We start from the raw sequence: 57,671 nt of genomic DNA, 5'->3' as shown, positions 1-57,671 counted from the left end.
TTTTCATCATCAGCTACGAGTATCGTTGTTTGTGACATCTTCTTCACTCCAATAGTTTATCTCTGTATGATCATACAATACTGGTAATTAGATGTAAATCTTTGAAGAATCGGGAGGCTCATGGTGTTAGCTTGGAGATAACAGTTGATCATACCTTTCATGTTAAACAAGATACCGTATAACAAAGGTGCAAGCACCCGGTTAGCAACGTAGCAAGTGCAACAAATTAACTAAAGTTTTAAGAAGAACGAACCGAATGACCTATCGTAGGGCGATTCGTGAAGTCGCCTAGTTGCTGGGCGCTGGAGCCGGACGGGGCCCTTATTTGGTTACGCCATAGCATCACATTTGTTTTCAGCTATTTCCAGATTAAATTTCTTCAGTCGCTGTTTTAACGCTCTGTAGAATGCCTGAGCATCCTGTTGATATTGGAAGCAGCACACAAAATCATCTGCATATCTAACCATGTAAGCCTGCATAGTTATCTCAATTTTTAATGTTCTCTGGATAAAATTCATCGCGAATTTCTGGATACTCTTTTCTCCCCACTAATATAAAAAGATTACTTCCAAAAACTTAAACGACCACCTGCTAAAGCAGATGGATTTAGACATAAATGTCGACGACTAAAGTCGTTTCCCAGGCTAAAGTCCTGCTCAAAGGCCTTAGCTAAAGCATCCTCAAAGCTAGACTAAACTCATTCTTCTATCCTGAATATTTCGTCCTTACCTTCATTGAATTGATTTGCTATATAATTTCTTATTATTTCTTCCGTTACCGTTCCTACGGTGGCACAAAAATATCCTCTTGCCCACAAGTGCTGCCCCCAATATTTCTTTTTAAGTTCTGGAAACTCATCCTGCAATAATCTCGATGATCTTCCTTTTAGATACTGCAATATTTTACTTGGGGCAATACTTGGAGGACAAGATAATAATAAATGAATGTGGTCTTTCCCAACACTTCCTTGCAATATGGTAATTCCTCTGGCTTCACAACCTTGTCTTATCAAATCACGCACTCTCACCGCTATACGCCCGCCCAAAACCTTATATCTATACTTTGTCACCCATATGACATGATACTTGATATCATACACAGCATGACTATTTTTTCTATATCCATCCATACTTTCGTCTCTTCACTTCGTATGGACAAAAAGATAAGGCTAAAAGCGGATACCGTCTAAAGACGGTGGAGTTAGACCACGCATTTGTAAGTTAAAAAACAAACAATATTCGAAGAACCTATTTTAAATCTTATTTATTGATTTCCGATATATCATAACTATCCAAAACATATTTTTCTTGAAACCCAACGGATTTATATAAACTTATTGCTGCTGTATTCTTACATGAAACGCATATAGTTATTTCATCTATACTAGGATATGAGAAAAGTTTCTTCAAAGCATCTATTATGAGTGTTTTCCCAACCCCTTGACCTCTAAATTCCGGAGATACAGCAATGTACTCAATATTCCCTTCTTTATGCTCTGGAGTTGCTTCTATATACACATAACCTTTAATATCAGATTCATTTCCTTTTATAACCAATAGGTTATTGTTGCTATTCAGCCTATTTAATATAGAATCTGAATTGAAGTATGTCTTTGGAAAGATCTCATCATGCAAATTAACGAATGAACCATAGTATTCTTTTTCTATTTTCTTTGAAGTTGTAATGATTTCTTCGCTAAATATACTTCTTTTAATATTAAGAACTAAATCTGTTCCAGAGTAATGAGCTTTATTTTGCATTGCAATTTTTTTCGCAAACAAGTTATTTTTGTTAATAAAAAACGAACAGGAGTTTATCTCTTGAGGTATTTTAAGAAGAAGTTTGTTCCATAATTCTTGGCCAACTTCCAAATTCTCATCGGTGACAAATGGCCCCCATATATCAGCTTCACCTCCGGCTAAATCAGCATCCATTCCAATCGCACCAACTATATTTTTTTGATCATATGCAACTAAAAAAGAATCTTCTAATTTTAAATCAGAGAAATCATTCATTAAAGTATCATATATTTCTTTATTTTGTTCTCCACAAAATCCAATGTGACTTCTACTTTTTCTATTCATTTTTTCAAGATAAATAGAGACTTCTTTTATATCTTTTAGTGGAACAATTTTAATTTTCATAATAATCCCCCTTTAATAGTGTCCAAATAATCCTTTTTGTTTTGCATTTTTTTCACATTTTTTAAACAAATATAATCCTATCATTAAATAAATAGCAGAATTGAGTATCAAAAAAATCAAATCACTTAATGGAATATCTATAATTGAAACATTAGAGATTCCTATATCTCTTATTAATTGTAAACCAAACATAAAAGGTACATATTTTAGAAAAGGTGCTATGGTAATAGGTATGAAAGTCATGGCCATAATAACAAACTGAAAAAGCTGTAATATATGGTCTACTTGTTTGAATACTAAAGTTATTCCTGCTATTCCTGCTATAACAAAGCCAATACCCATTACACCTATTAAGGTAATTATAGTTATTGGTACAATAGATAATAAATCAAGATTTAACCATTGATTTGAGGTGATCGTTGCAGCAAAAAGCAAAATTGTTATAGTAACTATTTTTATAATAATTGTCGATAGGATTCTAAAAAAATCGTTAGCCAAAACGGAAAGGGAGTTATGTATAACTGTTCTAAAGTACCTTGACTAGCTTCATTAGATATGTCCCATCCTAATCCTTGTGTAACCGTTAATATTATAAACCAAAAAATATAGTTTAGTATAACCATTTGTATATTATAATCAATACTTTCTGGGCTACCTACAAGAGTTATACCAAAGAAAAACCCTATAAATACTAAATAAAAAATTACAACTTCACTTACGCAGCAACTCCTGTGCGGACACCTGCTCTCCTCGTAAAACGGCTAGATCATATGCTCGTTTCGCTCGTACATAATCGGGCACAGCTACTAATTGCTCTTTCTTGTATTTCTTCGGTGGCTCACTTGGAAAATTGGCTAATCGTTCTTTTATGAAAGATTCTCCGTAATAATCCATTGCCGTCATCAACCACTCACGCTGAACTAGAGATTTATCCGATAGATCTAAACTTGGCATCCGTAAATGAATACGCTCGTCATAATAAGCTCCAAATAAACGCAACGCCAGCTGCAATCTTTTAATTTCCTTCAACATACTTTCATAGTTGTCTTTTTCAGCAGGAAATAGACGGTCCATAGATGCTTTCTGCTGAAGCGATACCCTTTGCTGTTGCTAAAGGTTGCCGCTCGCGTTTGCACAGCTTGTATGCGCTCCTGTGCTTCGATAACAGTTGGAATCGGTTGTTTTAAAATCGACTGGACTTGTTCCACCACTTCTTCCTCACGCGCCTGTAACAATGTTTCCTTAATTTCCAACTCATTTAAAGTTCGACCCAGGCGAGCCGTTTCATTGACTAGCTCTCGCTTCTCATAAGACGTCCACTGACTCGTATCTAGGGTTGGATAATACTTCACAGTCAATCGGTCTGCCTCACGATTAAAAAGCTCCTCAGCAAGTTGGAAAGCTTCCTCTTGCGCCTGATATCCTTTATAACTTGACTCATTGAATAATCCGAGATCTACTTGGGCCTGCAGCTTAACATCCCATAAATAAAGCATCCTTCTTTTATCAGCCAATGACTCCGGCTTCACATACATTTTTAACACTTTTGATAGTTGGCCAAGTTCCTTTTTTTCCGCTGGAAATAACGCCTGTAAAATCAGCTGATGATTTTCTAGATTCGTCAGCTTCTCATCAACTTCAAGTAAAGAAACAACTTTATCATTACGTGCTTTCACTTGCCGATTTATTTCCACACGATCTGAAGAACGCCCCTCTTGTTCCAAACCTAACGCTGCATGGGACTTCTCTGTAATTTCAACAGCAACACCCGCAAGTGCCAAATGCTGATTCGCATAGAGTGCCCATGCCTGACGCCACTCCTGTATTTTCTCTCTTTTATTCCAGTCATTCATATCAATTTTCCGAGATTTCTTGGCGCCACTCGCAGTATACAAAGACTCTCCATCTTCATCTAAGATATATTCTTTTTTCAACTTGGCTCCCCAGCTGCCATCTTCTAAAAACGGACACATCGTTAACATCACATGCGCATGAGGATTCTTATCATCATCCCGATGAATTGCGATATCTGCTACCATCCCTTCATTCCACCGCAATCTTCTGTTGCTATAACTGCCAATACACTTACTAGCATCACCTATACGTGTACGGGTCCAGATCCGACCGCTTTCTGTACGGGATCTTTCGAAGCGAGCCTGTATTATTGTGTAGATTGTTAGATAAGGAGAAAAGAACACTCTGTTGAACAAAAGCGCAGGGCGCCCGTTTAACAAAGTAGCGACCGGAACGCATCAACTGAAGTTTTAGGAATTATGCCATTAAAACAGGGGTTACCGACGCACCCAGGCTAGGCCGTTTTTAGTGGATCTTCCTATTTCACACGAACCGATGATGACTTAGCTTAGGGCGACTCCGTAAAGTCGCCTAGTTGCTGCACTTAAGCCGGACGGGCTATTCCGTTACATCGATATCCCAAAGGGAATAAATTTTAAACTTCCTTTACATACTTTTCATTTTAGGGTCTAACGCATCGCGTAACCCATCACCGATAAGGTTAAAGCCTAACACTACCAACATAATGGAAACACCGGGAAAAATTAATGTCCAAGGTGCAAGTTGAATGAAATCCCTCGACCCTGCCAACATCGCTCCCCATTCCGGAGTTGGTGGTTGCGCCCCTAATCCTAAGAATCCTAATGCCGCTGCGTCTAATATAGCTGTTCCAAACCCTAATGTAGCTTGTACAATAATTGGTGCAGCACTATTTGGTAAAATATGATGGAAAATAATGCGCCCACTCTTCATTCCTTGCGCTCTTGCAGCCATAATAAATTCCTCTTCTCGCAAACTAATTACTTTTGATCGAACAATTCTACCGAAAATGGGGATGTTAATAATGGCAATAGCAATTAAGGCATTTTGCAAAGAAGCTCCTAAAATAGCCACGATGGCAATTGCTAATAAAATACTAGGGAAGGCTAATAATATATCAAATACGCGCGAAATAATTGTATCGACCCACCGTCCAAAATAGCCGGCAACCATACCTAATAACGTTCCAAACACAAGCGCTCCTGTAACAGCAAAAAAACCCACCTGTAACGAAACGCGAGCACCATAAGCAATCCGGGTGAATATATCTCTTCCAACATCATCCGTACCAAACCAATGCTCTTTTGACGGAGGTTGCAGACGGTTGCCCAATGCTTGTTCTTCATAAGAATACGATGTCAATAACGGCGCTACTAGCCCAAATAAAATAAAAAATAGTATAATGGATAGACCTACCATCGCAAAACGATTCTTTCTCAATTGCTTCATTGTATCTTTCCACGGGGACGTTTCTTCCATATCATCAGCTTCGAATTGCGGAGAAAGTGTAACAGGGTTGGTTAACGGTAGCTGATCTTGCTTTTTATCACTTTCTGGACCCATTCCATCACCCCCTAATATTTGACTCTCGGGTCAATGAACGTGTATAAAATGTCGACAATTAAATTAATAATGACAAAGAGGAAGGCAATGACTAAAATGCCCGATTGAATGACGGGATAATCACGATAATTGATTGCTTCGTATACATACCTGCCAATTCCTGGCCAACTGAAGATTGTCTCCGTTAAAATAGCTCCCCCCAAAAGGACGCCTGTTTGTAAACCAATAACTGTCAGGACGGGGATTGTAGCATTTTTTAAAGCGTGTTTATAAATAACAAGGAACTGCCCTGATCCTTTAGCACGGACTGTACGAATATAATCAGATTGCATCACTTCCAACATACTAGAGCGGGTCATCCTCGCAATAATTGCCATTGGAATCGTTCCTAATGCAATGCTCGGTAGTACGAGATGCTTTAGGATCGTTAATGCCCTTGAAAAGTCTAAATGAATCAGGGCATCAAGTACGTAAAAATGCGTAATGGCTGCAATTGGATCTCTGCTATCTTCTCGCCCATAGGCAGGGAACCACCCAAGTTCTTGGGCAAACACCCATTGCTCCATCAGCGCTAACCAGAATACAGGGATGGAGACACCGACAAGCGCAAAAAGCATCGCTAATAAGTCAAACCACGAATTTTGCTTCCACGCACTAATAATTCCTGCGTTCACACCGATACATACAGCAAATAACATGGCAAAGAAAGTTAGTTCAAATGTCGCTGCAATATGCGGCCAAATTTCTTCCGTAATTGCAGCTTTCGATCGTAAAGACGTTCCTAAATCACCTTTCAATAAATCGGTAACATAAATTCCATACTGAGTTAGATATGGTTCATTTAAACCCATATTTTCTTCTAAATTCTCTACAGCTTCTTGTGTAGCTGCTTCCCCTAAAATTGTTTGCGCTGGATTACCAGGTATTAAATGAACAATGGAAAACGTAATAACTGTCATTCCAAGTAATACTGGAATGACATGCAGTAAACGGCGCATGATATATGCAGTCACCTTTTCACCTCCATTCCAATCTATGTTGGTACCAATAGAAAAACTGAACTTTTTCTATAAAGGGAATCTTTAAATCATGTAGCCGCTCTTTTTCTCCAGTGCAGATATCGGAATTGATGTACCGCTATCTCTCTCTTCGCTTTTTGTTGTCCTAGATTTTAAAGGGAGAGTGTGTTGCGGTACACCTTATTTTTAATGACATGTTTATAGCAAAAAGACACCATCGTTTTGCTTCATAATTCACCTCAAAGTATCATCATTTCTATAATGAAAAATCATGTATCCATACCTTATCGACTGTTCAAAAAGCAATCTAATTGCTTCTTTTTCACCAAGTGCGAAAACAACCTCTTCTATGATTCCTATACAAACTGTTCTTTAATAACCTTCCGTAGTTTAAAAATTCGGAAAAATGACTGGATTTTATGTTTATCAAGCTTAGATCGTTTCAGTTCCTATCCATGAGCTCATCATTTAGCAAACCAACGTAACCTTTTAGTCATGCTCTTTGATACTTACACTCCTTTATTCCGTTGCTATTTCCACTTCTTCTAGCGGGTCACTTGTAGATGGATGTGGTATAAAGTTTTTCACTTTATTTTTAGCGGCAACTAGCGGTGTTGAGTGAACAATATTTACCCCTGGAACTTCTTCATGAAGAATGGTTTGCACTTGTTTATACAATGCTGCCCGCTTATCTTGATCGATTTCTGCACCAGCTTGATCGATTAATTTATCCACTTCATCATTTTGAAAGAAAGAACGATTTTCTCCGCCGATGCTATCTCCATGTAGCAAACTGTCAAAGAAATAATCTGGATCACCATTTGAGCCTGACCAACCAAGCAAATATAAATCCTGCTCCCCTTTACCTGTTTTTTCTAAATATGGAGCCCATTCTTCACGGACAATATTTGTTGTAATACCAATCTCTTGTAAATTGCTTTGGACTATTTCAGCAACTGTTTCAGGATCTGGCATGTATGGTCGCGATACAGGCATCACCCATAAGTCCATTTCAAATCCATCCCCATAGCCTGCTTCAGCTAATAATTCCTTCGCTTGCTCTACATCATGCGCGTAAGGCTCTAATTCATCATTATACCCCAAATAATTTGGTGGAATTAGATTCGCTGCTGTCGTTGCATAACCTGCATAAAGCGCCTCGACAATCGCATCTGTATCTACCGCATAATTGATCGCTTGGCGAACTAATTTGTCATTTAACGGCTCTTTTTCTACATTCATCCCTAAAAACCCAATGTTATTTTCACCCCGCACATATAAATCAAGCCCTTCTTCTGACTCAATACTAGCTGCATCATCTGGATTAATTCCATCAATAATATCCACTTCTCCAGAACGCAACGCGATTAACCTAGCTGAGTTTTCTGGAATAACTTCAAAAATAATTTGATCTAATTTGGGTAATCCTTCTTTATGGTAATTAGCATTTTTCTCTAGCACGATCTGATCATTCTTACTCCAGCTAACAAATTTGAACGGGCCTGTCCCTACAGGATTTTCATTAATAGTAGAACCATATTTTTCTAAAGCAGTTGGTGAAGTCATTGCAAAATAGGACATAGCCATATTTTGTAAAAAAGGTCCTTGAGGTGCGTTTAAAACAAATTCCACTTCATAATCATTCATTATATTTATTTCTTTAATATTATGTGCGTCATCCCCTTTATACCCGCCAAACATACTGCCATACAATGGATAAGCGTATCCCTCATCCGCAAATGCATACGTATGTTCAGGGTCGGCCCAACGTTCGAAATTCACCTTTACAGCTTCCGCATTAAATGGTGTGCCATCATGGAAAGTAACGCCTTCTTCTAGAAAAAATGTGTACCGTAAACCATCATCAGATACTTCCCAGTCATGCGCTAAGCCTGGAACTACCTCAAACGATTCTTTATCATAATCGAGTAAACTTTCATAAATATTCTCTGTAACACGCAAGGATTCCCCATCAGAAACACTCGCAAAATCTAAACTAACTGAATCACCACCACGGCCAAATACTAATACCTGCTCTTCGTTAGCCGTTGCCTCTTTTTCGCCCTTAGTACCCTCTTCACTTGCACCACCACTTTCCTCCTCTGCTTTGTCCGTTTTTGCTCCACCATCACCACTACACGCTGCTAGAAATAACATACATAGCAGCATGAAAATAAACCAAATCGCGCATTTCCCCTTCATTTTTCTTCCCCCTTAAAATTTTTTAGTTAGAAAGACTTGTTTTGTCGCCAAGTCTTATGGGCGAAAGCTGTAATGTTATACGATAAACCTTTAAAATTTTATGCTTTCCTATTGTGTAAACGAACACGAAGTTCTACATTTTACCCTCACACATTTAATGAGCACTCCATATGCACTAGTAAGTTTTTTCATGCTCGCTAACCATTTTCAATCGTGCACATCCCTTTACACAACATGCTTTCACGTGTATAAATGACAAGCAATAAAATGATTCGCTTCCATCTCTTGGAAAGCAGGTTTAGCTGTTTTACAAATATCCATTGCTTGCGGGCATCGTGTATGAAAGACACAACCTGGTGGGGGGTTTGCAGGGCTAGGTACATCCCCTTTTAAAATAATTCGTTCTCGAATGCCATCTGGATCTGGGGTCGGTACAGCTGATAATAATGCTTGGGTGTATGGGTGCTGTGGATTTTCATACAATGTATCCTTGTCCGCTAATTCCATCATTCGTCCCAAGTACATGACCCCTACACGATCACTAATATACTTTACAACACTTAAGTCATGCGCAATAAACAAATAAGTCAATTGAAATTCTTCACGTAATTTTTGCATTAAATTCAAAATTTGCGCCTGAACAGATACATCCAATGCAGAAACAGCCTCATCGCAAATAATTAATTTAGGATGATTTGCTAACGCTCTAGCAATACCAATTCGTTGCCGTTGTCCACCACTAAATTGATGTGGGTATCTGGAAGCATGGTAGCTATTTAAACCAACTATTTCTAACAGTTCTTTCACACGCTGTTTACGTGCTGTTTTGGCTGTCACCCCATGAACAAGTAGCGGTTCTGCAATGATTTTTTCAACCGTATGTCTTGGATTTAACGAAGCGTAAGGATCTTGAAAAATAATTTGCATATCTTTGCGGAGCTTTCGCAACTCTTTTGCTTCAAGATCCTTTATCCTTTTTCCAGCAAACATCACTTCCCCACTCGAAGGCTCCAATAATCGTAAAATGGCTTTTCCAGTTGTTGATTTTCCGCATCCTGACTCTCCAACAATACCAAGTATCTCTCCTTCTCTTACACTGAATGAGACATCATCGACAGCTTTGATAACACGCTTTTTCCTTCCAAATACCCCGCCTTTAACTGCGAAATGTTTCTGTAATCCTTTCACTTCTAACAATGGTTGGACCACTTTCTCCTCTACCTCCTTCCTGCTTGCTTTAATGGGAACAATCATGCTTCCTTTTCATGTAAAAAGCATCTACTTGTGCGGTTATTTTCTAGTTCATATAATGGAGGGTTTGCTTGAAAACATGGTGCAAATGCCCATTCACAACGAGGTGCAAAACGACAACCTATCTTTTCCTTCTGTGGCTTAGGAACCGTACCTGGAATAGAATATAATTGTTGTTCTGTTTTCTTCACATTTGGTAATGAACGAATTAATCCTTTTGTATAGGGGTGGTTAGGATATTTTAATATTTCTCTCGTCGTCCCTTCTTCGATGATTTGCCCAGCATACATCACTGCGACGCGATCACAAATCTCTGCAACGACACCTAAATCATGTGTGATGAACAGAATAGCTGTCTGCTTTTCTTGATTTAACTGTCGCATTAAATCGAGTATTTGTGCCTGTATCGTTACATCAAGTGCTGTTGTTGGTTCATCCGCTATTAACAAATCTGGTTCGCAAGCCATCGCCATTGCAATCATGACCCGCTGTCGCATTCCACCTGATAATTGATGCGGATAACTAGCGACAATAGCATTTGCCCTAGGAATTCCAACAAGTTCTAATAATGTAATCGCTTTGTTACGCGCTTCTTTTTTGCTTGTTTTTTCGTGTAGTCGAATCGCTTCTATCATTTGATTACCAATGGTAAATAAAGGATCTAAAGATGTCATTGGTTCCTGAAAAATCATAGCAATTTCATTTCCCCGTATCTGTTTCATTCTTTTAGGAGAAGCTGATACGATATTTTCCCCTTTAAAATAAATGTCACCACTTACAATTTTGCCAGGCGGGCTAGGTATTAATTGCATGATGGATAAGGATGTGACGCTTTTTCCACAGCCCGATTCTCCAACAATACCAACGACCTCTCCTTTACATACAGATAAACGAACCCCATTCACAGCGGGAACCTCCCCTTTTTCCGTAAAAAAATGCGTATGGACATCTTTTAGTTCCAGTATGACTTCTTTGGACATTCTGATTTCACCTCGTTTCTTACAAATTTCCACCACTCTAAAGCACCTCAACTTTAGAAATAGATAGTTTCTTGCCATATATTTGCGGTGGATGTTGTCATGCCTTTACATTTTAAACTCGCAAATAGGTATCTTGTTAACAAACTAAAAATTCAGTCTATTGAAACAGTTTTTTCCCCGGTTCATTATCACCTGTAAGGAATATCTTGCATTTACTTATTTTGTAATAGATTTGTTCCCCCTCCTTTCACTTTCTGATTTATCCTTCTATAATCTCATGGAGTAGATCACCACCTCTTCATGAAAGCGTTTCTAATATACCGATGAAAAACTAGGATTTTAGAACCATCTTGTAATGCTTATCATATTCATGTCCACATGAAATTATTAACCTTTCTTTTAAAAGTTTTGAATATGTTTTAACTTCATCTATAAAAGATGGACCGTAATTTTATAGAAAGTGGATTTGCAGGCCATTATTCAAAACAGGCAATTATTTTCCCTTTACAACTATCTCTAAACCACGCAAGTACAATTCAAGGTAATAAAGATGCGGAAAGGTACTAGCTTTTTCCATGACAAACATCTACCATTTTGTTAAGCTTGATGTGTTAGCGTTTAATATTTTAGTAGAATATTTTATAAGAACTACTAGGGGAGCCTATCATGGGCTGAGAAGAAGCAATAGCTTCTGACTCTTATTGACCTGATCTGGTTAAGACCAGCGGAGGGAAGTAGTAGAGATTCTCTTTCTATATTTCTTCTTCTAAGTCAGGTTCTGTCTGGGGTCTGACTTTTTTTGCATGTTAGGAAAAGATAAGGTTTATAGGATGAGTAACATGGCGTTATGCTTGTTCCTTTTGTTCTATTCTATTCGTCGACAACGACTTCTCGTTTAGAATGAAAGAAACCTTACAGCAACTTCTATTAAAAATGCTGTTCTTCACTACTTTCCTCTTAGTAAAATAGACAAAAGCAAGGTGATGCTATGAAAAAAACATACACATTAACATTAATGGCTGTCTTTGTTGCTATTGGCACACTAGCAGCACAATTTCTTTGGTTCCCTGCTGGATTTGCCAAAGCGTACCCCGTGCAACATGCTGTTAATGTGATGGCAGCTATTACGTTAGGACCTGGACCTGCTGTAATAATAGCTTTTATGATTGGTCTGTTACGAAATATGCTAGGACTTGGAACTTTATTAGCATTTCCAGGAGCCATGGTAGGAGCATGGTTTGCAGGTTTACTGTATCGTAGATTTGAGAAGAAACGATGGGCTGTCATTGGAGAAAGTATAGGGACTGGAATTGTAGGATCCTTGCTTGCCGTACCCATTGCTCGCTTATTCATGGACAGTAGTGCCGGAGCTCTATTCTTTGTCCCGTCATTTTTAGCAAGTAGCATTTCTGGAGCTTTTTTAGGGTGGTTTATTGTTTCACGCGTGAATACAGATAAGCTGATTCGTATACAAAGGCAGTAATAAACTGGCTTTAAGTCCAAGACTATATGATAACTATTTATATGTTTGGGAATCATTCTAGATAGTAGTTCGCTCGAAAATGAGCCATCATGGTTCACGAAATATACTGGCAATTATATAAAGAAAGGAAGCGAATAATTTGAAACCAATTCCATGTGCATTAACGATTGCAGGAACTGACCCAAGTGGAGGTGCAGGTATTCAGGCAGATCTGAAAACATTTCAAGAGTTAACTGTTTATGGTATGTCCGTCATCACATCGATTGTTGCACAAAATACAACTGGTGTACAAAATGTCCACCATATCCCTATTGATATGATAGATGAGCAATTGCAATCTGTTTTTTCTGACATGCCTGTACACAGTCTAAAAACAGGCATGATTGCCAATGAATCGATGATGCGCGTCATCCAAAAACAACTTACTAGTACAGACGCATACTACGTCATGGACCCTGTTATGGTTGCTACTAGCGGCGATCCTTTAATTGCCGAAGAAGCAAGAGATTATTTAAAAGAACAGCTTCTACCTTTAGCAACTGTTGTTACGCCAAATATTCCAGAAGCAGAATTTATTACTGGCAACAAAATCCATGATGTTAACGATTTACAAGAAGCAGCCAAAGAAATGGTGGATAAACATGGTGCTCGGGCTGCCCTAGTAAAAGGTGGACATATGCATGGAGATGCCATTGACTATTTATATGATGGACATAAGATGCATACCTTTCACTCCAAACGCTTTGACACAACAAGTACGCATGGCACTGGTTGTACGTACTCGGCAGCCATTACCGCTCATTTAGCTAAAGGCCTGCCGTTATATGAAGCGGTAAAAGAGGCTAAACAATTTGTTACAGCAGCTATTAAGCATTCTTTCCCATTAGGCGCTGGGAACGGCCCTACCAACCATTGGGGAATTCGTGAAGAAAGGGTGAAACAATGAATACATCAATTATAGAGCAAGTTAGGGAGGCCAATCCGTTAATTCACAATTTGACAAATGAAGTCGTGATGAATTTTACTGCTAATGGTTTACTAGCTTTTGGGGCTTCACCGATTATGGCAAAAGCAACAGAAGAAGCAGAAGAAATGGCGTCCATTTCTAATGGTGTGCTTATAAATATTGGTACATCAACATTGACAGAGCTACCAGCAATGAAGCTTGCTGGTAAAGCCGCCAACAAAAAAGACATCCCAGTAGTACTAGACCCTGTTGGCATTGGCGCCACATCATTTCGTAAAGATGTCGTTAAACAATTATTACAAGAAGTACAATTTACTGTTATTAAAGGAAATGCAGGCGAAATGGCTAAGCTAGTTGATATGCCATGGGAAGTAAAGGGGGTAGAATCTGTCGGAGATGGTGATGGCAAAGAGATTGCTAAAAAAGTAGCCAACATGTATCATACGACTGCTGTAGTAACAGGAGAGACGGACTATATTTGTAGTAACAATGAAACAGTAATAGAAAACAGAAGCGGGCATGTCTATTTGGAAAAAATTACAGGTGCTGGTTGTTTGCTAGGCTCTATTATAGCTGCTTGTCTAACTACAGATGCGAAAGTAGAAGAACAAGCATTTGCAGCCGTACAATTTTATGGATTAGCAGCCGAGTATGCTGCTAAACAAGAGCATGTTCAAGGTTCTGGCAGCTTTCTTCCGGCCTTTATTGACGCATTGTCCAATGAAATAGATCAACTTAACACCAAATAATATGTAGAAAAACTTTCCTTTCGCAAAAGCTAAACGTTAAGTAAATAAGGAGGCTAGAGGCTTGCATTTACAAACAGCTTTACGTAAATATTTCATCATGGGAAGCCAAAATTGTGATCGAGACCCGAAGCAAGTTTTAAGAGAAGCGATTCAGGCAGGTATTACAGCTTTTCAATATCGCGAAAAAGGATCTGATGCTTTATCTGGCAACCAAAAAATACAATTAGGAAAAGAATTGCGCGCTATCTGTTGTCAACATAACATTCCGTTTTTTATCAATGATGATGTAGAGTTAACAGAAGTTTTAGAGACTGATGGCATACATGTCGGTCAAGATGATAAAGACGCAAAAGAATTGCGCCAACAGTTTCCAAATAAATGGATTGGACTTTCTGTTTCTAACCTAGAAGAACTGCATGCCAGCCCGCTGGATTACGTTGACTATCTTGGCGTCGGCCCCATTTTCCCGACTTCGACAAAAGAAGATGCAAAGATGGCAGTAGGTACAGGCTTTATAACAGAAATAAAACGGCTGTACCCCAACATGCCAATTGTTGGGATAGGCGGAATTAACACGGAAAATGCGGCAGCTGTTATGGAAGCGGGCGCTGATGGCGTTTCTGTTATATCGGCAATTACTAAAGCTCCCGATATAGAAGAAGCAATCGCAAAACTATAAAGGAAGCCAAACCAAGTAGATAAACTTGGCTTGTCGCCAAGTCTTATGGCGAATGGCATAGTTTTTCTTATACTATAAACCACTAGCATTGCATAAATGTGGTTTGAAAATTCAGTAAACATCTTTGCAGGATTTTTTGCCAAAAAGACAAAGGCTAAACAAAGGTGGTCTGTCCATTTGGAAAAATTATACAATTAAACTATTAGCAACAACGACACTGTATGTATTTACGGAATAGATCTATCGTCAAATCTGCGAATCCAGATGTACGCAGGTTTCCACAGCGCTTTATTTAACCAGCGGCTAATTCGGAGTAAGGACTTCTTACTCCTCATCTCTAACTGGATAAGTACATGTAAACAGTAAGCAATAAGTGCAAGGAAAATTTGATTTTGAATGGCAGTTTCGCTCATGCCATAAAAGTGTTTGATCTTTACATGCTGTTTGAGCCACTTGAAAAATAGCTCAATGGTCCATCGTTGACGGTAAATTTCACTAATCTCTTCGGAATCTAGATCGAAACGGTTAGTAATTAATCGTAGAATGTTTCCCTTTGTATCCACTACTTCAAGTAGGCGGAATACATTCTCTGTACGATTTTGCGTCGAACCGATGTAAACCATCTTGTCGGATAAAACCGTAGAATCTTTAGGTATAGAAAATGATTCTACTTCACGAGTGATGGCGTTTTTCTTCAGTCTTGATACGAAAAAATAGCCTTCATCTGTCATTCGATCAAATCGTTCATAATCAACGTATCCACGGTCAAACACATACATGGCTTCTTTGTCGTCTACGAGAACTTCCAGTTGATTTCTGTCATGTTCTTTGGCTGTTGTAATCACTGCTTTTTCAGGATAGACGGTGTCTTTATTCATAAATACAAGTCGTAAATGTAGCTTAACTCCTGCTTTTGTTTTACGGAACTTTGCCCACTTATGATTCGTTAAGTTCAATGGAAGCGTGCTAGAATCAATGATTTTCAATGGCATGTATTTCCCGTTTTTAAATTGGATACCTTTTATTTTGTAAACAAGTTCCAAGAATAAATGGGAAAGGATCATTGGATTCATTTCATTATTCTTCCTTGATAGCTGAGATGTACTAATCGATTCAAACCCCAGTGCTTTTTGAAGTCCATCATCTATTAGGGCATCGCTCATTTCTTCCAAGCTCTCGAATCCTTGCAGTTGGGCAAGTAACATAAGCTTTATATACGCTGCAGTTGTTAGCTTTTTTGTGTAGTAATCTTGTTTATTTTCTTCTACTTGTTCAAATAGTTTTTTCGTATTTATAGGTGAAACCCATTTACCAAATGATGATTTTAGTGTATTCTTGTCCATACGGATTATCCTTTACTTTTGGATTTGGACAGGAACCACCTGTACTTCCATTGTAAAGGATTTTTTTGTATCATGAACACATAATTATTGAACATTTTCAGTATTTTGAATCATCAGGTTTAATTAATGCAATGCTAGTGACTATAAACATTTAAATTTTTATACTTTCCTATAGTGGAAAAAAGGCTCGGGGCGCCCAATTAGCAACGTAGCGACTGGAACGAAGCAACGAAAGTTCTAAGAATCATGCTCCTGCAACAGGAGTATGCCGGCGCCCTCCAGCAAGCCCATCATTAGTCGGCCTTCCTATTTATGACGACTTAGCTTCGGGCAATGGAGTGAAGTCACCTAGTTGCTGGGCGCTTGCGCCAGACGTGGCTAAATAACTTAGTAAGTTTATCCACAGCTGCAAAATTTTCTAATCTCCTTGACAATAAAAAAACAGCAGCGTTTTGATTCTACTGTTTTTTTATTGGTTTAAGGTGTAGCAACTCGTCCATCATTGTGAACTTCAGCGTCTTCACTGGGAACTTCGAATAACTAGCTTGTGAACTTCAGCGACTTTTCATGAAACTCAAGCGAAATTATGATGAACTTCAGCGACTTTACATATTTCTACAGTCTCAGCGGACCATGCGCTCCCACACTGAGGCTTTATCTGTCATTAGTAAGCTTTACCGATGATCTGCGTAAATTGTCATGGCATCACGCATAAAAATGGCTAATCCTTCCCCAAATTGATCAATATTTCTCTGAAAGCGTTCGTCTTCTTCATACATTTTTCCTAACCCTTTAAAAGCATCGTAAGAATAGGTTCCTATATGATTTAACAGTTGATACCATTCTCCAATTCGCTGTTGTGCAATATCTGAAGCAGGATCTTCATTACGAATCTCTGCCAGTCTGCGATACAAATCATTCATGGTTTGTTGCAAGTTTTCTTCGTCCTTTAATTGTTTAATCTTGGCATTTGCTTTGTCAACAGCTTCATTCCCCCAACGCTCACGCGCTTCTTGCTCGTAAGGGTTGTTACTAAAATCAAAGCCTGCAAAGCGTTCCTTGTTGCTCATGTTCATTTCCCCTTTCGTATGTTGAATCGTTTTTTGAATCGTTTCTAGCATCGTATCAATTTGACTTCGTTTAGCAAGCAATCGTTCGCGATGCTTTTCTAACGCTTCAACTTGATCAAAGGTAGGATTATCTAAAATGGCTTTTATTTTCTTTAAAGGAAAGCCAACTTCTTTATAACAAAGGCGCAAGCGCCCGGTTAGCAACGTAGCGAGTGGAGCGAATCAACTGAGATAAAGGAACCACGGTGAGGAACGAACCGATGATGACTTATCGTAGGGCGATTTCGTGAAGTCGCCTAGTTGCTGGGCGCTTAAGCCGGACGTGGCTTATTCTGTTAATTCCTTATCCCAAAGCATCAAATTTTTATACTATTTATCTTATAAAATAAAATTTGCTGTAGCCGTTCCAATTCATCATCTGTATAAATGCGATAACCTGCTTCGGTTGTATGTTCCGGCTTTAGCAAACCAATGGCATCATAATGATGAAGCGTACGGACGCTAACACCAACTAAATCAGCAACTTCCTTTATTTGCAACCTCTATCCCTCCCTAACTTTTTTTTAATAGTGAAAACTGTCATTTTCCTTATATTATAATCCCTAAACCCTATAGAAAAAGCATAAACGATAACGTTACGTTAGAGTCAATACCTTCTAGCAACTCTTTTTTCATTTAATTTTCACTACTCTGTTTCTCAGGTTTTCCTTGTTGCTTTACATCATTAAACTGTTCACTTGGAACTGCTCGATAAACCAAAAATGCTAAGATAACGGCAATAATCGAAATAGTAAACGCAATAAAATAAACAAACTCTACTCCTATAATCATCGCCTCATTTATCGTTGTGGGATTATTTGGAGTTGCCGATTGACTTAAATAAAGGCTTTGCCTAGCATTTAAAATACTAATAAATACAGAAACACCGACAGCCCCCGCCACGGGCTGCAGTGTAGCCATCACAGACGTCCCATGTGGATACAACCGCTTCGGTAGCTGGTTTAATCCATTTGTTTCTGCTGGCATCATAATGGCAGAAACAGTGAGCATTAAAATAATATAAGCAACAATAATCATCCATGCTTCTGTGTTTTCGTTTAATCTACTTAACATAAACATTGTACTACTTAAAATAATGGTAGCAGGAATCATCATGACACGTGGGCCAAATTTATCAAATAAATGTCCCATCACAGGAGACATGACGCCATTAATAAGACTACCAGGCAATAACAGCATTCCTGCTTTGGCTGCAGTAAACGCTAAAGCTCCCTGCATAAAAATAGGTAAGATAATTTCTGAGGAGAACATCATCATAATAATAATTAAAAACATCAGCATACCGTGCGTAAACATCGGGTATTTAAACACTCGAAGATCCAAAACAGGTTCCTTCAATTTAAATTGTCTAAAAGAAAAGATGATGATCCCCAACACACCGATAACGATGAAACTGTACACACTCGGGTTAAGGAAACCTTTTTCTCCAGCTGCACTAAATCCATAGATGAGTGATCCAAACCTATCGTAGAAAAAACAAGCGAAAGAATATCCACTTTTGGTTTTGTAGTTTCAGAAACATTTACTAAATATTTATAAGCAAATGCTATAGAAAACAAGGCAAACGGTATAACCGTAATAAATAGAAAACGCCATCCTAAATATTCCACAATTACACCGGATAAAGTCGGGCCAATTGCAGGTGCGAACATAATGACAAGGCCTACCGTTCCCATCACTTTCCCTCTTCGATGTGGGGGAAAAACAAGTAGAAACACATTAAAAATAATTGGCATCAATAAACCAGTACCCGCAGCTTGAATTAATCTACCTGTAAGTAATATGGGAAATGACGGTGCTAAAGCAGCAATCGTTGTACCCGCTGTAAATACGATCATTGTCCCTAAAAATAATTGCCTTGTTGTAAACCATTGTAGTAACACAGCAGAAGCAGGTATAACAATGCCCATCACAAGAAGAAATCCGGTCGCCATCCATTGCACCGTTGTCAAAGACACTTGGAACTCTTTCATTAATGTCGTAAGGGCGATATTAAGTAATGTTTCATTAAGAATAGCAAAGAATGCACCAATAATTAATGACAGCATCATTGGCATTACTTTAAAATTCGGATCATCCGCTAAATATTCGTACTCTGTGTTTGTTGAACGCATTATAAAATTCCTTCCTCGTTGTAAATTATTCTTTTTTATACTATAGGAAAGTATAAAGTTTTAAGGTTTAGAGTATAAGAAAAACTTGGTTAATTGCGAAGGGCTTATGGTGAAAGCTATCATTAAACTCCAAAACTTGTACTTTCTAATGTACATGAGTAAATATAACAATCAGTGTCGTTTTCTTTCATTCCTCCACTGATTGTCACATGAACAAATCCATTTTATTCACTTACAAAGTAAGATAATCCTATCACCACTTATTTTTATTAGCAAGCATAAGTTTTTCATGTAAATTTTTTTTAATAACAGCGAGCTATTTAGGACAGTGCGCCCATTTGTCGGAAATGAATAACAGATAAGGCAGTTGACCCATATAGTAAACTAGACGACTCATTTATAGGAGGAAAATGTATGTACCCATATGACTATCATTATGATCCGAGCTTGGATCAGGAACGCGTTTTTCCTTTTTCCACGTTAGGAAATATGTTTTTTGGGCCAGGGCAGTCAAGCGGCACTTTTGGCCCTCCAGGATTTCCGCCCGGTCCTCCGCCTGGATTTCCTACAGGGCCAAGCGGTGGAGGTGGAATGCCAGGTTTTCCAGGTGCACCGACCAGCGGATTTCCACCTTTTCCGGGAAACCAAGGTGGTGGACCTTCAGGACCCGGAAATCAGCCACCAAGCTCCCCACCCCCAGCCTTCACACCGCAAAAATCACAAGTACAAACTTTCGCGGTTGACCCAGGAGGCATTCGTAATTGTTTATTTCGCTACACGTATATTTGGTTAAGACGAGACGCTTTCTGGTTCTACCCTACATTCGTCGGACGAAATTCTATTGCCGGATACCGCTGGACCGGTTTCAATTGGGTTTACTTTGGCATCGACCTTAATCGAATCCAATCATTCCAATGCTTTTAGATTCATCATCTTACACCGTTTAACAAAACTCGGGTTCTCATCGATTCTTTATAGCGAAAAAAATCCCATTGTTTTGCTGTACGATAAAACCCTACCTAACATTTTTGCTTTCCCATAGTAGAGAAAACAAAAAACAGGAGTCGATTTAGATTTAACCTCTAAGCGTCTCCTGTTTAGTTATTTATCATATAAAGTGCTGGGAGACTTCCAAATAGAAATATAAGTTGAATAGGCCTAATGTTATCTACCATTTGTTATTGGAGAATACTATCTATCCTTATATTGACTAAACAATGAAAACTGGTAAAATATTAAAAATACTATTCTCTAAGGAGGATTTAGATGAAAATTCATTTTTACGATAACAAATTCAAAAATGCGATTGATAATTATGAATTAACCGAAGAACAACTTCGCTATACTAAACACCCAAAAGATTGTATACAATTATTAAGCGAGGATATCAATCGTTATTCAATAGTAGCAATGGAAGGAAATAAACTTGTAACTTTTTTTGTTTTACATAAAAATGACGGGGTAAAACCATATTCAAATAATAATAGATCCATCTTATTAAGATCATTTTCAACTGATTTCCGTTTCCAAGGCAGAGGCTATGCTAAAAATGCATTAATGATTTTACCTAAGTTTGTTAAAGAGAATTTCACACAAACGAATGCGATTGTCTTAGCTGTTAATAGTACCAATAAGGTAGCATTAAGATTATACAAAAACTGCGGATTTGTTGATGAAGGAGTTCGAGAAATGGGGCCAAAAGGGGAACTAATAATAATGAATTACTATTTATAATCCAAAAGCAAATTAGCGTATAGATTGAAAAACAATACCTTCATTCCAGAGGTCATAGCCTTGAGCTAGAACAAAGGATTAGTGCGCCCATTTAGCAACGTAGACTAGAGCGAATTAACTAAAGTTTTAGGAATCATGCTCCTGCAACAGGAGTATGCCAGCGCCCTCCGGCAAGTCCGTCTTTCGTCGTTCCTCTTAGACACGAACGGATGATCTTTAAGGCGATTCATGATTTCGCCTAGTCGTTGGGAGATGGAGCCACACGTGGCTATTACCCTTCTCACTCAACATTACCTTATTAGTGAGATCAATTTGCCATCAAGTTTGATGATAAAAGCTGTCATTTCTCTCCCCCTTACCTTCTAACTAAACAACCCGTGGGGGCTTTCATCCTCCGCGGGTTGAAAATTCTCTTTATCTTTTAATCATCAACGACAATATAAGTAGCTTGTACGGGACCGTGTACACCAACAATTAAATTCATTTCAATATCTGCACTATTACTTGGCCCAGATACGAAGCTAACACAAGATGGCGTAACCTCCCCTTTTTCCACAGATGTGTGTAGTTGCTGAGCAGCTTGGGTCATTCTAGGTACAATGGTACTTTTTGGGATAATTGCAATAAAGCTTTTTGGTAATAAACTAATCGAGCGCCCATTATCTTTATGATTAAATAAGGTCACTGTCGCTGATTCAGCTAAAGTGATATCACTAAATGAGATACCAATATCAGCTCGTTCCGCAATCTGCTGATTTTCTTCACCGAGCTGCGCATCCCAAATATGCACTTCTATTTCTTCACCGAGCTGTTCATACAATGGCTCTAACCCATAAGTAGTATTTCGCTCATCATGAGCTGCAATAATCGTTTTGCCTTCATACCGCTCGATCGCCTCTAATAAAGCTTTCGGCAACTGCGCTGTATTTACTTCTACAACATCTGTATGGATTGCTTTACATTGCTTTTTTAATACCGCTATAAGTTCTTCTTTGGAGTAGCCTGCCAACACACGATCTTGCGGACGGACACTCCATGTTGGGCGCTCTACTCCTGACATACGACGTGGCCGACCTAAATGGGCAGCTACATTACTTAAAAATGCATCTTGATTATGAATGGTCATGATTTATTTCCCCCTTCTGCCGTTCTTTCCACCAAGCACGGAAGGATTGTTTCGCTGGTGCCGGAAAATCTCTCACATTCGTCCACCCTTTTAGAGGACCTGGGCCATTTTTAATTGTGTCTTCTTTTGTCCACGGCTTTAAAGCTGTTCTTGCCAATTTCGTACTTAATTTATACGCTGCAGGAGTCGAAGCCCATTGAGCAAATCCTTTCATCATTATTTTTTCCGTTACGGGTGATTTTTTCTCCTTTTCTACAATAATTTGTCGATGGCGAATCAACTGTTCATGTAATGGAATTTTCACCGGGCAAGCCTCTGTACAGGCAGCACAAAGAGATGAGGCATAGGGTAATTCTTTATGATCCTCATATCCATCCAATAATGGGGTTAACACAGCACCAATCGGCCCTGGATAGATAGAGTTATAAGCATGCCCACCAACATGTCTATAGACAGGACATACATTGATACATGCGGCGCAGCGAATACAATGTAAAGCAGATTGAAATTCTGTGCCTAGTATTTTAGAACGCCCATTATCAACAATGACCAAATGATAATCTTCCGGTCCGTCAATTTCCCCTTCTAGCCTAGCGCCAGTATAAGATGTCACATAGCTGGTTAATTTCTGTCCAACAGCTGCTCTCGTCAATAAACTTACTAACACTTCCATGTCTTCCCATGTAGGGACAATGCGTTCCATTCCCATGACGGTTATTTGCGTATCAGGCAAAGCGGTAACCATACGTGCATTTCCTTCATTCGTAACTAGCGTAATCGCACCAGATTCGGCTACGGCAAAATTACACCCTGTAATACCAACATCTGCGGAAAGGAAATCTTTTCGTAGTTGTTCCCGGGCAAAAGCTGCTAGTTCTTCAGGAGAATCAGATCCCTTATACCCTCTTTTTTCCGCAAACGTCTTCCGGATTTGCGCTTTATTCTTATGCAAAGCTGGCGTAACAATATGGGAAGGTGGATCTTCGTCAAGTTGTAAAATCCATTCCCCTAAATCCGATTCCACAACTTCCGCTCCCATTTTTTCTAGTTGCTGATTTAAACCGATTTCTTCTGTTACCATCGATTTGGATTTAACAATTTTTTTAGCGTTTTTTTCGGTAATCACTTTTTCAATATAGGCATTTGCTTCCTCTGCTGTAGAAGCAAAGTAGACACTTCCACCACGTTTAGCTACTTGCTCACTTAACTGCTGTAAATAGTAATCGATATTTTCTAATGTATGTGTACGAATTTCCGATCCTAGCTGTCGCCAATCTTCCCAATCACCAAGTTCTGCCGCTTGCGTGATACGTCCGTTTCTAAATCGACCTTGCGCAGAAGATACAGCCTCTCTCATGAAATCATTCTCTATGCCTGTTTCAATACGCTCTTGATATGACCTATCTCCGAGTTTAATACTCATGCAATCCCCCCGCCTTGTTCGTGAGAATTCAAAATTTCCGTAATGTGAACAACTTTTACGTTCTTTCCTTCTCGTCTCATCCTACCACCAATGTTCATTAAACAGCCCATATCAGCGCCAACTAGATATTCTGCTTTCGTCTCAGAAACATGCTGTGATTTTTCTTTTACCATTTCCTGTGAGATTTCTGGATTTTTCACCGCAAACGTTCCCCCAAACCCGCAGCAATCTTCCTTTACAGGTAATTCGATAAACTCCATTCCCTTCACATGCCGTAAAAGAGTTTGCGGTGCATCCTTCACACCAAGAATACGTGTCATATGACACGATGGATGATAAGTAACCCGACCTTTAAATGTCGCTCCAAGATCTGTTACGCCTAAAACCTCCACTAAAAACTGTGTGATTTCATAGCTTTTATTTGCCAAATCAACAGCAGCTTCTTGCCACTCTGGATCATCTTTGAAAATAGCAGGGTACTCTTTTAACATACCGACACATGAGCCTGATGGACCTACGACATACTCAGAATCTTGAAAAGCTTGCATCATTTGTTTCATCGCTTGCTTCGCTTCTTTTACATACCCGCTATTATATGCTGGCTGGCCACAGCAAGTTTGCGCCGCGGGAAAATCCACCTCACAGCCGACACGTTCAAGAATTTCCACTGTATTTTTACCGACATCGGAAAAAATGATGTCACTGACACATGTAATAAATAATGAAACCTTCATTACGTTCACCCCATTTTTCTATCTGTAGCGGGCAGATAATCATACTTACAGGTGTTTAAACACGATTGCTTCTACCTTTTCTAAATGATCGTACATTGCTTCTTCCGCTTGATCTGCCCGTCTATCTTTTATTGCTGCAAAAATTCGTTGATGCTCTTGAAACAAAATATCTGCTCGATCTTCGGTATATAATAATATTTGTCTCGTTTCTCGTATTGTTTCTGACATGAGTTCGGCAACACTACCCATTAAATGATTTAATAGATTAATATGCGTCGCTTTGGCAATGGCGAGATGAAATTCGGTATCCGCCTGCTCAGCTAAAGCTTCTTTTCCTTTGGCATGCTCCATAACGACTAATGCTCGCTCCATTTCTAATAAATCCGCTTCCTCATAATTTTCCGCAGCTAATCTAGCCGCGCCTGCTTCCAATATTTTACGGACTTTGTAAAGTTCTTGTACATCTTGACGTTTCATTAAGAACGCGGTACTAACCGGAAGCGTGAATCTTTTTGCGTCAAATGTCTTCACGTATGTACCTTCCCCTTGACGCATTTCTATTAACCCCATTGAACGGAGACCACTAAGTGCTTCACGAATAGCCGATCGGCCTACTTCAAAATTCGCTGCTAATTTCTCCACAGAATCCAATTTGTCGCCAGGTTGTAACGATCCAGATTTAATCATATCTATAATTGAATCAGCTACTTGTTCATAAATTTTTTTCGGTTGGATACGCTTGTATTTCATCGTTCCCACTTCCCTTCGTTTGAACCCATTTTACTTGATGCCCTGCTATTTGCAAAGTTTACCAAGGAAGGGGCATGCACATTGTATAAGCTAGCAATCGCTTTACAAATAAGAATATAAATGCATGTTTTAGAAAAACTTGGCTTGCCTCCAAGTCCCATAGCGGCAGCCTTCGTTTTTCTTATACGATAAACCTTTAAATGTAATACTTGCCTAACGTATAATCTCAACCCGCACTATTAATGATAGTACGCTTTAACATCATACATAGAAGAGAACATAACTAGCTAGTCCAATAACCAAGCCATATAAAATGGCTGGTAGCAATGTTTTCCTTATAATATCGCCTTCTTTCCCTGATAAGCCTACGACTGCACTGGCTGCTACGACATTATGCACGCAAATCATATTACCAGCTCCTGCGCCCACGACTTGTGCTGCTAACACAGCATTTACGTCCATACCTATCTGATTTGCAACACTATGTTGAATTGGCGCAAAAGTTAACGTTGACACGGTAGCACTCCCCGTAATAAACGATCCCAGTTCACCAACAAAGGGAGCTACTAAAAACCAAATAGATCCTAAAGAATTCGCTAAAGACGCCGCTATATACTGCGGCATACTTACTAATTCATGAGCGTTCATACCTGAATTGGTAAACACATGCACCATAGCTAATGTAGCTATTAAAGATATCGCTGTCGTTTTCATGGTAGAAAAAGACTGATTTGCTGCAGCAACAAAAACGGAAAAACGTTTTCTATGTAGAAAAACTGATACCAATGCTGCTATCGCTAGAACAGTTCCAGGAGAATACAAAAACTCCCAATTGGAAGTGATGCCTTCCACCCCAAAAATATTTGTCCAAGAAAAATCGATGGCGCTTTTTGTAAACTGAGCAAGTGGTGTAATAATTCGCGTCGTTAACAATAGAACAACGACAATGACATACGGTGACCACGCAGCCATCAATCCCATACTTGATGGCTGCGTTTCTAACTGAAAATCTTCCTGTAATGCGTCTTGCCAAGATTTTCTTGGTAGTAACCACCCCTTTTTTGCGGTGAAAGTAGCAACAATTAAAGCCGTTAAGGAAGCTAAAATTGCAATAAATTCTTGCCCAAATACAACGGCATATAGCAAAGCAGATAATGTGTAAACGGTACCAATTAATAACGTCCACGGTAACATTGGTAATGCATCTCTCAGCCCTTTCCCTTTTCCAAAAAACACTGTCATAATTACAATTAACGTAAATGGAATAAATGTTCCTGCAAATAAATCCAGTGTCGTAATAGCGATACCTATTTCTTGATAAAACGTAGGACTGGCTTCTGGAAGTGTACTTAAACCAACAGCAACTGGAGTTCCGACTGCACCAAAAGCAACTGCTGTACTATCTGCAATTAAAGCAAGTGTTGCAGCCGCTAATGGACGAAAACCAAGTGCAATCATTAATGGACCAGTTACCATTGCTGGTGTCCCAAAACCAGCAGCTGCCTCTATTAACGATCCAAATAAAAATGCAACAATAATTACTTGTACACGCATATCTGTTGAAATGTTTTGAAAACCTTGATTTATTCTATTTACTGCTCCTGTTTTCCGAAGTGTATTTAAAAGTACAAGTGCCCCAAATAAAATCCAAAGTATCGTTAGCGTTTTGTGTATTCCCTGTAAAACGGAGGAAGCAATTAATTTTCCTTCTACTCCCCAGATTGTCATAGCAAGCGCAATCACAATGAAAGCACTCCATGTCATTCCCTTTATAGCAGGCAAACGAAAAACTACTAAAAAAACAAACGGTGCAATGATTGCACTGAGTGCCACCAATAGATACATAGAAACCCCTCATTTCTCTCTCTTTAAGTAAAACGTTTTTACCCATCCCATAGTAAGGTCATCTGATGACCTTATGTATAGTTTAATTACTTTTCTTATTTAATTCAAGGTTTTGAATTTGTTCATAATTGAACATAAGAAGTAAGTTTACTCAACGTTTTATAAAGTGAATCTTCCATCAGTTAGCAGGACTTGCATTCCCTAAAGAATCGTTTAGTTTCACAAGAATACCTAAAGACTTCTCAAGTCAATAAAAAACAATAGCAGCTCGTGGATAATTGTGAACTTCAGCGACTTCATTGTGAACTTCGAGTAACTATCTTGTGAACTTCAACGACTTTTCATGAAACTTAAGCGAAAATATAATAAACTTCAACTACTTTACAAATTTTCACAATTTCTAAGCATTTAATTTTATGCTTTCGTATCTTTTAGAAAAAACTTGGCTTATCGCCAAGTCTTATGGAGGAGTTATAGTTTTTCCCTTTTAAACTTTCCTGCGTATAAAAAAATCTCCATCCAACAGGGAATTTACGCCTATTAGATAGAGATTCTAGTTTATTTATCTACTTTTTTCAGTAATTCCCTTTGCCAAATTAAACCTTGTTCCAACGCCATTGTCCGGGCAATTTTAGGAGCATTCCAAAGAGCTGGGAGCAGTAAAATCGATACAGGTACAGCTGTTATTACGATGGAATTTTGAATGGAAGCAACACTATCTTCACCAATAGTTAAAATTGCTGCCGCTGTTCCACCGAATATTAAAGCCCAAAATACACGTAACCAACGTTTCGGATGGTCGTTTCCAGTAATAGTCGCTGCTACCGTATACGACATCGTATCCGCTGTCGTAGCAACAAAGATGATGGAAACAATGAGAAAACCAATACCGAATAATGTACCTAATGGTAATTGATCCGTAATTGCCATTACTGCTGCAGGCATACCGCCTTCATTTAACGACTCAGAAATGGATCCGGGATGTTTATTCTCAAAAAACACACCCGTCCCACCAACAATGGAAAACCAGAAATTATTAACGATCGGGGCTACGATAGAAACAGCAATAATTAATTCCCTAATCGTCCTTCCTCTCGATATTCTACTAATAAATACAATCAACATCGGGGCATAGCCAAGGAACCAACCCCAGAAAAAGATTGTCCAAGACGATAGCCAGCCTTCATCACCACGGAATAATGTCATCGTAAAAAAATTCTGCAAATGTACCCCCGTACCGCCTACAAAAGCATCAATGATAAATGCAGTCGGGCCGACAATAAGTACAAGTACAGCTAAAAATATGGTAAAGCCTACATTATAGCGGCTTAATGTTACGATTCCTCGATCTACACCAGTAGCAGCTGAAATAGCTGCAACAAGCACCAAACCAATAATTACAATTATACTCACTGCTAACGTATTAGGTGTGCCTAACAAATGACTCATTCCATAGGCAATTTGCAAACCTAAAAACCCTAAAGGTCCAAGAGTTCCTGCTACTGTTGCAAAGATAGCAAATACGTCCGCGGCAGTACCGATTGCACTTTTATGATATACTTTTTCACCAAATAAAGGGTATAATAGCCCTCTTGGTTTAAGCGGAAAACCTTTGCTATAGTGCACATACATCATCACTATAACAGCAAGTGTTCCTAGAATGGCCCACGCTAAAAATCCCCAATGCATAAACGATTGTGCAAAGGCAGCGTTGATATTCTGAAAATCACCACCTCCAAATAATGGTGGGTTTGTCATATAATGGTACATTGGTTCAGAAGCAGCCCAAAACACGCCACCACTTGCTAGGAGTGTTACTAATATCATGGAAACCCATTTGAAATAACTATATTTTGGCTGGTCTTGATTTCCTAGCTTAACTCTTCCATATTTTGAAAAAGCTAGAAATAAACCGATAAAAAAGTTTCCTAACAATAATATTTGCCAATAAGCACCAAAAATATCTGAAGCATATGCAAACAACGTATCCACTGCATTCCCGACTGCATCGCTACTCCAAACTGACAACAGAATAAACAGTATCAGTATTCCTCCACTAATCATGAATACTGGCCAATCTAACTTCGTGTCTTTTTTTAAGTCCACGTTTTTCCTCCTAATTTTAGGAGCAAGTGCCTATAATTTGCTTACACAAGCTAGTTTAAAAAGTCAGTAAAATAGCATAGCGAATTTCTTTGACGGTTTGTTTCTACCTATACAGAAGTATTATGCCATTCCATTACGTGTTATTCGAAACAAAACACAATCGAAATTCAAGTCGCCTATTTATCCTCCTTTTCAAACATCTTTTCACTCGTCATTAAAGACCATTGGACGGATAAAGATTATTCCTCGCCATTTCACTAGGTAGTCTCCTTTAAGTTACTAAAGCAAAAGCCTTCGTCGCACCTATACTGCAAGTGCAGTATGAAATAATCTTGACAAAAATCCATCGACTTGCTCGTTTTTAAACACAATTCATGATTATAGGTTGATGTTATTATTTTGTCAACCAATCAAGACTTCTATACTAGAAAAACGAAGACTCGTCATCAAGCCTTATAGAAAAAGCTGTAGTTTTTCTTAGGTTTAACACGCATACTTTCCTATCTTATAAATAGCTGTTGGCAAGGACTTATCCCACTAATTTGCCGCATGAGAAGAGGTATGCTGAGTGGATCAAAGCAAAAACAACATTTTCAGTATGCGCTTTAGGCTATAGCCCCTTGGAACAAAAGCTCGGTGCGTCCGGTTAGCAACGTAGGAGTGGAACAAATAAACGAAAGTTTTAGGAATCATGCGCCTGCAACAGGAGTATGCCGGCGCCCTCTGGCAAGCCCGTCTTTAGTTGGCCTTCCTATTTAGCACGAGCCGATGATGACTTAGCTTAAGGCTATTTGTGAAGTCGCCTAGTTGCTGGGCGATAGAACAGGGTGGATCATTCAGTTACGCCATAGTATCAAATTCTTATGCTTTCTTATTCCTTTAAAAAAACACCAACAAGCCGTGAGGGATAAAAGAAGCCCACTACGGATGAAAGAATACTTTATTTTATTCGCAAGTTTACTGGCACATGTTATTTTCTATTAACTTTTCCATGTTTTCTACCGCATCAATCTATTTTTTTAAAATATCATCGACTGTAGCTTCAACTTCGGCTCGCGACATTTTTTCTTCACCGTTTTCTAAAGCCGATAATGTCTTTTTCGCTAACGCTAGCGGAATTTTACAAAACAATAAAATGTTTCTTGTTTGAATATCTTTTAAGTAGCGATCCGCTTGTTGTAAGTTTTCTTTTGCATACATAAATAAATCCGCTCTTGTCCAATCATCAGGCATAAAATGAACGCCTCGTTCTGCATCTTCTTGTTGATTTCTTAACATATTTACTGCTTGGAGACCTCTGCCATATCCAATGGCTAAATCATAGTCTGTCTTCGTCCCATCATACCAATTCCAAATATCTGAAAGCATCACCCCGACAAGGCCAGCAACATAATATGTATATTCATCTAAATCTTCTTTTGTACGTAAATTCCAATTCTTTTCGGTCCATTTCGCCATACCATCAGCCATAATACTTGTAGACTGTTTAATTTTTGCTACGATATCTTCTGGACATACGTGCAACCAATCAGCAAGCCGCATAGTAACTTCTGGAAGTATTGCTTGATATGGCTTCATTAATTGTAGATAAGCTTCTTTATCAAATACAGACGTTTGCAATAGCTTAGAAGTAGCCCGCAGTAAATGCTGCTTTGTATCGGCAGAAAGCTGTTCATGATCTTCTATTTCATCAATGGCACGCATGCATAAGTACGCAGAGCCGACCGTATCTTTTAATACTGACTTTAACAACTTAATCGGAATATAAAAGGTTCTGCTCGTTTCTTTTAAAACACGCATTGCATCCTTTTGTAACTTCACATCTTTAACCAACAATGTTTCCTCCCTATATCCATATGAGGTATAACATTAAGTATATCAAAAAAGAATGAAAACTTCATGCTGTATTTATTCCATTCGATAGCCTGTCAAAATAGCTAATAAGCTGAAAATGGTTTACAGTATAAACAAAAAGATTTTTTGCCATAAAGTTTGACGATAAGCTTGATTTTCTATAAAAATATCCGCACTACTTTATAATAATAAATGGGCGCATCATTTCATAATCTTCATGTTCTAATATATGACAATGCCATACATACCTTCCAGTATACGTAAAAAATTGTTTTATTATTTTTGTTACTTGCCCTGGATTGGCACGCACAGTGTCTTTCCAGCCGTTTTCAATTGGTTCTGGAGGCATAGGGTCACCTGTGTAAATAATCTCTCCTGTTTCATTAAAATGTTCCACATCAAAAGTTTGCCTACTTATAATTTGAAAAAAACCTAAATGAATATGAATCGGGTGGGTGTCCCCCGTTGTATTTATGAAATACCATTCTTCCGTTGTTCCCCATCTTGGAAAGATCGTAATGGGTTCAGACCATGTTTTATTGTCCAATAACAAAACTGGCCGATTATATGCATCTCGCGTTACATCTAACGTTAACATCCTTTCTTTCGTTGCTAATTCAGGCGCTATTTTATTAACACAACCAGGAAACTTAGGAATACAACTTGTATCAATAGATTTCGCTTGTTCTATCACTTTAAATTGCATAATAACACCGACTGTCTCTGGATTAGGAGCTTCTCCATTAGGGTAAGGTATGGGCGCATTGTTACGGACCACCACTGTTTTCCCATACATATTTGAAAAATCAATAATAACATCCACACGTTCAGCAGGAGCAAGTAAAATTTGTTGGACAGCAACGGTCTGATTCATAAATCCCCCATCTGTACCAATTTGATAAAAGTACTGTCCAGAATCTAAGTAAAATTGATAAAAACGTGTATTTGAAGCATTTAATAAACGAAAACGATATTTACGCGGTTCCACAGCTAAATAAGGCCATATTTTCCCATTCACCATATTAACTTCTCCCACAAACTCAGGAACGATAGATACAGGTAAAGAAGGTATAGGAGGTTGCGGCTGTGCTGGATAATACAGTGAGCCATTTGCATTTACTGTCTTATCTTCCACCAACAATGGAATTTCGTATTCCCCAGCAGGTAAATTCAACTCTTGTTCTTGTTGGCTACGAATAATATAAAAACCTGCTAAACCCGCATACACATTTAATCTCGTTATTCCTAATGTATGGTCATGATACCAAAGCGCTGTACTTTTCATATTATTGCTGTAATCATAAATTTGTTTTGTGAAAAAAGGGCCTGCCTCCCCAAAGTCTTTTGTAAACCATGCTTCTGGATAGCCATCGCTTTCCGGCTCCGTTACTCCACCATGGACATGCACAACAGTCCGAACATCTGGTACATCTTTCCCCGCACCATGTACTGTATGGTCGATGGGCAAAAGATGTCGTTGCGGTAATGCATTCATCCATTTAACCTTTATGCTCTCTCCAGAACACACTTCAATTGTTGGTCCTGGGGAACTATACTCATATCCCCATACTAATGTATTTGGTAAATCTCTATGTAAAGATGTTGTAAATTCAACCATTCGGACTTCATAGTAGTTCACATAGTCTTTCTTCCCTTTTGGTTTTAAAACAGGCATCTTAGGTAAAGCATCTACAAATTTTTCTAATTCTGTTGGATTTAATTTCATACACTTTCACCCCCAACTAAATGATATGCATTTATGTGCTAGTATCATGCCAACTAAATGAACATGAGTTCCTGTTCTTAACGTAAATTTAATACTGGAACGCAATTTCATCACAAATATATCCCTCATTTACGCATATCTCTAAAATAAGCAAAAAAGCGGAAAGAACTCAAGGGGTTCTTATACCCCAAAACATATTTAACTATTGAAAGCTTCAATCTTAAAGTCCCCTTACATCTTTTACTATGAAAACACACGAAAGACTTCCAAAAGTTCGAAGTAAAATTAATTATTGGGAACTTTCACTATTGCTATACTCCTTGTTTCGTGTTTAAATTACTATTAAACATAAAATGAGGTGATGATGTGGCAAACAAGGTTTCTATCGGTCTATTAGGGTTAGGTGTCGTTGGTTCAGGAATTATGAAGCTTATTGAAAATCAGCAAGAAGAGCTCGTTCACCAATTAGGCTGTTCCGTTGAAATTAAAAGTGTATTAGTGCGCAATCTTCATAAAGTTCGTAGCGTTAGTGTGCAGCAAACGTTTCTCACTACCGACCCAGCAGACGTTCTCGAAGATCCAGAAATAGACGTGATCGTCGAAGTTATGGGAGGTATTGAAGAAGCTTATCAATATACACTGGAGGCATTTAAAGCTAAAAAACATGTCGTTACTGCCAATAAAGATTTAATTGCTTTACATGGAACAGAATTGGAAGAAACGGCTCGAGAGCATAAATGCGATTATTATTACGAAGCTAGCGTAGCAGGTGGTATACCTATTTTACGAGGGATAACGGACGGTTTAGCTGCAGATAAAATTGAAAAAGTGATGGGGATTGTGAATGGAACTACAAATTACATTTTAACAAAAATGACAAACGAAGGAATGACGTACGAAGCAGCCTTAAAAGAAGCGCAAGATTTAGGCTTTGCAGAATCTGACCCAACAGCAGATGTTGAGGGATTAGATGCGGCTAGAAAAATGGCGATTTTGGGGAGACTCGCTTTTTCTACAGATGTTGCTTTATCCGAAGTAGAAGTAAACGGTATTAAAAATTTAGAATTAGCAGATTTAGAATATGGAAGAAAATTCGGCTATACCATGAAATTAATTGGTTCTGCCGAATGTGAAGACGGACAAATGGAAGTGAGTGTGCAACCTACCTTACTATCCAATGATCATCCCTTAGCAGCTGTAAAAAATGAATACAACGCTGTTTATGTATATGGTAAAGCGGTTGGTGAAACAATGTTTTACGGCCCTGGTGCGGGAAGCTTGCCGACAGCGACCGCTATCGTCTCGGATCTTATTACCGTAATAAAGAATATGCGATTAGGCGTAAATGGTAATTCTTCTTTAAAACCAAGAATTTCTGCGACATTGCGCAGCAGTGAACAACGTTCTGGGCAATTTTATTTACGTATTCATGTCAAAGATCAAATTGGAGCATTCTCAGAAATCTCCACATTATTTAATGACTTACATGTAAGCTTCAAACGTATACTACAAACACCAATGAAGCAACAAGATTTAGCAGAAATCATTTTGATTACACATCAAACATCTTTAGCAACTTTTGAAAATGCATTAGAACAACTTTATGAGCTAGATGTCGTCCAGCAAATTAAAAGCTACTATAAAGTGGAAGGAGATGCACCAGATGAAGTGGCCGGGACTACTAAAGCATTATCATGAGTATTTACCAACAACACATCATACACCTGCACTAACGTTACATGAAGGGAACACCCCGCTTATTCCATTAACAAACTTATCACAAAAATTAGGCATAGAATTGTATGGAAAAATAGAAGGTGCTAACCCAACTGGATCTTTCAAAGATCGAGGAATGGTAATGGCTGTCGCAAAAGCAATCGAAGAAGGTAGTAAATCTATTATTTGCGCCTCAACTGGAAACACTTCGGCTTCTGCTGCAGCCTATGCTGCAAAAGCTGGCATCAAAGCAATTATTGTTATACCTAAAGGAAAAGTCGCACTCGGTAAACTAGCACAAGCGATCATGTACGGAGCAGAGATTGTCGAAATAGATGGTAATTTTGATGAGGCATTAACGATGGTACGTCATTTAAGTGAAACCCAGCCCATTACCTTAGTTAATTCGGTGAATCCTTACCGGATAGAAGGACAGAAAACAGCTGCTTTTGAAGTTTGTGATGCCTTAGGAAGTGCTCCTGATGTGCTTGCTATCCCTGTAGGTAATGCAGGAAATATTAGCGCTTATTGGAAAGGCTTTAAAGAATACGACGCTTTTAAGCAAACAGGTCTTCCAAAAATGTTCGGATTCGAAGCGGAAGGAGCTGCAGCCATCGTTCAAAATCAAGTCATTGAACAACCAGAGACGATCGCAACAGCAATTCGGATTGGAAACCCTGCTAGTTGGAAATTAGCTGAAGCTGCTAGAGATGAGTCGGGAGGAATGATAAAAGCTGTTAGTGACGATGAAATTATCCATGCATTTAAAACATTAGCGCAAACGGAAGGAATTTTTGCTGAACCAGGCTCTAATGCGTCCATTGCTGGCGTTATTCGCGAAACAAACAACGGAACAATTAAACAAGGAAGTAAAGTGGTAGCGGTGTTAACAGGAAACGGGTTAAAAGATCCACAAACAGCAATCGATCAATTAAACATCGATCCTGTATCATTGCCAAATGATGAACAGGCAGTAATAGACTATATAACGAAACAGGTTAACGTATGAACAACTTTACCATTTCTGTACCAGCCAGTTCCGCAAATATCGGACCTGGCTTTGACTCATTAGGACTAGCACTGGATCTATATCTTACATTAACTGTTTCTGAAAATGATGCATGGAAAATCTACCAACAGTCTCTGTTACTCCCAGCTTGCAACAATTATACAGATCATTTTATTTATCAAATAGCGCAACATACGGCTACACAATACGGAAAAGAACTACCTACTTGTTGTTTAACCATCGATAGTTCCATTCCATTAGCTCGTGGCTTGGGAAGTAGCGCATCAGCAATTATTGCTGGCATTGAATTAGCCAACCAATGTTGTCAGCTTCACCTTTCAAAAGAGGAAAAACTACAGTTAGCTACAGAGCAAGAAGGCCATCCCGATAACGTAGGTGCGGCTCTTTTTGGTGGACTTGTCATAACGAATTATAATGGTGATACTTCTGTTGATATATGTAGAATAGATCAATTAAACATAGATATGATCATTTTTATTCCACAAGATGAATTAAAAACCGAAGCTGCAAGAAATGTGTTACCGGATACGTACTCACGAGCTCATGCTGCACAAGCAAGCAGTATTGGGAATGTCTTTATTGCAGCATTAATGAACGAAGACTATCCAATGGCAGGAAAGATGATGGAAAAGGATATCTTTCATGAACCTTATCGCGCTGAATTAATTCCAAACTATGCGCCTATCAAACAGAAAGCGAACGAGCTTGGTGCATATGGTACGGTGATTAGTGGTGCTGGGCCAACGATGATCTCCTTTTTCCCTAAAGGAACTGGCACCCAGAACAAGCAAAAGTTACAAGCAGCATTTCCTAGCTACAACATCCAGCAAAGAAAAATGGATTCTACAGGTTTACGAGTAGAAAAGAAGTAGGCTTAGAGCTCCCATCTACATCGATGGGTTTTTCCAACTCCTTCAAGATAAATAGAGGCTCATACCATATGAACCTTACTCCTTTTCTATCGTGTACGTGGATGAAATAGGGACATCATGCAAACAGCTATTAAAAAACGTAGCATATCTCCAAAACGATAAGATGATATGCTACGTTTTAAATCTCATTTTTTATAAAATGGAAAACACCCCGAATAAAAATAGACTAAATTCCTGTAAGAAACAGTACAAACGGAAGCACTCACACGAAAGTAATTTTTGCTTTTCGAAGATTTGAACGCCTTGAACGCAGAAAACGATGTATGTTATCGTAAAGGCGTTTTGCATATTCGGTAAATATTATAAACTTCAGCGAATAAATGATGAACTTCAAACAGCTTTCCTGTAAACTTCAGCGACTTTTCTACAAATTCGAGCACATTTCCTGTGAACTTCTACTTAATCGCTCATTAAAGCAGCTAATAAAGCTTTTTGAGCATGTAATCGATTTTCTGCTTGCTGAAAAACAACGGATTGTAAACCATCCATCACTTCAGCAGTCACTTCTTCCCCTCGATGGGCTGGTAAACAATGCATAAAGTTGCCCTCATCTTTTGCTAGTTGCATTAATTCTCTATTTACCTGGAAATCAGCAAACGCTACTTCTCTCTTAGCTTGCTCTGCTTCTTGCCCCATACTCGCCCAAACATCTGTATAGATAATATCCGCTTGCTGTACAGCTTCTCGAGCGTCATCCGTAATTAGGAGGCTCGCATCAGACTGATCAGCTCGTTTACTAGCTTCGGTTACAATCTCCTCATCTGGTTGATAGCCTTTCGGAGATGCTATCGCAACATCCATTCCTAACATGCTCCCGCCAAGCATTAACGAATGTGCCATATTATTGCCGTCACCTATATAGGCTATTTTCACGCCTTGAAGCTGACCTTTTATTTCTTTTATCGTTAACAAATCGGCTAAAACCTGACAAGGATGATATACATCTGTTAGCCCATTAATTACAGGTATACTAGCTTTATTCGCTAATTCTTCTACATCTGTTTGCGAAAAAGTGCGAATCATAATTCCGTCTAAATATCCTGACAATACTTGCGCTGTGTCTGCAATTGTTTCCCCACGCCCAATTTGTAAATCATTGGAACTTAAAAAAATTCCGTTCCCACCTAGTTGATACATTCCGACCTCGAAGGACACTCTCGTTCTTGTTGAAGATTTTTCAAAAATCATCCCTAACGTCTTACCTTGTAGCAATGGATCTGGCTTACCAATTTTATGGTTTGCTTTCAATCTTTGCGCAAAATCAATTAACTCTTCTATTTCCTCACGGGTATAATCAGCCAAAGTTAAAAAGTCTCTCCCTTTTAAACCTTTTAACGTTTCTTTCACTCCAATTACCATCCTATCGCCGCCTTTTTTAATTGTTTATGAATTATTATGCACTATTAATAATAAATATACAATAGAAGCATGCAAAATTGTTTGTAATTTATAAATAAAACATCTTTTTATGGAGGGATGATGTGAAAGAAAATGGTCATATAGGATATAAGTAAGCTCCATACACGCAAAAGGTGAACGGAGCTTTTCACTATAAAAGGATATAAATTTCCAGGAAATACGACAGCTATTGAATAAAAGATGAATAGCAAGCAATTGTCTTCATCAAGCTTACACTTATTTTTTCTGTATTTGCACGATACACACTTTCAAGTAATTACTTTGGATAAACTGTTTATTTGTTTGAAAATCAGCTGGCATTTGATACTGTTCCAGAATATTATAATTCACGTGCATTTTATGACACGCTTGCTTGATGAAACCTTTAAACTTCTTCATACCAAAACTAGCATTATTGGTAGATGCAACAATGACACCATGATTACTTGTAATGGAAATGGCATCTTGAAGCAAGGTAGGATAATCCTTTGCTGTACGGAATGTTCGTTTTTTAGATCGTGCAAAACTAGGAGGATCAAGGATGACTAAATCATATTGCAATTGCTTTCTGCGCGCATACTTAAAATAATCAAACACGTCCATGACCACAATTTCATGTTGCTCAAAATCAATCTCATTTACACTAAACTGTTCTACGGTCTTTGGCTTACTCCGTTTTGCGAGGTCCACGCTTGTCGTTTTCTCAGCTCCACCTAACGCAGCAGCGATGGAAAACGCACCCGTATAAGAAAATGTATTTAAAACACGCTTGCCTTCAGCATATGTATCACGTATTGCCTTACGAACATCACGTTGGTCTAGGAAAATACCTGTCATAGCACCATCGTTTAAATAAACAGCATATTGCATGCCATTTTCTTTCACAATAATTGGAAATTCCCCGCGCTCTCCTTTTATAAAATCATCGTCTTCCACGTACTCACCATGTTTACGAAATCGCTTTTTCTCATAAATGGCATCATAATCGCCTAATGTATCTAAAACGTCGATGACAAACTGTTTATATGCATATATCCCCTCACTATACCAGTTAATTAAGTAATAACCCGCATAATAATCAATCGTTAAACCACCTATACCGTCTCCTTCGCCATTAAATACGCGAAACGCATTTGTGTCCGGGGATTGAAAAAAGCCTTGGCGTTTATTCATCGCCGCTAACATCTTAGACTGAAATAACGCTGCAAGATCCAATGGACCCTGACGGTGCGTCAATACCCAGCCTACTCCTTTATTTTGAACACCAATATATCCATTAGCGATAAATCGATTTTTCATATCCAATAGCCGAACCACGGAGCCCTCTTCTGGCAACTCCTGCTCCTTTACAGCTTCTTTATGGATAAGCGGATACCCTTCTCGCATTTGTTTGCTATAATCATCGTTTATATGTAATGTTACTTCTTTAGCCATTTTTTCATTCCTAACCTACGTTTTTTCTTTATTATGGCATGCCAATAAAGAAATGAAAAGCTCTTTAACCCGATTGTATGTGTCAAATCTTATGGCAAGAGCCTTTATAATGTACTTAATTTCACAATCAATTGTTCCATGTAATGAATGATTTCTTTCATATGTAAAACTTTTATGAACAGCCTAATAATTGTGTGACAATTGACTTATTTTATCAAATTCATGGATGAAGCAGTAGCCTGTTCCGATTCGATAAATAAATTAACCGCTTTCATTGTTGTTTCTCCGTGTTCTAATAACAATGCTTGGTATTTCGAAATAAGATCCTCTAGGAAGTCATTCATTTCTTCTAATTTTCTTGCCATACCAAGTGTATTGTTGGCTAATTGCGTACTTATCCTATTCACATGCAATTGATTGCTCGTTGTTTCTACATTTGTAATCGCTTTTTGAATTGGAATATGGGTTACCTTAATTTCGTCACTCATTAATTCAATAACTCCCTTCGTTGTTTCCCATATAAATCATCTAAAATATGACTTTGAGTTGACAAATCCATACGGATATCAATAATGGATTGTTTCGTTTCTTTAATTTTATCATTTAATTGCTCCAACGTTTGGGTTAATTGATAATCATATAAATCAATATAACTTCTAAACAGCGTAAGTTCTTTCCACTGCTCATATTGATCTGCTAAGTGACCCGCCCATATATTTTCAGTTAAATCTGGCTTTGTACACTGTGTTTTATACTGTTTGAGTTTTTCCTGGTTCTCCTGTAAATTTGCTTGTGCTAATACAAGTCGTTCTAGATCTCTTCTTTTTTCATCTAATTGAAGATGAAGCATATATAGTGAATTTTGTGTTCGGGTAATTTGTCCATTAATCCAATGCAATGATTCCATTTCCTCACCTCGGACTTCTGTCTTCCAGCTATATGTTGTCTTTCATCCACTTACTTCTATTATATAGTATTGAAAACTTTGTTTTAAGAGGAACTTTTGCCTATATTTGTTTACAAAAATATTCTTCCCAAGTAGGTAGGAAGTAGCAATGCAACGGACAAATGGCAATGTTTTAAAGACAATACGCTTGCAATGTTGACTTCTTTCATATTTGCTGTACATTTCAATAAAATAAAAACGACGGTTATCGCAAAAGTCTTGATGACGATAGAACGCCGTCGTTTTTATTATACTACAAAAAAATTTATACTTTTTTTAAAAACACAAGCAAAAAGTCCCCTTATCTAGATACACTGTAAATGTCAATTTCTCCGATTACAGCATTTCCTTAGAGACTTATCTACTATCCGATTGTTATTGATTAATATATGTGATGTTGCCATCCGGCTTCAATTCTATATCCTCACTAGCACGAATCAACAAGATTCTTTCACCGTCACGAAACGCCCCATCTGACAAGTTGCTTTCTTCGCTAAACTGTTTAAATGGGAGCTCCGATTGTATCGTATAAAAGTTTTTTTCTATGCTTTTTGGCTCCCTTATCGTCAGTTGCGAGTCTTTAAATGTAACGATTGGAAATACATCTTCTTCTATAAATTGCATCACATTGATACCATTAATAAAGTGTGGAGACTGAAAATAACGGATGTCAATTTTATTTTGCAAATCCCCTGTTCTTTCCACATACACATCCATGCCACCATCAGGCGATACTATATGCAATGGTTGATTAGAAGATACAGAAAACTCCCATTGTTTTTGCTGATAGGAGGAATCTACATCTTGCCAATGGCGGTCACCTGCAAAATAATTATTCAAAACGATATCCGTTTTCTTCGCATCGCTTTTAACAACTTCATTATATGGAATAAGAAATGATACCCCAGCAGCAATCACTAGTAGGCTGACATACCCTAGAAAAATAAACTTTACATATTGATGGTAATGACGAAAACGATGTTTAGAGAGTTTGAGAACACCAAAAACAATGGCAACAAACAGAAGCAAAATTAACAGAGGCAAATACGCTAAAACCCCCATTATTTCAATTCCTCCTTCCTATTAGATAGAACAATGGCTAAACCAAATAAACCAGTAATTGTAACTAGCACTTTTATTATAAATAACAGGATAGAAGTTTCTTGAAGATAAAAATCATACATTGTTGCATATAAGCCTATATAGCCGAGTCCAAAGTTCAAACCAACGAGCATAACTGGAATGACAATTGCTATAAAACGATTCCATTGTAGAATAATTCCGTATACATACCCAATCGCACAAGCGAACAATATATATAAAATCATAGCTAGGACACCAGCAATCAGCTCAGAACTTTCTAACGTACTTATTTGTATAATCTGTTCATCACGCAACATATAGTGCATAACGACATTTACATACTTGGTTAACAATGCCGTTATCCCACCTACAATGCTTACCGTAGTCAATAACATAATATTTGCTAAATGATTGCTAAGACGATTCGTTACAAACATAAAATTTTCTACCCAATATCCCTTTGTCGTAAGCAATGTAGCGCTGATCCCTCCCCATATAACGGTGAAGAAGAAGGCGACATCCGCAGAATAGTGATGCATGTTTAAAGTAAAAACATCCGTAGTTTCCCCCGTGTAAAGTGTACCTTCTATAGAAATTAGTATTGCAATAAGCTGCAATACCATTAAAGACATATACATACCAATATAGCTTTTTTGTTTATATTGGTACTGCTTCCAAACAATGGATGACAGCGAAATATTATTGAAAGACATCATCAATCGCTCCTTTTCCTGCACGCGTTAGGTAAACACAAAAATCACTTGCGGATACAGGAGTTACTTGAATACCGAGCTGTTTTGCTTTTTCCATATCCACTTGATTCGCTTTTATCACCGCATACGTTGTATCCATACCAATACTTTCTCGATAAAAGACCGTTTTGGCTTGTGTATATGTATAAACCATCTCCGTTCCCCCCGTTAGACCTACAGCTTCATGTTTTACATCATCCATAGGAAGATAGAGTTGCTTTTTCCCTCTATCCAGTAGCAATACAGATTCTAATAACTCTTCTACTTCTTCTAAATGATGACTAGATAGTAAAATCGTACGCGGTACTTGCAAATAATCTTTTAGTAAAGCTCGGTAAAAATCATTGCGCACTGCCTGATCCATTCCTGTAGTTGGCTCATCAAATATTGTGATCGGACAGCGGGAAGACAGTCCAATAATTGCATTAAATGTATTTCTTTTACCTGTTGAAAGCTGTGTATATAAGTCATTGCCCCGAAACCCGAAGTATTCAACTAACCGTCTAGCTAGATCATTATTCCACCGCGGATAAAAACGACCTGCTTCTGTTAGTAACACCGATAAAGAAAGCGAGTTCGGCAATACCATTTCATTGCTAATGTAAATCGTATTTGTTGATACATATAAACTATTAAACGGATTTTCTCCTAACACATGGACATTTCCAGCTGATGCCCTCCATAATCCAGCTAAAATTTTAAGCAATGTCGTTTTTCCTGCTCCATTTCGACCGACAACGCCTACGATCGTATTTTCAGGAATGGAAAAAGACACTTCTTTTAACGTAGTCAATTGTTTCTGCTTTTTTGTCAACCCTTCACAGATAATCGCTTCCATTATTTTCTCCCCTTCCGCTTCGCTATGGTTGCTTGAAGTAGCTGCATAAGCTCCTGCTCATCCACCTTTAACTGTTCAGCTTCGACCACTACATCTTCCAATAATTGTTTTAATGTTTGGTTTTTCCGCTTATCCATGATGATTTCTTTTGCTTCTGGGGTTACAAATTTCCCTAGCCCTCGTTTACTGTATAAAATATTTTCTTCTGCCAGGAGTGTTAATCCTTTTGCAGCCGTTGCCGGATTAATTGTAAACATATCAGCAAGCGTATATTGCGAATACACTTTATCATGTGGCAAAAAGTTTCCATTCAATATTTCTGCTTCTATCCACTCGGCAATTTGAATATAAATCGGTTTCATCCCACTCGTATCTAACAGCAAATTTGCAACCCCCCTTCCGTCATGTACACGAGTGCATTAGTCTTGTAATGTAGTATATAATATATAAACATAATTAGCAAGTTGAAGGTGGAAATGTAGACCATTTGAGAGGAGTACCAAAAGGGAAAGATGTTGCTAGATCATAGTCCAGTTTGTAAAAAATGCTATAAAGAATTAAAAAAATCAGAAGTGTTCTCTTGATCTTGCTTTGCTCTTAAACTTATTATCATGCAAGTTTTTCTCTTTAAATTTTTTGTCGAACGATTTTTTTCATAATTTAAAGGTCAAATTTACATTTAAAAAGAAAAGAATTAATTATTCAAATAAAAACTAGAGGGTCGTTTTATGAACAATAAATTGTATATTTTTTTACTTATCATTTTTTATTTATTTCTTACTGGTTGTACAGATCAAAAAGATTTACAAGATACTAAATCGACTTCTAAATTAACTCTTAAACAGGCAATAGAATTAGCATATTCAGATGCAGTACTTTGGAACAAACAAGCTAAGTTAATCGATGCAACTAGTATTGATAACGATGATAAACAAACTGGAGGTGATGGAAGACGTAGATATTGGAATATAACATTTGGGATACCTAACACAAATGATCTTTATCTAGTAAACATACATGATGGGAAAATCAATGAACATGTAGCTTTTCCAAATGAAGGAGAAGAACTTAGACCAAAAGCATATTTCATTACCAATTTGTCAGAAATCAAATATGACACACCTGAATTACTTAAAAAAGCGAAATCACTAACAAATTTATATCCGGGAGACGTATTTGCAAAAGGTTATAATTTTGGAATTACAAAAGATCCTAAAAAAAACATAATTCTTGTAAAAATTATTGGATGGGATAAAGAAAGAAAAAAAATGAAATATTTACTTTTCAATGGAGAAACAGGAGAGTTGCACAATGAATTTGAAAAGAATCAATACAAAGGAGAGGAAAAGCATTGATGAAAAAGGTTTTTTCATTAATATTTTTATTCACTCCATAAACACAAGCTGCTACTCGCGTCTATCAAAAAGTCGCCTAATTGCTGGACGATGGGGCTGCACGTAGCTGTTCTGTTTTTCGTTATACTAAAAAACATCTAATATGCTTTCTTGTCTCGGAACAGAAGAGTTTCGGTACTCGTACACAAGCTATTTTTCATTTATTGCAAGTGGAAGTCGGACAATTGAGATGACAAAATCCATCCTTAGTCCGAAGGCGATTCATCCCCCAACAGTTCCTGATACTATGACTTAACCTATCGCTATACCATCACGCCAGATGGGAAATTACAAGTCGCCATTGCTGGCATTGCTTCTGGACGCAAAGAAAATGCATCACCCATGTTGCAAAGAATTGGAGTAAAGATGCCTATTCATCAACAATACGACAACGTGTCTTGGCGCGGCTTAGGCCCACACGAGAACTACGTTGATTCCTGCCAATCCGTTTACCATGGCGTATTCCATGCACATGTAGATGAGTTATTTCAAGAAAATGGAAATCATATGAATTGCGATTGGATTGGCTTGGCAAAGCAGAATAAAGGCATACTCATCCACACAGAAAATCCGCTAAACTTTAGTGTTTCCAAGTATGAAGACCGGGATTTGGAGATGGCAAAGCATACGATTGATTCAGTGGAACGCGATTATCTCATCCTTCACTTGGATAAACAACAGAACGGATTAGGAAGTAATTCCTGTGGGCAAAATCTACTGGATAAATATCGTTGTAATTTGAAGATTTTTCATTTTAATTTTCCACTTACTCTGAAAGATTTAACTACGCGAAGCCTTGTAGATTGGGGAAGATGCCAAAGCTAAAGGAACAATTCTTTTAAAATAAACCGCATGAGCTCACTCAAAAACAAAAACGGGAAGAGCTTTCATGCGGTTTGTCTATTTCTTAGCTTTAACAGAAAGCCATTGCTAATTGTTTTGCTTATTCATGCTGCGAAACTCTCTACGCAGTACATCATCTCCAAATCTTTCTGGTGTAAGCCATCATTTCGCTGATACGGAATCAACTTTGCTATAGTGCTTTGAAAAAGGGAATTCAACCATTCTTTATCCAAAATCGTCTTGTTTCCAAACCGTTTTCATCTCGATGTGATTCAGCTTTTACGCCACCATTATGCATAATGACCTTTGTAGAGCCAACATTCGTTGCCGCACATGTAACTAAAATATCTCCTAATTCCAATTGCTTACATTTAGCTAAAGCTTCCTCTAGTATTCTCGCGCCATACCCTTTTCTACGTTGTGATGGTCGCACGCTGTAACCGATATGTCCGCCCTCCCTCCAGAGGAAGTCATTCAGCTCATGGCGGATACTAACCATCGCTACGATTTTTTGTCCCCCGTTAACTAAGAAGTAATTAGAGTTGGGAACCCAATGCTCACTTCCTTTTTGCTTTAACCTTAATGCTTTCAAATAAACACTGTAATCTGTATACCCATCTAAACTGAAACTGTTTGGGATCATTTTTGATGACCCCCACTCTTTGCAATAAGCCTGATGTTCAGACTCCCATTTTAAACTCGGTGTAACTAATTGCATGACTTCCCTCCTCGTCAACATTTCATTTGCGCTGGATCATCCTAGAATTTATATGTTCCCACAGTACATAAAACAAATAGTAATTGCTTTAATTTTTTTGCTACTCTTTCATTGGTATACAACAGTGTGGTTTCATATAAAACAGATATATTAGTTCGTAATTATAAACGATATCTCTATAAAAAGATATACATTTTTTACTTTGCTCATTTTTATGGATACAGAGTTATTTTCCTAACTTTGTGAGGTATTTCAAAGGTTTTGCATTTTCATTTTTATAATCATTCCTTTCGCTTTGCTCAAGGCACAACAACGCATGAAAATGGAGCGTTATGCCTTTCATCTTTCGTTTTAAAGTAGTAATCTATTTTTGAAGAAGCCTATATACACTACAAATCACGGGGAGGTAAGTAAGTGCATGGTTTCACTACATGACCTCGCATTTTTATATGTGTAGCTTGGCTTTTCAAGAACAACTAACTGTGACATAGAGCACGTAAACTTATCTTTGCATAAGCGTCTCGTTTATAGAGAGCCTTGCAGTCCATGTATAGTTCTTCTTCAATCAAATGGATAGGAGGTACCCTGCATGCTAAAAATCGTTTATCCAAATTGCTGTGGAATTGACGTTCACAAGACCTTTGTTGTTGCTGTCATCGCAATTACGGATAATCAAGGAATTACTCAATACCATCGCCGTCGGTTTTCCACTTTCACCAATCAATTGAAAGAGCTCAGAAAATGGCTGGATTACTATTCCTGTTTTCACGTTTGTATGGAATCTACCGGAAAATACTGGATCCCTGTCTACAATATCCTCGAATCAGACCATGACATTTGTTTGGCCCACCCCAAATATGTCAAGGCGATTCGTGGAAAAAAAACAGACAAAAAGGACGCCCAATGGATTGCCGATTTATACAAACACGATTTAGTTGCTGGAAGTTTTATCCCGCCAGCGAAAATACGTCAACTACGTGATCTGTTTCGTTATTATAATAAGCTAACATCTATTCAAACGAGTGAAAAGAATCGGTTTCAAAATTCGTTGACTTGGTCAAATATCCAAATTGCTAGTGTTGTTTCCGATGTCTTCGGAAAAAGCGCTCAAAAGATTATCCAGAGCGTCCTAGATGACCCAAGTCAGATGCCAGATATCGAGACCCTTGTTCACAAAAGTATGATCCAAAAAGTTGATCGTTTAAAACTTTCTATAGAAGGTGAAATTAGTGACGAACAAGCTGAGAAAATCCGTGTAATCAAAGCCCATTTTGACGCCATTGTTCTTTGTAAAAATGATCTAGAACAGCTTATTACAGAACTGGCGCAAGAATATCAACCCCAAATCAAATTGATTCAAACAGTTCCCGGATTTAAAAAGGAATTAACATCTATCCGACTGATTTCAGAAATTGGCGTTGATATGTCAAAGTTTCCTACATCAGGTCACCTTTGTTCCTGGGCAGGTGTAGTGCCAGCAAATAATGAAAGTGCCGGAAAGAAACACTCCACTAAAATTTCTAAGGGTGGGCGCTACCTTAAACCACTTTTGGTGCAAGTAGCCAATGCGGTTGTTCGTTCAAAAAAACATCCGGAAATCCGAAATAAATATCTTCAATTAAAGAAGCGCAGAAGGCACAAAAAAGCAATTATTGCGATTGCCCACCGTTTGCTAGTGGCAATTTATCATGTCCTTTCCAATAAAGAGCCTTATAATCCGGATTTATATCATGTGACTAACTATATTCCTCCAGATAAGGAGCTTTCTATTGAGGAGGCCATACAATTTGCGAAAAGTCACGGTTTTAAGATAGCATAAATTTTTTAACAAATTTTTTGGTACCTTTATTTCGTGATGTCTTTTTTAGGAACTCCAAGGTGAACTCCTACAACTAATGATTTTCAAACTTAACTCCATCCACCCCTTTACTATTTATTCACGCTACTTGACTTTTTCTTCTGTTCGAATTATGCTCACTGCAATGCATGTGAAGAAAACTCGGCTTACATCTGATAGGGAAACTGCTGACCAATTTGTGTTTTCCTATCGCATATCTTCCCTTCCATACATGGGAAATTATAAGCCTTTGAATTGCTCGTAACCTAAAAGCATGACCTAAAAATCCCAAACGTTGACGTAACGTTATCTGCTTCTTTATTTTCTTACACGCTTATTTTTTGAAGAATCATTTACCGCCATATTATTCAGATAAACAGACGAGAGGTTGTTTTCATGAAAATATTTGTTGATGCCGACGCTTGCCCAGTTAAAGAGTCTATTATAAAGTTAGCTCAAGCATATCGCATCCCAGTTACACTCGTGCAAAGTTTTTCCCATTATTCTAGTAAAACAAATCCAGAAGGGGTCGAAACCATCTATGTAGATTCAGGGGCTGATGCCGCGGATTACCGTATTATGCAACTCGTAAGTCGTGGAGATATTATTGTTACACAAGATTATGGACTCGCTTCATTAGGACTTGCTAAAGGATGCCATGTGATGCACCATAAAGGATTTCTATACACAAATGAAAATATAGATTCGCTTTTACAGACACGTTACTTAAATGCGATGGCAAGGAAAAGCGGAAAACGAACGAAAGGGCCAAAAGCTTTTTCTGAGGAAGATCGGCAATTGTTCGAAACTCGTTTTCGTTCCTTACTTATAGAAAAACTCGACTAATCGTTACATCTTCCGTTCAAAACGATTATATTCTGCTTATTAGTCACGAAGTATTTTTCCACCAATAAAAATTGGGCATTTAAGTGCTTTAAGGCCACTTAGACTCGTCATATAGATTTTCTAGTGTTTGAAATGGTAGTCTTACAGCAATAGCTACGTGTACTTTGTATGAAAAACCTGGGTGTAAGAATTTCTTTCATCAAGCAATCTATTTGTATGATAGATAATGAATTGCTCCATAAGTCTCTTTCAAATTTTTCTATAAGTTAAAATAAGAAAAAACTGTCAATCCATAAGAAATCAACAGTTTTTTCTTTACTTATTTATTTCGACTTGTATATCTTAGCTTCCGGTTCTCTCTACGAAATGGTGCCGACTCATACAAAATCTTCTCTTCTTCCGTTTCTGGATATACTTGCGGCACTGGTACTGGCTTGCCTTCCTCATTTACTGCAACCATAGTGAGAAATGACTCTGTCGTTAGCCGTTCGTTTTGATTAATTAAATCACGCGCTGTTACTTTAACGTAAATTTCCATCGAACTTCTTCCTGTATAACTAACAAAAGCTTCAATCGTTAAAGCATCTCCAGCTTTAGCTGGCGATAAAAAATCTACCGAATCAATCGATGCGGTTACTACTGTACTTTTAGCATGCTGCATAGCACATAACGCACCAATTTCATCAATATATGCTAGGATTCTACCACCAAATATCGTATTTAAATGATTTGTATCTGGCGGTAAAACCAGTCTTGTTTGAACCGTTCTCGAGGCACTCATTGGTAGTTTTTCCATCTGTTTTTCCCCCTTACAAGAAACTTATTCCCTATGCATTAACTTGTTGCGCTTACATAAACGGCTCGTAAACTATCATCTTAGCTCATTTTCTTAAGTAGCATGTAAGGAATTATTTTTACATCATTCCATTCATAATGACAGACTCTCCTATGAAGACACAACTTTATTAGTATAACATATAATTGCAGCGCTAGTTTTATCCAGTATCTAAGCTTCTAGAACAATCCCTGTTCAAGAGTCGCCCGTCATTTAGATCTAATTGGAAAAGAAGCACAATAGAAAAAGTGAAATACCAACGGAATAAACGATCCATGAAGAAGCCCTTGCACAAGATTATAATCTGCTTTTTTGTTAAGATTTATTTAGAAAATATGGTTTCACACTTTAATTTTTTACTTCATAAAAAGTTTTATACTTGAGGAGGTTTATAACATGCAAATCATATCGATCGAACCGACCCCCAGTCCATATTCCATGAAAATTAATGTGAATGAACAATTACAAGATGGGGAAACTTTCAATTACACGCTTCAGGATGACTTACAAGATGCACCTGCCTATATACAGCAATTATTTCAAATTAACGGAGTAAAAGGTATTTATAGAGTAGTCGACTTTATCGCTTTAGAACGAAATCCGCGTGTAGCTTGGGAAGACATCTTGCCCAAAGTAAGCGAAGTTCTAGGCTCTGCAGAAGAAAATAATGCCATTTCACCTACAAGTTTCCTAAATACAGATGAAGCTTTTGGAGAAGTTCAAGTATATTTGCAATTATTTCGCTACATCCCCATGCAAGTAAAAGTAACAGATGGAAATACAGAAAAGCGTTTTGGGTTACAAGAGCGATTTATGAACGCCGTAATGGAAGCTTCAACGGCATCTGATAATATGTTGGAAGAGCGCAAATGGATTGAGCAAAATCCCCGCTATGGCGAGATAGAGACTGTGGGAGAAGAAGTCGTTGAAGAAATTACTGCAAGCTATGATGAAAAACGACTACATAATCTCATTCAATATGCAAAAACAAATGATGCGTCATTTATTTCTTCCTATCATAAAAAAGTAACAATGGAGATGTTAGATCACCCCAATTGGAAAGAACGTTATGCTGCACTAGACCGCATGGAACCTTCCAAAGCAGACTTACCTGTTTTAAATAAAGCACTCGCGGATGAAAAAGCATCCGTTCGCAGGTTAGCTACTGCCTATTTAGGTATGATTGAAAATAAAGAAGTGCTTCCATATTTATATAAAGCACTAAAAGATAAGGCTGTTAACGTAAGGCGAACGGCAGGTGATTGCCTATCCGACCTTGGTTTTTCCGAAGCCATACCAGCGATGATCGAGGCACTAGAAGATAAAAGCAGATTAGTTCGCTGGCGTGCTGCGATGTTTTTATATGAGCGAGGCGATGAAACTGCTATAGAAGCTTTGGAAGATGCAGTGAACGACCCTGAATTCGAAGTACGCATGCAAGCAAAAATGGCTTTAGCACGAATTAAAGACGGAGAAGAAGCAAAAGGATCCATTTGGAGTCAAATGACAAAAGCAGTGAAAGAAAAAAATCTAGGCAGGGGTTAACTTATTGCAAAGTTATATGGTTAGAAAAACTTGGTTTGTCGCCAAATTATGTGGCGGATACCTTAGTTTTTGCTTATACTCTAGAAACTTTATACTTTTCTGTAGTGTAAAAAATCCATTTAGCTTAACTTGTGATTTTACCAAGTTAGCTTTCTAAATGCGAGCTACGCTTTATTACTAGTTAGGATTACTTCACTCCCTTAAAATTTTATGTTTTCATGTAGTGTCAAAGAGCTTTTTGTTCATCGGTCGGAGTAAAAATGGAACTACTCCGACCTTTTCATGCACAAGCTTCATTACTTTAAATCTTAATATTCCCAGCTATTCGTGAAGTCTGATAAGCGCCAACTTGAAGGTAGCGAATTAGTCACCTAAAAGGTAAAACAACATAGATAGTTACATTGAATCATCACATATTCTATGTAGTAGCAACATGCCAAAGTGATCATTTTGAACAAAAAGCATTACATATATATGAATTTTAGCAGTAAACGAAGCGTAGTTATGTGAACCATTTTTCTGTACACATAGAAAAGAACTCCAAATCACTACCTTGCATTATTTAGTAGTAAGGTATAAACTATAGTTAACTATTAAATAATGAACAGTACCTATTATTAGATAATTAAATCTATACATCGGAAGGCTTAGACTATTATATAGCTTAAGCATCTTTAATAATAGTTTCATATTGATTATAATTAGCATAGACTTATAAGGAACTTATGCAGCTACTTTAAAACAAAACGCTTATGAAAGAACGGAATTTCCACAGTACGACTATGGATATAAAATTTTTAGAATCCAAATCGCAATCTTTTTCGTATAAAATAATACTACTGATAGCACAAAAAAGAATACATACAGATGGGAGAGATGATTGTGCAACAAAAAGAAATCTACTTATTACTTACAGATACAAATTCATGGCTTACAAGACTAATTAAATTGTATACAAAAAAACCATACAATCATGCTTCTATAGCTTTTGATGAAAAACTTGAGCACGTCTACAGCTTTGGGAGAAAAGCTCCTAAAAATCCATTTATAGGTGGTTTTGTAAAAGAAAATATGCATGAAGGTTTATTTAAACATGCAAACGGCGTTATCTATTCCATATCCATCACAGAAGAACAGTGGCAACTAATAAACCAATATATTCAGAACATATATGCAGAAAAAGATGCTTATCGATACAATTTCATCGGTTTATTTGGGTTTCTTCTTAAACGCCCGATTAATAGAAAAAACGCTTTTTTCTGCTCACAATTCGTAGCTACAGTCCTACAAGAGAGCAATGTAGTCAAGTTTAATAAACCAGCTCCCCTAGTTACTCCTCATGACTTGGAGGATGCAGGCATTTTCCATCTCGTTTATCAAGGGAAAATAAATGCGTACTATAATCAACCTCAAATGAGAAGCATGGAATCCACCAGCTGCTAACCCTTCCTCCCCCCTCTTTACTTTCTAACCTATCTATATATCTATCATTAATAATTTTCCTTTTTTGCCACTAACTCCGTGAGCATTCTCGCGCGGGAGAGTTTTCCTCCAAGCACGAGCGATTTTTGCGCAAGCGTGAGCGATTTACTCCCAAGCACGAGCGATTTTTGCACGAGCGTGAGCGATCTCTTCCTAAGCACGAGCGATTTTTGCACGGGCGTGAGCGATTTTCTCCCAAGTACGAGCGATTTTTGCACGGGCGTGAGCGATCTCTTCCTAAGCACGAGCGATTTTTGCACGGGCGTGAGCGATTTTCTCCCAAGCACGAGCGATTTTTGCACGGGCGTGAGCGATCTCTTACCAAGTACGAGCGATTTTTGCACGTGCGCGAGCGATCTCTTCCTAAGCACGAGCGATTTTTGCACGTGCGCGAGCGATCTCTTACCAAGTACGAGCGATTTTTGCACGAGCGTGAGCGATTTTCTCCCAAGTACGAGCGATTTTTGCACGTGCGCGAGCGATCTCTTCCTAAGCACGAGCGAATTTTGCGCAAGCGTGAGCGATCTCTTCCCAAGTACGAGCGATTTTTGCGCAAGCGCGAGCGATTTCTTCCCAAGCACGAGCGATTTTTGCGCAAGCGTGAGCGATCTCTTCCCAAGTACGAGCGATTTTTGCGCAAGTATGAGCGATTTCATCCCAAGCACGAGCCTCTTTCGGACGGGCGTGAGCGATCTCTTCCCAAGCACGAGCGATTTTTGCACGTGCGCGAGCGATCTCTTACCAAGTACGAGCGATTTTTGCACGTGCGTGAGCGATTTTCTCCCAAGTACGAGCGATTTTTGCACGTGCGTGAGCGATCTCTTCCTAAGCACGAGCGATTTTTGCACGTGCGCGAGCGATCTCTTCCTAAGCACGAGCGATTTTTGCGCAAGCGTGAGCGATCTCTTCCCAAGTACGAGCGATTTCTTCCTCCTCACTCTTATATGAGGGAAAAAATAGCCGGGATAGTAAAATAACATCCTATCCCAACTTACATTTTTTATAGATACCATACCTCGTTTAAACACTTTATATGTGACGCTTTTTATGCATGAACAAGAATGAAATGAAGACGCTCCTACTTTCATGTCGCACACGTAAAGTGTTAAAAACAGGGGCTCACTTTTAGGGTGAATGATTTGCACAGATGTCAAGGTAACTAAATGAACAAATTTCCATATTAAGAATCTGTCTACTACCTCAACCTGCTATACTCGTCGTTTTTTCAACAAACCTGCTAAGATAGCCGTAACAACAGCACCTACAACAATGGATGTTAAATAAAGGAAAATAGACATCAAACCACCTTCGACTAAACCAATGACAAATAAACCTCCGTGTGGTGCGCGTAGTCCAATATCAAATAACATCGTAAGCCCGCCGGTGACAGCAGCACCAGCCATAACGGATGGAATAACTCGCGTCGGGTCAGCAGCGGCGAACGGTATAACGCCCTCTGTAATAAAGCAAGCACCTAGTACATAAGATGTTTTCCCTGCTTCCTGCTCTGTTTTCGTAAATTTATTCTTAAACAATGTTGTAGCTAAAGCCATTCCTAGTGGTGGAACCATTCCAGCAGCCATGATAGAAGCAATGAATGTATAATTGCCAGCATCAAGCATGGCGATACCAAATGTATAAGCTGCTTTATTCACAGGTCCCCCAAGGTCAAATGCCATCATCGCTCCTAAAATAACCCCTAAAAGGATTTGGTTCGTGCCACTCATCCCTTCTAATAATGAGGAAATAGCTGTATATATTTGTGTTAACGGTGGGTTAATCACCATCATAATTAGACCAGTTACTCCAATACTAATTAATGGATAGAAAAGCACCGGTTTCAATCCGTTTAAAGCGTCTGGCAATGGAGCTAGCGCTTTCTTTACAAACAAGGTGATATACCCGGCAAGAAAACCTGCAATAAGTCCTCCTAAAAATCCAGAGCCACTAGCGCCTTCTGCATCAGAAACGGTAATCGCAATTAAACCACCTACCATACCTGGTGCAAATCCAGGACGGTCTGCAATACTTGATGCAATAAATCCTGCTAATACAGGGACCATCAGGAAAAACGCCTTTCCTCCACCAATCTCATTTAACATAGCGGCGAACGCATTGTATTGTTCACTATCTGGATTACTCGACTGAATGCCCCAGAAAAAAGATAGCGCAATGAGGATACCGCCCCCGACAACAAACGGCAACATATTAGAAACGCCGTTCATAAGATGTCTATAAAAGCCATTTTTCATGCCACTATTCGGAACATCCTCATTCGTTTTTTCTCCATGAAATATTGGAGCATCTTTCTCAGCTGCACGTTGTAACAAATCGTTTGCTTCATGAATCGCCTTCCCCACGGGAACTTGAATAACAGGTTTTCCTGTAAACCGCTCCATTTCTACTTTTGTATCCGCTGCAACAATGATCGTATCAGCATTTGCAATCTCTTTATCTGTTAAACGGTCTTTAACACCATCGGAACCATTTGTTTCTACCTTGATAGAAAGACCTAGTTCTTTGGCTGTTTCTAGTAGTTTTTCTTTTGCCATATACGTATGTGCTATCCCTGTTGGGCAAGCCGTCACAGCAAGTATATAGCTCTTATTTGTCTCCTCTTGTTGGCCACTTCGTTGGTCCAATTCCGTTTCTTTCTGATCAATCGCTTCTAACACTTGCTTTTTATTCGTCGCTTGTAATAGTTTTGCACGAAAGGCCTTATCCATTAATAATGTGGATAGTCGTGACAACGCTTGTAAATGTTCATTATTCGCCCCAGCGCTTGCAGCAATCATAAAAAATAAATGCGCTGGCTCCCCATCTAAAGTGTCGTAGTCAACTCCTTCCGTAGATCGACCAAAAGCAATTGCAGGCGTCTTCACAGCTCGTGATTTCCCATGTGGAATGGCTATGCCTTCCCCAATCCCCGTCGTACTTTGTTCTTCTCGTTGTAAGATAGCTTCACGAAAGGCATTTTTATCCGTTAATTTACCAGCTTGATCCAACTGATGAATTAACTCATCAATCACTTCCTGCTTTGAATTAGCTTGTAAATTAAGTGAAATTGTTTCTTCTGTTATTAACTGCGTGATTTTCATAATTTCACATCCTGTCTGTATATATATTAACGCAAACATCTTGGGCTAACTTCTCTACTAGCTGTCGGTCACATAAGTCATTACTAAAAGCTGTCGCACTCCCAGCTGCTACGGCATAACGAAAGGCATCAACCTTACTTGCTTCAGCTGTCATTTGCGCGATAAAAGCCGCCACCATAGAGTCCCCCGCACCAACCGTATTCATCACTTCACCTTGCAAAGGATCTGCTACAGAGATACAGTCATGGGATAAATAAATTGCTCCTTTTGCACCTAAAGATACGATAACATGCTGTATCCCCTTTTCCACGAGTTGTTTGCCATAATAGATAACTTCATCTACGGTTGTTATCTTTGTGTTAAATAACTCACCAAGTTCATGCTCATTTGGCTTTACGAAATATGGTGTCATTGTCATTAACTGTTGCAAAGGCTGTCCAGACGTATCTACAGCAAGACGCACTCCTAATTGTTCACATGTTTTAACCATTTCCTCTAAGAACGTAGTTGATATCGTACTCGGTATGCTTCCCGCTAAGATAAGCCAATCTTGTGTCTTAAAATGCTGCACTCTTTCTAATAGTTCTTGCTGCTGTTTTTCAGAAATGCGTGGCGCTGGTCCATTTAATTCTGTTGCTGATTTCGCTGCCACTTTGACATTAATTCGAGTCGTCTCATTCGTTTGAATGAAATCTGTTTGAATGCCTTCTTCTTGCAACTTTTGTGTAATAAACTCCCCTGTAAATCCACCAACAAACCCGAGTGCTGTAGACGGGATGTTAAACTGTTGTAACACCCTTGATACATTAATCCCCTTCCCTCCAGGATAGTAATTCACTGCATTTGCTCGGTTTAACTCTCCTGTTTGAAAAGATGCAAGAAATGTAGTGTAATCCACGGAAGGAGCCATGGTACATGTGTATATCATTGTTCTGCCACCTTTACTGTTGTTTCTTTTGTAAAACGCTTTATTTCATCTTGAGGCAGTTCTTCCGTTATTAAAGTAGCCTCCTGCAAATCAAGTACTTTTGCAAAACTTATTTTACTTTTTTTGGATTGATCTGCTAGGACGTATGTTTGTAAGGCATGGTTCGCCGCTGTCTTTTTCACCATTGCTTCTTCTGGGTCAGGTGTCGTATAGCCTAACTTCACGTGAAAGCCGTTCGCACCTAAAAAGCATTTGTCAAAACGATAATGATGAATGGATTGAACAGCTTGTACACCTACTAACGCTCCTGTTTTTTCTTTCATGTATCCACCCGTAAGATAGGTGGAGATACCGTTTTGCATTAAAGCTTCAACATGGGAAAGACCATTTGTTACAACGACAACCTCTTTTTCTTTAAGATACGGAATCATTTGCAACGTTGTTGTTCCAGCATCAAGAAATAAACAATCGCCTTCATGAACAAGATTTGCTGCCACTTGCGCGATTTTGATTTTTTCTTGAAGGTTTTTGGTGGATTTTTCTTTTACGCTACATTCTTGTAATTTACGCTCAAGTACAGTAGCTCCTCCATGAATTCGCACTAATTTGCCTTGTGATTCCAGATCCGTTAAATCCCTACGGATTGTTGATTCAGATGCTTTCGTTACTTCCATAGCATCTTGTATTTTAATGGATTGCTTTTCCTCTAATAATTGCATTATTTTAACGTACCGATCTGTCGTTAGCATTTTATCACTCCAAGCTTTAGTTCATTGTTATCATACAGTATATTTCACTCAAAATCAATCAAAATCAACCAAATTAAATGAAACATCGATCAAAAACAATCAAAATAATTTTTTGCATTCGCATTTTCCTCTTGCCAGCCTTCCATATTTAACTTATAATAATAATCAAATTACTAATATATGGTAATTATAGTTTCAAGAACTACACTCTTAAACGACCACCTGCTAAAGCAGGTGGATTTAGACATAAATGTCGACGACTAAAGTCGTTTCCCAGGCTAAAGTCCTGCTCAAAGGCCTTAGCTAAAGCATCCTCAAAGCTAGACTAAACTCATTCTTCTATCCTAAATATTTCGTCCTTACCTTCATTGAATTGATTTGCTATATAATTTCTTATTATTTCTTCCGTTACCGTTCCTACGGTGGCACAAAAATATCCTCTTGCCCACAAGTGCTGCCCCCAATATTTCTTTTTAAGTTTTGGAAACTCATCCTGCAATAATCTCGATGAT

General features: G+C 38.3%; 53 protein-coding genes, 1 pseudogene and 1 riboswitch (2 of these 55 only partly in view). Of the genes and pseudogenes, 15 read left to right on the top strand and 39 right to left on the bottom strand.

From position 1 onward, the window contains the following. The 7 genes from D9780_RS01010 to D9780_RS00980 form a co-directional block, all read right to left on the bottom strand. On the bottom strand, positions 1–38 hold the start of the coding sequence (locus tag D9780_RS01010; protein ID WP_121638946.1) for a response regulator transcription factor. The gene continues 658 nt to the left of window position 1, outside the view; only the first 38 of its 696 coding nucleotides appear in the window; its start codon is at positions 36–38; the stop codon falls past the left edge of the window. Between the two features lie 291 nt (positions 39–329). After that, positions 330–518: a reverse transcriptase domain-containing protein gene (locus D9780_RS01005; protein WP_121638945.1), complete on the bottom strand. Its 189-nt coding sequence runs from the start codon at positions 516–518 to the stop codon at positions 330–332. 179 nt (positions 519–697) lie between these two features. Beyond that, complete coding sequence (tnpA, locus tag D9780_RS01000) at positions 698–1,129, bottom strand: IS200/IS605 family transposase (protein WP_121638944.1); 432 nt, start codon at positions 1,127–1,129, stop codon at positions 698–700. A 130-nt stretch (positions 1,130–1,259) separates the two neighbouring features. After that, positions 1,260–2,144 (bottom strand): GNAT family N-acetyltransferase, encoded by an 885-nt coding sequence (locus tag D9780_RS00995; protein ID WP_121638943.1) that lies wholly within the window; start codon positions 2,142–2,144, stop codon positions 1,260–1,262. Positions 2,145–2,156: 12 nt separating this feature from the next. Next, entirely contained in the window at positions 2,157–2,486 is a 330-nt protein-coding gene (locus D9780_RS00990; protein ID WP_077706236.1) for a hypothetical protein, read from the bottom strand. A 369-nt stretch (positions 2,487–2,855) separates the two neighbouring features. Beyond that, positions 2,856–3,218 (bottom strand): hypothetical protein, encoded by a 363-nt coding sequence (locus tag D9780_RS00985; protein ID WP_121638942.1) that lies wholly within the window; start codon positions 3,216–3,218, stop codon positions 2,856–2,858. Next, positions 3,170–4,183, bottom strand: a complete 1,014-nt coding sequence (locus D9780_RS00980) for a MobA/MobL family protein (protein ID WP_121638941.1) — start codon at positions 4,181–4,183, stop codon at positions 3,170–3,172. The genes D9780_RS00985 and D9780_RS00980 overlap by 49 nt, the downstream gene beginning before the upstream one ends. Between D9780_RS00980 and D9780_RS21565 the strand changes: the two genes are divergently transcribed. Next, positions 4,130–4,324: an S-Ena type endospore appendage gene (locus D9780_RS21565; RefSeq protein ID WP_371413687.1), complete on the top strand. Its 195-nt coding sequence runs from the start codon at positions 4,130–4,132 to the stop codon at positions 4,322–4,324. The genes D9780_RS00980 and D9780_RS21565 overlap by 54 nt on opposite strands. Positions 4,325–4,604: 280 nt before the next feature. On the opposite strand, the gene nikC is transcribed toward D9780_RS21565, so the two are convergent. The 5 genes from nikC to D9780_RS00955 all read right to left on the bottom strand — a co-directional run bounded on the left by nikC (position 4,605) and on the right by D9780_RS00955 (position 10,992). Next, positions 4,605–5,456 carry a nickel transporter permease gene (gene nikC, locus D9780_RS00975; RefSeq protein ID WP_121641396.1) on the bottom strand — a complete coding sequence of 284 codons (852 nt, stop codon included), beginning with the start codon at positions 5,454–5,456 and terminating at the stop codon, positions 4,605–4,607. Between the two features lie 95 nt (positions 5,457–5,551). Continuing rightward, entirely contained in the window at positions 5,552–6,553 is a 1,002-nt protein-coding gene (locus D9780_RS00970) for an ABC transporter permease (RefSeq protein WP_077706242.1), read from the bottom strand. A gap of 525 nt (positions 6,554–7,078) precedes the next feature. Further along, complete coding sequence (locus D9780_RS00965) at positions 7,079–8,761, bottom strand: ABC transporter substrate-binding protein (protein WP_077706243.1); 1,683 nt, start codon at positions 8,759–8,761, stop codon at positions 7,079–7,081. 240 nt (positions 8,762–9,001) lie between these two features. Further along, positions 9,002–9,970, bottom strand: a complete 969-nt coding sequence (locus D9780_RS00960; protein WP_077706961.1) for an ABC transporter ATP-binding protein — start codon at positions 9,968–9,970, stop codon at positions 9,002–9,004. Positions 9,971–10,011: 41 nt separating this feature from the next. Beyond that, positions 10,012–10,992: an ABC transporter ATP-binding protein gene (locus tag D9780_RS00955; protein ID WP_077706244.1), complete on the bottom strand. Its 981-nt coding sequence runs from the start codon at positions 10,990–10,992 to the stop codon at positions 10,012–10,014. A 643-nt stretch (positions 10,993–11,635) separates the two neighbouring features. Continuing rightward, positions 11,636–11,742: riboswitch (TPP riboswitch) on the top strand. 238 nt (positions 11,743–11,980) lie between these two features. Between D9780_RS00955 and thiW the strand changes: the two genes are divergently transcribed. The 4 genes from thiW (at position 11,981) to thiE (ending at position 14,870) form a co-directional block, all read left to right on the top strand. Next, positions 11,981–12,475 carry an energy coupling factor transporter S component ThiW gene (gene thiW, locus D9780_RS00950; RefSeq protein WP_073013144.1) on the top strand — a complete coding sequence of 165 codons (495 nt, stop codon included), beginning with the start codon at positions 11,981–11,983 and terminating at the stop codon, positions 12,473–12,475. Between the two features lie 139 nt (positions 12,476–12,614). Further along, positions 12,615–13,421, top strand: coding sequence for a bifunctional hydroxymethylpyrimidine kinase/phosphomethylpyrimidine kinase (thiD, locus tag D9780_RS00945; RefSeq protein ID WP_077706246.1), 807 nt, complete (start codon positions 12,615–12,617; stop codon positions 13,419–13,421). After that, positions 13,418–14,191, top strand: coding sequence for a hydroxyethylthiazole kinase (gene thiM / locus D9780_RS00940; RefSeq protein WP_121638940.1), 774 nt, complete (start codon positions 13,418–13,420; stop codon positions 14,189–14,191). The genes thiD and thiM overlap by 4 nt, the downstream gene beginning before the upstream one ends. A 97-nt stretch (positions 14,192–14,288) precedes the next feature. After that, complete coding sequence (gene thiE, locus D9780_RS00935; RefSeq protein WP_121641395.1) at positions 14,289–14,870, top strand: thiamine phosphate synthase; 582 nt, start codon at positions 14,289–14,291, stop codon at positions 14,868–14,870. 227 nt (positions 14,871–15,097) lie between these two features. Here thiE and D9780_RS00930 read toward each other — a convergent pair whose 3' ends face one another. The 4 genes and pseudogenes from D9780_RS00930 to D9780_RS00915 form a co-directional block, all read right to left on the bottom strand. Next, complete coding sequence (locus D9780_RS00930) at positions 15,098–16,213, bottom strand: IS4 family transposase (RefSeq protein WP_121638939.1); 1,116 nt, start codon at positions 16,211–16,213, stop codon at positions 15,098–15,100. Positions 16,214–16,887: 674 nt separating this feature from the next. Continuing rightward, positions 16,888–17,472, bottom strand: a complete 585-nt coding sequence (locus D9780_RS00925) for a MerR family transcriptional regulator (protein ID WP_240458759.1) — start codon at positions 17,470–17,472, stop codon at positions 16,888–16,890. Between the two features lie 167 nt (positions 17,473–17,639). Next, on the bottom strand, positions 17,640–17,822 hold the full coding sequence (locus D9780_RS00920; RefSeq protein ID WP_121638937.1) for a MerR family transcriptional regulator: 183 nt from the start codon (positions 17,820–17,822) through the stop codon (positions 17,640–17,642). Positions 17,823–17,958: 136 nt separating this feature from the next. Continuing rightward, positions 17,959–19,457 (bottom strand): annotated as a pseudogene (locus D9780_RS00915) (MDR family MFS transporter). 1,266 nt (positions 19,458–20,723) lie between these two features. Between D9780_RS00915 and D9780_RS00905 the strand changes: the two are divergent. Beyond that, complete coding sequence (locus D9780_RS00905; protein ID WP_121638936.1) at positions 20,724–21,191, top strand: GNAT family N-acetyltransferase; 468 nt, start codon at positions 20,724–20,726, stop codon at positions 21,189–21,191. Between the two features lie 421 nt (positions 21,192–21,612). Here D9780_RS00905 and D9780_RS00900 read toward each other — a convergent pair whose 3' ends face one another. The 8 genes from D9780_RS00900 to D9780_RS00865 form a co-directional block, all read right to left on the bottom strand. After that, positions 21,613–22,317 carry a LutC/YkgG family protein gene (locus D9780_RS00900; RefSeq protein WP_121638935.1) on the bottom strand — a complete coding sequence of 235 codons (705 nt, stop codon included), beginning with the start codon at positions 22,315–22,317 and terminating at the stop codon, positions 21,613–21,615. Beyond that, positions 22,304–23,740 carry a LutB/LldF family L-lactate oxidation iron-sulfur protein gene (locus D9780_RS00895; protein WP_121638934.1) on the bottom strand — a complete coding sequence of 479 codons (1,437 nt, stop codon included), beginning with the start codon at positions 23,738–23,740 and terminating at the stop codon, positions 22,304–22,306. Before D9780_RS00895 ends, D9780_RS00900 begins: the two co-directional genes overlap by 14 nt. After that, positions 23,737–24,474 carry a (Fe-S)-binding protein gene (locus tag D9780_RS00890; RefSeq protein ID WP_073009832.1) on the bottom strand — a complete coding sequence of 246 codons (738 nt, stop codon included), beginning with the start codon at positions 24,472–24,474 and terminating at the stop codon, positions 23,737–23,739. The genes D9780_RS00895 and D9780_RS00890 overlap by 4 nt, the downstream gene beginning before the upstream one ends. Before the next feature lie 45 nt (positions 24,475–24,519). Then, positions 24,520–25,224 (bottom strand): FadR/GntR family transcriptional regulator, encoded by a 705-nt coding sequence (locus D9780_RS00885; RefSeq protein ID WP_073009829.1) that lies wholly within the window; start codon positions 25,222–25,224, stop codon positions 24,520–24,522. A 261-nt stretch (positions 25,225–25,485) separates the two neighbouring features. Then, the gene (locus D9780_RS00880) at positions 25,486–27,069 is read right to left on the bottom strand and encodes an L-lactate permease (RefSeq protein ID WP_077706255.1); all 1,584 of its coding nucleotides are present in this window, start codon (positions 27,067–27,069) and stop codon (positions 25,486–25,488) included. 558 nt (positions 27,070–27,627) lie between these two features. After that, on the bottom strand, positions 27,628–29,133 hold the full coding sequence (locus D9780_RS00875; RefSeq protein WP_077706962.1) for a BCCT family transporter: 1,506 nt from the start codon (positions 29,131–29,133) through the stop codon (positions 27,628–27,630). Positions 29,134–30,186: 1,053 nt separating this feature from the next. Continuing rightward, positions 30,187–31,008, bottom strand: a complete 822-nt coding sequence (locus D9780_RS00870; RefSeq protein ID WP_371413686.1) for a squalene/phytoene synthase family protein — start codon at positions 31,006–31,008, stop codon at positions 30,187–30,189. A 196-nt stretch (positions 31,009–31,204) separates the two neighbouring features. Beyond that, the gene (locus tag D9780_RS00865; protein ID WP_121638933.1) at positions 31,205–32,755 is read right to left on the bottom strand and encodes a multicopper oxidase family protein; all 1,551 of its coding nucleotides are present in this window, start codon (positions 32,753–32,755) and stop codon (positions 31,205–31,207) included. 366 nt (positions 32,756–33,121) lie between these two features. Between D9780_RS00865 and D9780_RS00860 the strand changes: the two genes are divergently transcribed. From D9780_RS00860 to thrB, 3 genes are read left to right on the top strand one after another with little or no spacing between them, the layout of a single operon-like run. Next, positions 33,122–34,453, top strand: a complete 1,332-nt coding sequence (locus D9780_RS00860) for a homoserine dehydrogenase (RefSeq protein ID WP_121638932.1) — start codon at positions 33,122–33,124, stop codon at positions 34,451–34,453. Then, entirely contained in the window at positions 34,419–35,480 is a 1,062-nt protein-coding gene (gene thrC, locus D9780_RS00855; RefSeq protein ID WP_073009817.1) for a threonine synthase, read from the top strand. The genes D9780_RS00860 and thrC overlap by 35 nt, the downstream gene beginning before the upstream one ends. Then, positions 35,477–36,373, top strand: a complete 897-nt coding sequence (gene thrB / locus D9780_RS00850; protein ID WP_077706259.1) for a homoserine kinase — start codon at positions 35,477–35,479, stop codon at positions 36,371–36,373. Before thrC ends, thrB begins: the two co-directional genes overlap by 4 nt. A 459-nt stretch (positions 36,374–36,832) precedes the next feature. Here thrB and argF read toward each other — a convergent pair whose 3' ends face one another. The 8 genes from argF to D9780_RS00810 all read right to left on the bottom strand — a co-directional run bounded on the left by argF (position 36,833) and on the right by D9780_RS00810 (position 43,267). Beyond that, on the bottom strand, positions 36,833–37,792 hold the full coding sequence (gene argF / locus D9780_RS00845; protein ID WP_121638931.1) for an ornithine carbamoyltransferase: 960 nt from the start codon (positions 37,790–37,792) through the stop codon (positions 36,833–36,835). Positions 37,793–38,068: 276 nt separating this feature from the next. Next, positions 38,069–39,265, bottom strand: a complete 1,197-nt coding sequence (locus D9780_RS00840; RefSeq protein ID WP_121638930.1) for a class I SAM-dependent rRNA methyltransferase — start codon at positions 39,263–39,265, stop codon at positions 38,069–38,071. A 206-nt stretch (positions 39,266–39,471) separates the two neighbouring features. Continuing rightward, entirely contained in the window at positions 39,472–39,753 is a 282-nt protein-coding gene (locus D9780_RS00835) for a DUF5344 family protein (protein WP_121638929.1), read from the bottom strand. Further along, positions 39,753–40,172 (bottom strand): hypothetical protein, encoded by a 420-nt coding sequence (locus D9780_RS00830; protein ID WP_121638928.1) that lies wholly within the window; start codon positions 40,170–40,172, stop codon positions 39,753–39,755. The genes D9780_RS00835 and D9780_RS00830 overlap by 1 nt, the downstream gene beginning before the upstream one ends. A 414-nt stretch (positions 40,173–40,586) precedes the next feature. Next, on the bottom strand, positions 40,587–41,273 hold the full coding sequence (locus D9780_RS00825) for a hypothetical protein (RefSeq protein ID WP_121638927.1): 687 nt from the start codon (positions 41,271–41,273) through the stop codon (positions 40,587–40,589). After that, entirely contained in the window at positions 41,273–42,010 is a 738-nt protein-coding gene (locus D9780_RS00820) for a hypothetical protein (protein WP_162985754.1), read from the bottom strand. Before D9780_RS00820 ends, D9780_RS00825 begins: the two co-directional genes overlap by 1 nt. Further along, entirely contained in the window at positions 41,994–42,884 is an 891-nt protein-coding gene (locus D9780_RS00815) for an ATP-binding cassette domain-containing protein (protein ID WP_121638925.1), read from the bottom strand. Before D9780_RS00815 ends, D9780_RS00820 begins: the two co-directional genes overlap by 17 nt. Then, entirely contained in the window at positions 42,884–43,267 is a 384-nt protein-coding gene (locus D9780_RS00810) for a GntR family transcriptional regulator (RefSeq protein WP_116277835.1), read from the bottom strand. Before D9780_RS00810 ends, D9780_RS00815 begins: the two co-directional genes overlap by 1 nt. Positions 43,268–43,612: 345 nt before the next feature. On the opposite strand from D9780_RS00810, the gene D9780_RS00805 reads away from it, so the two are divergent. Next, positions 43,613–44,239, top strand: a complete 627-nt coding sequence (locus tag D9780_RS00805; protein WP_121638924.1) for a hypothetical protein — start codon at positions 43,613–43,615, stop codon at positions 44,237–44,239. A 309-nt stretch (positions 44,240–44,548) separates the two neighbouring features. Beyond that, the gene (locus tag D9780_RS00800) at positions 44,549–45,103 is read left to right on the top strand and encodes a beta-galactosidase small subunit-related protein (RefSeq protein WP_121638923.1); all 555 of its coding nucleotides are present in this window, start codon (positions 44,549–44,551) and stop codon (positions 45,101–45,103) included. A 232-nt stretch (positions 45,104–45,335) separates the two neighbouring features. Here D9780_RS00800 and D9780_RS00795 read toward each other — a convergent pair whose 3' ends face one another. Continuing rightward, positions 45,336–45,839, bottom strand: coding sequence for a GNAT family N-acetyltransferase (locus D9780_RS00795; protein ID WP_162985753.1), 504 nt, complete (start codon positions 45,837–45,839; stop codon positions 45,336–45,338). A 589-nt stretch (positions 45,840–46,428) separates the two neighbouring features. Between D9780_RS00795 and D9780_RS00790 the strand changes: the two genes are divergently transcribed. Continuing rightward, complete coding sequence (locus D9780_RS00790) at positions 46,429–47,658, top strand: IS110 family RNA-guided transposase (protein WP_121638921.1); 1,230 nt, start codon at positions 46,429–46,431, stop codon at positions 47,656–47,658. Positions 47,659–48,072: 414 nt separating this feature from the next. Further along, positions 48,073–48,522, top strand: coding sequence for a YaiI/YqxD family protein (locus D9780_RS00785; protein ID WP_116277832.1), 450 nt, complete (start codon positions 48,073–48,075; stop codon positions 48,520–48,522). Between the two features lie 319 nt (positions 48,523–48,841). Here D9780_RS00785 and D9780_RS00780 read toward each other — a convergent pair whose 3' ends face one another. Then, complete coding sequence (locus D9780_RS00780; RefSeq protein ID WP_073009779.1) at positions 48,842–49,318, bottom strand: acyl-CoA thioesterase; 477 nt, start codon at positions 49,316–49,318, stop codon at positions 48,842–48,844. A 435-nt stretch (positions 49,319–49,753) separates the two neighbouring features. Here D9780_RS00780 and D9780_RS00775 point away from each other — a divergent pair, with 435 nt between their 5' ends. After that, positions 49,754–50,902 (top strand): conserved virulence factor C family protein, encoded by a 1,149-nt coding sequence (locus tag D9780_RS00775; protein ID WP_121638920.1) that lies wholly within the window; start codon positions 49,754–49,756, stop codon positions 50,900–50,902. 882 nt (positions 50,903–51,784) lie between these two features. Next, positions 51,785–52,345, top strand: coding sequence for a hypothetical protein (locus D9780_RS00770; protein ID WP_073009774.1), 561 nt, complete (start codon positions 51,785–51,787; stop codon positions 52,343–52,345). 47 nt (positions 52,346–52,392) lie between these two features. Here the strand turns inward: D9780_RS00770 and D9780_RS00765 are convergent, their stop codons facing one another. From D9780_RS00765 to tnpA (D9780_RS00745), 5 genes are all read right to left on the bottom strand, one after another. Beyond that, positions 52,393–53,364: a hypothetical protein gene (locus D9780_RS00765; RefSeq protein WP_162985752.1), complete on the bottom strand. Its 972-nt coding sequence runs from the start codon at positions 53,362–53,364 to the stop codon at positions 52,393–52,395. A gap of 228 nt (positions 53,365–53,592) precedes the next feature. Beyond that, positions 53,593–55,482 (bottom strand): PTS fructose transporter subunit IIABC, encoded by a 1,890-nt coding sequence (locus tag D9780_RS00760; RefSeq protein ID WP_121638918.1) that lies wholly within the window; start codon positions 55,480–55,482, stop codon positions 53,593–53,595. 4 nt (positions 55,483–55,486) lie between these two features. After that, positions 55,487–56,410, bottom strand: coding sequence for a 1-phosphofructokinase (gene pfkB / locus D9780_RS00755; protein ID WP_121638917.1), 924 nt, complete (start codon positions 56,408–56,410; stop codon positions 55,487–55,489). Next, on the bottom strand, positions 56,407–57,159 hold the full coding sequence (locus tag D9780_RS00750) for a DeoR/GlpR family DNA-binding transcription regulator (RefSeq protein WP_121638916.1): 753 nt from the start codon (positions 57,157–57,159) through the stop codon (positions 56,407–56,409). Before D9780_RS00750 ends, pfkB begins: the two co-directional genes overlap by 4 nt. Before the next feature lie 331 nt (positions 57,160–57,490). Then, positions 57,491–57,671: the final stretch of an IS200/IS605 family transposase gene (gene tnpA / locus D9780_RS00745; RefSeq protein WP_121638915.1), read on the bottom strand. It continues 251 nt past the right edge of the window; 181 of the gene's 432 nt are visible here — the last part of the coding sequence; its start codon lies off the right edge, out of view; its stop codon occupies positions 57,491–57,493.

The sequence above is a fragment of the Virgibacillus sp. Bac330 genome (assembly GCF_003667845.1).
In the GTDB taxonomy this organism is placed as follows: domain Bacteria; phylum Bacillota; class Bacilli; order Bacillales; family Amphibacillaceae; genus Virgibacillus; species Virgibacillus chiguensis.
This window is presented reverse-complemented; position numbering and strand designations above follow the sequence as displayed.

Coding starts and splice junctions, on each gene's coding strand:
- D9780_RS01005 (WP_121638945.1), bottom strand. CDS start 518: ATGAATTTTATCCAGAGAACATTAAAAATTGAGATAACTATGCAGGCT.
- tnpA (WP_121638944.1), bottom strand. CDS start 1,129: ATGGATGGATATAGAAAAAATAGTCATGCTGTGTATGATATCAAGTAT.
- D9780_RS00995 (WP_121638943.1), bottom strand. CDS start 2,144: ATGAAAATTAAAATTGTTCCACTAAAAGATATAAAAGAAGTCTCTATT.
- D9780_RS00990 (WP_077706236.1), bottom strand. CDS start 2,486: ATGGGTATTGGCTTTGTTATAGCAGGAATAGCAGGAATAACTTTAGTA.
- D9780_RS00985 (WP_121638942.1), bottom strand. CDS start 3,218: ATGGACCGTCTATTTCCTGCTGAAAAAGACAACTATGAAAGTATGTTG.
- D9780_RS21565 (WP_371413687.1), top strand. CDS start 4,130: ATGCGCATGAGGATTCTTATCATCATCCCGATGAATTGCGATATCTGC.
- D9780_RS00980 (WP_121638941.1), bottom strand. CDS start 4,183: ATGGTAGCAGATATCGCAATTCATCGGGATGATGATAAGAATCCTCAT.
- nikC (WP_121641396.1), bottom strand. CDS start 5,456: ATGGAAGAAACGTCCCCGTGGAAAGATACAATGAAGCAATTGAGAAAG.
- D9780_RS00965 (WP_077706243.1), bottom strand. CDS start 8,761: ATGAAGGGGAAATGCGCGATTTGGTTTATTTTCATGCTGCTATGTATG.
- D9780_RS00955 (WP_077706244.1), bottom strand. CDS start 10,992: ATGTCCAAAGAAGTCATACTGGAACTAAAAGATGTCCATACGCATTTT.
- thiW (WP_073013144.1), top strand. CDS start 11,981: ATGAAAAAAACATACACATTAACATTAATGGCTGTCTTTGTTGCTATT.
- thiM (WP_121638940.1), top strand. CDS start 13,418: ATGAATACATCAATTATAGAGCAAGTTAGGGAGGCCAATCCGTTAATT.
- thiE (WP_121641395.1), top strand. CDS start 14,289: ATGGGAAGCCAAAATTGTGATCGAGACCCGAAGCAAGTTTTAAGAGAA.
- D9780_RS00930 (WP_121638939.1), bottom strand. CDS start 16,213: ATGGACAAGAATACACTAAAATCATCATTTGGTAAATGGGTTTCACCT.
- D9780_RS00905 (WP_121638936.1), top strand. CDS start 20,724: ATGAAAATTCATTTTTACGATAACAAATTCAAAAATGCGATTGATAAT.
- D9780_RS00900 (WP_121638935.1), bottom strand. CDS start 22,317: ATGACCATTCATAATCAAGATGCATTTTTAAGTAATGTAGCTGCCCAT.
- D9780_RS00895 (WP_121638934.1), bottom strand. CDS start 23,740: ATGAGTATTAAACTCGGAGATAGGTCATATCAAGAGCGTATTGAAACA.
- D9780_RS00890 (WP_073009832.1), bottom strand. CDS start 24,474: ATGAAGGTTTCATTATTTATTACATGTGTCAGTGACATCATTTTTTCC.
- D9780_RS00885 (WP_073009829.1), bottom strand. CDS start 25,224: ATGAAATACAAGCGTATCCAACCGAAAAAAATTTATGAACAAGTAGCT.
- D9780_RS00880 (WP_077706255.1), bottom strand. CDS start 27,069: ATGTATCTATTGGTGGCACTCAGTGCAATCATTGCACCGTTTGTTTTT.
- D9780_RS00875 (WP_077706962.1), bottom strand. CDS start 29,133: ATGATTAGTGGAGGAATACTGATACTGTTTATTCTGTTGTCAGTTTGG.
- D9780_RS00865 (WP_121638933.1), bottom strand. CDS start 32,755: ATGAAATTAAATCCAACAGAATTAGAAAAATTTGTAGATGCTTTACCT.
- thrC (WP_073009817.1), top strand. CDS start 34,419: ATGAAGTGGCCGGGACTACTAAAGCATTATCATGAGTATTTACCAACA.
- thrB (WP_077706259.1), top strand. CDS start 35,477: ATGAACAACTTTACCATTTCTGTACCAGCCAGTTCCGCAAATATCGGA.
- argF (WP_121638931.1), bottom strand. CDS start 37,792: ATGGTAATTGGAGTGAAAGAAACGTTAAAAGGTTTAAAAGGGAGAGAC.
- D9780_RS00840 (WP_121638930.1), bottom strand. CDS start 39,265: ATGGCTAAAGAAGTAACATTACATATAAACGATGATTATAGCAAACAA.
- D9780_RS00835 (WP_121638929.1), bottom strand. CDS start 39,753: ATGAGTGACGAAATTAAGGTAACCCATATTCCAATTCAAAAAGCGATT.
- D9780_RS00830 (WP_121638928.1), bottom strand. CDS start 40,172: ATGGAATCATTGCATTGGATTAATGGACAAATTACCCGAACACAAAAT.
- D9780_RS00825 (WP_121638927.1), bottom strand. CDS start 41,273: ATGGGGGTTTTAGCGTATTTGCCTCTGTTAATTTTGCTTCTGTTTGTT.
- D9780_RS00820 (WP_162985754.1), bottom strand. CDS start 42,010: ATGATGTCTTTCAATAATATTTCGCTGTCATCCATTGTTTGGAAGCAG.
- D9780_RS00815 (WP_121638925.1), bottom strand. CDS start 42,884: ATGGAAGCGATTATCTGTGAAGGGTTGACAAAAAAGCAGAAACAATTG.
- D9780_RS00805 (WP_121638924.1), top strand. CDS start 43,613: ATGAACAATAAATTGTATATTTTTTTACTTATCATTTTTTATTTATTT.
- D9780_RS00795 (WP_162985753.1), bottom strand. CDS start 45,839: ATGCAATTAGTTACACCGAGTTTAAAATGGGAGTCTGAACATCAGGCT.
- D9780_RS00790 (WP_121638921.1), top strand. CDS start 46,429: ATGCTAAAAATCGTTTATCCAAATTGCTGTGGAATTGACGTTCACAAG.
- D9780_RS00785 (WP_116277832.1), top strand. CDS start 48,073: ATGAAAATATTTGTTGATGCCGACGCTTGCCCAGTTAAAGAGTCTATT.
- D9780_RS00780 (WP_073009779.1), bottom strand. CDS start 49,318: ATGGAAAAACTACCAATGAGTGCCTCGAGAACGGTTCAAACAAGACTG.
- D9780_RS00775 (WP_121638920.1), top strand. CDS start 49,754: ATGCAAATCATATCGATCGAACCGACCCCCAGTCCATATTCCATGAAA.
- D9780_RS00765 (WP_162985752.1), bottom strand. CDS start 53,364: ATGTTATTTTACTATCCCGGCTATTTTTTCCCTCATATAAGAGTGAGG.
- D9780_RS00760 (WP_121638918.1), bottom strand. CDS start 55,482: ATGAAAATCACGCAGTTAATAACAGAAGAAACAATTTCACTTAATTTA.
- pfkB (WP_121638917.1), bottom strand. CDS start 56,410: ATGATATACACATGTACCATGGCTCCTTCCGTGGATTACACTACATTT.
- D9780_RS00750 (WP_121638916.1), bottom strand. CDS start 57,159: ATGCTAACGACAGATCGGTACGTTAAAATAATGCAATTATTAGAGGAA.